53 protein-coding genes and 2 tRNA genes (1 of these 55 running past the window's edge) are annotated in these 57671 nt (G+C 58.8%); 15 read left to right on the forward strand and 40 right to left on the reverse strand.

Annotated features, from left to right (window positions below; translation table 11 throughout):
• Positions 1-597 precede the first annotated feature (597 nt).
• The 3 genes from J2D75_RS03565 (at position 598) to spt (ending at position 3990) form a co-directional block, all read left to right on the forward strand.
• On the forward strand, positions 598-2364 hold the full coding sequence (locus J2D75_RS03565; protein WP_207852925.1) for a fatty acyl-AMP ligase: 1767 nt from the start codon (positions 598-600) through the stop codon (positions 2362-2364).
• 147 nt (positions 2365-2511) lie between these two features.
• Positions 2512-2763: an acyl carrier protein gene (locus J2D75_RS03570; RefSeq protein ID WP_025860077.1), complete on the forward strand. Its 252-nt coding sequence runs from the start codon at positions 2512-2514 to the stop codon at positions 2761-2763.
• A 6-nt stretch (positions 2764-2769) separates the two neighbouring features.
• Positions 2770-3990 (forward strand): serine palmitoyltransferase, encoded by a 1221-nt coding sequence (gene spt, locus J2D75_RS03575; protein WP_207852928.1) that lies wholly within the window; start codon positions 2770-2772, stop codon positions 3988-3990.
• Here the strand turns inward: spt and J2D75_RS03580 are convergent, their stop codons facing one another.
• Positions 3991-4959, reverse strand: a complete 969-nt coding sequence (locus J2D75_RS03580) for a hypothetical protein (RefSeq protein WP_243428472.1) — start codon at positions 4957-4959, stop codon at positions 3991-3993. It abuts the gene before it with no gap.
• A complete protein-coding gene (locus J2D75_RS03585) occupies positions 4956-5936 on the reverse strand; it encodes a diacylglycerol kinase family protein (RefSeq protein ID WP_207852931.1) in 981 nt (326 codons plus the stop codon). Before J2D75_RS03585 ends, J2D75_RS03580 begins: the two co-directional genes overlap by 4 nt.
• A gap of 91 nt (positions 5937-6027) precedes the next feature.
• Between J2D75_RS03585 and J2D75_RS03590 the strand changes: the two genes are divergently transcribed.
• The 5 genes from J2D75_RS03590 to J2D75_RS03610 are packed head-to-tail and all read left to right on the forward strand — an operon-like array spanning position 6028 to position 10889.
• Positions 6028-6981 (forward strand): metallophosphoesterase family protein, encoded by a 954-nt coding sequence (locus tag J2D75_RS03590; protein ID WP_243428473.1) that lies wholly within the window; start codon positions 6028-6030, stop codon positions 6979-6981.
• Positions 6978-8189 carry an LptF/LptG family permease gene (locus tag J2D75_RS03595; RefSeq protein WP_207852934.1) on the forward strand — a complete coding sequence of 404 codons (1212 nt, stop codon included), beginning with the start codon at positions 6978-6980 and terminating at the stop codon, positions 8187-8189. The genes J2D75_RS03590 and J2D75_RS03595 overlap by 4 nt, the downstream gene beginning before the upstream one ends.
• Positions 8189-9307: an LptF/LptG family permease gene (locus tag J2D75_RS03600; RefSeq protein WP_207852937.1), complete on the forward strand. Its 1119-nt coding sequence runs from the start codon at positions 8189-8191 to the stop codon at positions 9305-9307. Before J2D75_RS03595 ends, J2D75_RS03600 begins: the two co-directional genes overlap by 1 nt.
• Positions 9304-10083 carry a sterol desaturase family protein gene (locus tag J2D75_RS03605; RefSeq protein ID WP_207852939.1) on the forward strand — a complete coding sequence of 260 codons (780 nt, stop codon included), beginning with the start codon at positions 9304-9306 and terminating at the stop codon, positions 10081-10083. The genes J2D75_RS03600 and J2D75_RS03605 overlap by 4 nt, the downstream gene beginning before the upstream one ends.
• 11 nt (positions 10084-10094) lie before the next feature.
• Positions 10095-10889, forward strand: coding sequence for a nucleotidyltransferase family protein (locus tag J2D75_RS03610; protein WP_207852942.1), 795 nt, complete (start codon positions 10095-10097; stop codon positions 10887-10889).
• Between the two features lie 37 nt (positions 10890-10926).
• Here J2D75_RS03610 and J2D75_RS03615 read toward each other — a convergent pair whose 3' ends face one another.
• Positions 10927-11607 carry an HAD hydrolase-like protein gene (locus J2D75_RS03615; protein ID WP_207852945.1) on the reverse strand — a complete coding sequence of 227 codons (681 nt, stop codon included), beginning with the start codon at positions 11605-11607 and terminating at the stop codon, positions 10927-10929.
• A gap of 115 nt (positions 11608-11722) precedes the next feature.
• Here J2D75_RS03615 and glmU point away from each other — a divergent pair, with 115 nt between their 5' ends.
• Positions 11723-13069, forward strand: a complete 1347-nt coding sequence (gene glmU / locus J2D75_RS03620) for a bifunctional UDP-N-acetylglucosamine diphosphorylase/glucosamine-1-phosphate N-acetyltransferase GlmU (RefSeq protein WP_207852948.1) — start codon at positions 11723-11725, stop codon at positions 13067-13069.
• Complete coding sequence (gene glmS, locus J2D75_RS03625; RefSeq protein WP_207852951.1) at positions 13069-14892, forward strand: glutamine--fructose-6-phosphate transaminase (isomerizing); 1824 nt, start codon at positions 13069-13071, stop codon at positions 14890-14892. The genes glmU and glmS overlap by 1 nt, the downstream gene beginning before the upstream one ends.
• Before the next feature lie 266 nt (positions 14893-15158).
• Here glmS and J2D75_RS03630 read toward each other — a convergent pair whose 3' ends face one another.
• Positions 15159-15941: an IclR family transcriptional regulator gene (locus J2D75_RS03630; RefSeq protein WP_207852954.1), complete on the reverse strand. Its 783-nt coding sequence runs from the start codon at positions 15939-15941 to the stop codon at positions 15159-15161.
• 262 nt (positions 15942-16203) lie between these two features.
• Between J2D75_RS03630 and J2D75_RS03635 the strand changes: the two genes are divergently transcribed.
• Positions 16204-16689 (forward strand): glutathione peroxidase, encoded by a 486-nt coding sequence (locus J2D75_RS03635; protein WP_207852958.1) that lies wholly within the window; start codon positions 16204-16206, stop codon positions 16687-16689.
• On the opposite strand, the gene J2D75_RS03640 is transcribed toward J2D75_RS03635, so the two are convergent.
• From J2D75_RS03640 to J2D75_RS03770, 27 genes are all read right to left on the reverse strand, one after another.
• A complete protein-coding gene (locus J2D75_RS03640) occupies positions 16686-17372 on the reverse strand; it encodes an ABC transporter ATP-binding protein (protein WP_207852961.1) in 687 nt (228 codons plus the stop codon). The genes J2D75_RS03635 and J2D75_RS03640 overlap by 4 nt on opposite strands.
• Positions 17365-18612, reverse strand: coding sequence for a lipoprotein-releasing ABC transporter permease subunit (locus J2D75_RS03645; protein WP_207852964.1), 1248 nt, complete (start codon positions 18610-18612; stop codon positions 17365-17367). Before J2D75_RS03645 ends, J2D75_RS03640 begins: the two co-directional genes overlap by 8 nt.
• Before the next feature lie 5 nt (positions 18613-18617).
• Complete coding sequence (gene proS / locus J2D75_RS03650) at positions 18618-19934, reverse strand: proline--tRNA ligase (RefSeq protein WP_207852967.1); 1317 nt, start codon at positions 19932-19934, stop codon at positions 18618-18620.
• Between the two features lie 144 nt (positions 19935-20078).
• Positions 20079-21722 (reverse strand): ribonuclease J, encoded by a 1644-nt coding sequence (locus J2D75_RS03655; RefSeq protein ID WP_207852971.1) that lies wholly within the window; start codon positions 21720-21722, stop codon positions 20079-20081.
• Positions 21723-21731: 9 nt separating this feature from the next.
• Complete coding sequence (locus J2D75_RS03660) at positions 21732-22541, reverse strand: type III pantothenate kinase (RefSeq protein ID WP_207852973.1); 810 nt, start codon at positions 22539-22541, stop codon at positions 21732-21734.
• 2 nt (positions 22542-22543) lie between these two features.
• Positions 22544-23290: a biotin--[acetyl-CoA-carboxylase] ligase gene (locus J2D75_RS03665; RefSeq protein WP_207852975.1), complete on the reverse strand. Its 747-nt coding sequence runs from the start codon at positions 23288-23290 to the stop codon at positions 22544-22546.
• Positions 23287-24729 carry an NADH-quinone oxidoreductase subunit NuoN gene (gene nuoN, locus J2D75_RS03670; RefSeq protein WP_207852978.1) on the reverse strand — a complete coding sequence of 481 codons (1443 nt, stop codon included), beginning with the start codon at positions 24727-24729 and terminating at the stop codon, positions 23287-23289. Before nuoN ends, J2D75_RS03665 begins: the two co-directional genes overlap by 4 nt.
• A gap of 61 nt (positions 24730-24790) precedes the next feature.
• On the reverse strand, positions 24791-26731 hold the full coding sequence (gene nuoL / locus J2D75_RS03675) for an NADH-quinone oxidoreductase subunit L (protein WP_207852981.1): 1941 nt from the start codon (positions 26729-26731) through the stop codon (positions 24791-24793).
• Positions 26732-26737: 6 nt separating this feature from the next.
• Positions 26738-27061, reverse strand: a complete 324-nt coding sequence (gene nuoK, locus J2D75_RS03680; protein WP_207852983.1) for an NADH-quinone oxidoreductase subunit NuoK — start codon at positions 27059-27061, stop codon at positions 26738-26740.
• Positions 27058-27777: an NADH-quinone oxidoreductase subunit J gene (locus J2D75_RS03685; protein ID WP_207852986.1), complete on the reverse strand. Its 720-nt coding sequence runs from the start codon at positions 27775-27777 to the stop codon at positions 27058-27060. The genes nuoK and J2D75_RS03685 overlap by 4 nt, the downstream gene beginning before the upstream one ends.
• A 39-nt stretch (positions 27778-27816) precedes the next feature.
• Entirely contained in the window at positions 27817-28305 is a 489-nt protein-coding gene (gene nuoI, locus J2D75_RS03690) for an NADH-quinone oxidoreductase subunit NuoI (protein ID WP_207852989.1), read from the reverse strand.
• Positions 28305-29333 carry an NADH-quinone oxidoreductase subunit NuoH gene (nuoH, locus tag J2D75_RS03695; RefSeq protein ID WP_207852992.1) on the reverse strand — a complete coding sequence of 343 codons (1029 nt, stop codon included), beginning with the start codon at positions 29331-29333 and terminating at the stop codon, positions 28305-28307. The genes nuoI and nuoH overlap by 1 nt, the downstream gene beginning before the upstream one ends.
• A gap of 5 nt (positions 29334-29338) precedes the next feature.
• The gene (gene nuoG, locus J2D75_RS03700) at positions 29339-31402 is read right to left on the reverse strand and encodes an NADH-quinone oxidoreductase subunit NuoG (protein ID WP_207852995.1); all 2064 of its coding nucleotides are present in this window, start codon (positions 31400-31402) and stop codon (positions 29339-29341) included.
• 6 nt (positions 31403-31408) lie between these two features.
• Positions 31409-32734, reverse strand: a complete 1326-nt coding sequence (gene nuoF / locus J2D75_RS03705) for an NADH-quinone oxidoreductase subunit NuoF (RefSeq protein WP_207852998.1) — start codon at positions 32732-32734, stop codon at positions 31409-31411.
• A gap of 12 nt (positions 32735-32746) precedes the next feature.
• Positions 32747-33385, reverse strand: a complete 639-nt coding sequence (locus tag J2D75_RS03710; protein WP_207852999.1) for a complex I 24 kDa subunit family protein — start codon at positions 33383-33385, stop codon at positions 32747-32749.
• On the reverse strand, positions 33382-34665 hold the full coding sequence (locus J2D75_RS03715) for an NADH-quinone oxidoreductase subunit D (RefSeq protein WP_207853001.1): 1284 nt from the start codon (positions 34663-34665) through the stop codon (positions 33382-33384). The genes J2D75_RS03710 and J2D75_RS03715 overlap by 4 nt, the downstream gene beginning before the upstream one ends.
• Positions 34665-35324: an NADH-quinone oxidoreductase subunit C gene (locus J2D75_RS03720; protein WP_207853003.1), complete on the reverse strand. Its 660-nt coding sequence runs from the start codon at positions 35322-35324 to the stop codon at positions 34665-34667. The genes J2D75_RS03715 and J2D75_RS03720 overlap by 1 nt, the downstream gene beginning before the upstream one ends.
• The gene (locus J2D75_RS03725) at positions 35317-35886 is read right to left on the reverse strand and encodes a NuoB/complex I 20 kDa subunit family protein (protein ID WP_207853005.1); all 570 of its coding nucleotides are present in this window, start codon (positions 35884-35886) and stop codon (positions 35317-35319) included. Before J2D75_RS03725 ends, J2D75_RS03720 begins: the two co-directional genes overlap by 8 nt.
• An 8-nt stretch (positions 35887-35894) precedes the next feature.
• A complete protein-coding gene (locus J2D75_RS03730; protein WP_025860058.1) occupies positions 35895-36260 on the reverse strand; it encodes an NADH-quinone oxidoreductase subunit A in 366 nt (121 codons plus the stop codon).
• A 223-nt stretch (positions 36261-36483) separates the two neighbouring features.
• A tRNA-Val gene (locus tag J2D75_RS03735) sits at positions 36484-36558 on the reverse strand.
• A gap of 87 nt (positions 36559-36645) precedes the next feature.
• On the reverse strand, positions 36646-36933 hold the full coding sequence (locus tag J2D75_RS03740) for an HU family DNA-binding protein (RefSeq protein WP_025860057.1): 288 nt from the start codon (positions 36931-36933) through the stop codon (positions 36646-36648).
• A 138-nt stretch (positions 36934-37071) separates the two neighbouring features.
• The gene (gene lon / locus J2D75_RS03745; protein WP_207853007.1) at positions 37072-39576 is read right to left on the reverse strand and encodes an endopeptidase La; all 2505 of its coding nucleotides are present in this window, start codon (positions 39574-39576) and stop codon (positions 37072-37074) included.
• A gap of 199 nt (positions 39577-39775) precedes the next feature.
• Positions 39776-41041, reverse strand: coding sequence for an ATP-dependent Clp protease ATP-binding subunit ClpX (gene clpX / locus J2D75_RS03750; protein WP_207853008.1), 1266 nt, complete (start codon positions 41039-41041; stop codon positions 39776-39778).
• Between the two features lie 120 nt (positions 41042-41161).
• The gene (locus J2D75_RS03755) at positions 41162-41824 is read right to left on the reverse strand and encodes an ATP-dependent Clp protease proteolytic subunit (protein WP_207853009.1); all 663 of its coding nucleotides are present in this window, start codon (positions 41822-41824) and stop codon (positions 41162-41164) included.
• A gap of 172 nt (positions 41825-41996) precedes the next feature.
• Positions 41997-43331 (reverse strand): trigger factor, encoded by a 1335-nt coding sequence (tig, locus tag J2D75_RS03760; RefSeq protein WP_207853011.1) that lies wholly within the window; start codon positions 43329-43331, stop codon positions 41997-41999.
• Between the two features lie 94 nt (positions 43332-43425).
• Positions 43426-43510 (reverse strand) — tRNA-Leu (locus J2D75_RS03765).
• A gap of 89 nt (positions 43511-43599) precedes the next feature.
• Positions 43600-45057 carry an NAD(P)H-hydrate dehydratase gene (locus tag J2D75_RS03770; RefSeq protein ID WP_265782832.1) on the reverse strand — a complete coding sequence of 486 codons (1458 nt, stop codon included), beginning with the start codon at positions 45055-45057 and terminating at the stop codon, positions 43600-43602.
• A gap of 187 nt (positions 45058-45244) precedes the next feature.
• Here J2D75_RS03770 and J2D75_RS03775 point away from each other — a divergent pair, with 187 nt between their 5' ends.
• The 3 genes from J2D75_RS03775 to J2D75_RS03785 all read left to right on the forward strand — a co-directional run bounded on the left by J2D75_RS03775 (position 45245) and on the right by J2D75_RS03785 (position 49376).
• Positions 45245-45700 (forward strand): hypothetical protein, encoded by a 456-nt coding sequence (locus tag J2D75_RS03775; protein WP_207853014.1) that lies wholly within the window; start codon positions 45245-45247, stop codon positions 45698-45700.
• A 277-nt stretch (positions 45701-45977) separates the two neighbouring features.
• A complete protein-coding gene (locus tag J2D75_RS03780; RefSeq protein ID WP_456304228.1) occupies positions 45978-47999 on the forward strand; it encodes a DEAD/DEAH box helicase in 2022 nt (673 codons plus the stop codon).
• Between the two features lie 39 nt (positions 48000-48038).
• The gene (locus tag J2D75_RS03785) at positions 48039-49376 is read left to right on the forward strand and encodes a class I SAM-dependent RNA methyltransferase (RefSeq protein ID WP_207853017.1); all 1338 of its coding nucleotides are present in this window, start codon (positions 48039-48041) and stop codon (positions 49374-49376) included.
• On the opposite strand, the gene J2D75_RS03790 is transcribed toward J2D75_RS03785, so the two are convergent.
• From J2D75_RS03790 to J2D75_RS03830, 9 genes are all read right to left on the reverse strand, one after another.
• On the reverse strand, positions 49321-49689 hold the full coding sequence (locus J2D75_RS03790) for a HesB/IscA family protein (protein WP_207853019.1): 369 nt from the start codon (positions 49687-49689) through the stop codon (positions 49321-49323). The two genes, J2D75_RS03785 and J2D75_RS03790, sit on opposite strands and share 56 nt — an antisense overlap.
• A gap of 26 nt (positions 49690-49715) precedes the next feature.
• Positions 49716-50192, reverse strand: a complete 477-nt coding sequence (locus J2D75_RS03795) for an SUF system Fe-S cluster assembly protein (RefSeq protein ID WP_207853021.1) — start codon at positions 50190-50192, stop codon at positions 49716-49718.
• Entirely contained in the window at positions 50179-50637 is a 459-nt protein-coding gene (locus tag J2D75_RS03800) for an iron-sulfur cluster assembly scaffold protein (RefSeq protein ID WP_207853023.1), read from the reverse strand. Before J2D75_RS03800 ends, J2D75_RS03795 begins: the two co-directional genes overlap by 14 nt.
• A complete protein-coding gene (locus J2D75_RS03805) occupies positions 50634-51890 on the reverse strand; it encodes an aminotransferase class V-fold PLP-dependent enzyme (RefSeq protein ID WP_207853026.1) in 1257 nt (418 codons plus the stop codon). Before J2D75_RS03805 ends, J2D75_RS03800 begins: the two co-directional genes overlap by 4 nt.
• Positions 51887-53167: a Fe-S cluster assembly protein SufD gene (gene sufD / locus J2D75_RS03810; protein WP_207853028.1), complete on the reverse strand. Its 1281-nt coding sequence runs from the start codon at positions 53165-53167 to the stop codon at positions 51887-51889. Before sufD ends, J2D75_RS03805 begins: the two co-directional genes overlap by 4 nt.
• Entirely contained in the window at positions 53164-53934 is a 771-nt protein-coding gene (sufC, locus tag J2D75_RS03815) for a Fe-S cluster assembly ATPase SufC (RefSeq protein WP_207853031.1), read from the reverse strand. The genes sufD and sufC overlap by 4 nt, the downstream gene beginning before the upstream one ends.
• A gap of 13 nt (positions 53935-53947) precedes the next feature.
• Positions 53948-55432, reverse strand: a complete 1485-nt coding sequence (sufB, locus tag J2D75_RS03820; protein WP_207853034.1) for a Fe-S cluster assembly protein SufB — start codon at positions 55430-55432, stop codon at positions 53948-53950.
• A 3-nt stretch (positions 55433-55435) separates the two neighbouring features.
• On the reverse strand, positions 55436-55927 hold the full coding sequence (locus J2D75_RS03825; protein WP_207853037.1) for an SUF system Fe-S cluster assembly regulator: 492 nt from the start codon (positions 55925-55927) through the stop codon (positions 55436-55438).
• Positions 55928-56126: 199 nt separating this feature from the next.
• Complete coding sequence (locus J2D75_RS03830; RefSeq protein ID WP_207853039.1) at positions 56127-57425, reverse strand: DUF445 domain-containing protein; 1299 nt, start codon at positions 57423-57425, stop codon at positions 56127-56129.
• A 179-nt stretch (positions 57426-57604) separates the two neighbouring features.
• On the opposite strand from J2D75_RS03830, the gene J2D75_RS03835 reads away from it, so the two are divergent.
• A protein-coding gene (locus tag J2D75_RS03835; protein WP_207853042.1) for a phosphoenolpyruvate carboxylase crosses the window boundary here: on the forward strand, positions 57605-57671 show its beginning. 2741 nt of this gene lie beyond the right edge of the window; only the first 67 of its 2808 coding nucleotides appear in the window; it begins with the start codon at positions 57605-57607; the stop codon falls past the right edge of the window.

Below are 57671 nucleotides of genomic sequence, written 5' to 3' on the forward strand. Positions count from 1 at the left end.
TCGATTTTTTTCATTTTTTTTACATTTTTGGCAGTCTTTAGCGCTTAACGGGCGGATTGATCCCGAAGCCATGACATTATAGTGCCGTTAGAGCATGATAGCCCTCATTGATGATCCGCAGAGAGGGTGCGCAGGCTCTACTATATTAGGGAGCGCCAAGGCCCGGAGAGTCGTCTTCTCATCGCGCCCTCACCTCCACATTAATACGGCTACTTATGGCAGCCCTGCGCGTAACAAGAATTATTTCTCTACGTTTCAGCGCGGCCGGTGCTGCGCATCCACTGTCTTGCCCGCCATCTGACGTTGGTTGATCTGGAGGTATTGCGTTGGAAGCACCGGTTTTTAAACGAAGTTCTGGAAGCTGGACGCATGGAACGCGTAGAGGTTCCCCATCTTTTCATAATTAAGACGCGTTTCGCTAAATCTGCCCATATCACGCAGCTTCAGACGCGTTTGCTTGCCTTGCGGGCCGTATGACACTTTCATAAATCCTCAAAAACATTATATACGCCTCACGCCCACACATGATGCAAAGGTGGGCGGCTGCCGTGTCGGCTCTGCTGACGCGTTTACTGATTTTCTTCGAATGGCCTGCTGATGAACACGATGAATCCTGTTTCCATGCACTCGTCGAAAGCGGCGCTCCAACCAGTGCCCACCGCGTCTGGACAGCCGCGCCGTTACGGAGATTTTCCGACTTTCCCGGCCGCGCTGGATTATGCTGCACAGGGCACCGCCGGGTTTAACATCTATTCTGGCAAAGGAGAGCTTCTCGAAGCTCTGCCCTATAGTGTGTTGCGCCAGCAGGCCATTGAAACAGGCCTCCGGCTTCTTGGTATGGGGCTGCAACCTGGAGACCGTGTGGCGATTGTCGCTGAAAGCGATGGGGACTTCGCCCGTATTTTCTTTGGTTGCCAGTATGCCGGACTTGTCACGGCTCCCCTGCCCCTGCCTGTGGCCTTTGGCGGTAAGGAAGCCTATCTGAGCACACTACGTGGTATGATCCGCAGTGCTCAGGCCAGTGCTGTCATTATCCCCAATATCATTGAAGGCTGGACGGACGAGATCGTTAGCGGGTTGGGGCTGGTTTTTGCTGGTTCTCCTGCTGAACTCATGGAACGTACCGTGCCTGATATGGCTCTTCCGGAAATCCGGCCGGAAGCCCTGTCCTACCTGCAATTTTCCTCCGGCAGCACGCGCTTCCCCATGGGGGTGTGCGTAACCCAGCAATCCGGCATGGCGAATGTCGCGGCCATTGCCCATGATGGTCTGTGCGTTCAGGAAACCGGAGATCGCTGCGTGTCGTGGCTGCCTCTGTATCATGACATGGGCCTTGTGGGCTTTTTCCTCACGCCCATGACATGCCAGTTGACGGTTGACCTGCTGCCCACGCGTGAGTTCGCCCGGCGGCCACATGTCTGGCTCGACCTGATCAGCCGCAACCGTGGCACGATCGCTTACAGCCCCTCGTTCGGATATGAACTGTGCGCGCGTCGTCCGGCGGCGGAAGACCTTGATCTGTCCTGCTGGCGGGTAGCAGGGATCGGCGGTGATATGATCCGCCCTCATATCCTGCAGGAATTTGCTGACCGCTTTGCTTCTGCCGGTTTCAAGGCAGAAGCCTTTGTCGCCAGCTACGGTATGGCGGAAGCCACTCTGGCCATCAGCTTCGTGCCGCTGGGTTCAGGCATCAAAACCGATACGGTTGATCTGCCCCGCCTCGAAAACGACGGTGTGGCCCGTCCGCCTGTTGAGAGCGATACGCCCTCCCGTACATTCGTTGTCTGCGGCAAGGTTCTGCCTGGCCACCAGATGGAAGTCCGTGACCCTAACGGTCATGTGCTGGCCGATCGCGAAGTGGGCACGATCTATGTCCGCGGCCCGAGCCTGATGAGCGGCTACTTCCGCATGGAAGAAGAAACGCACAAGACACTGGATGCCGATGGCTGGCTGAACACCGGCGATCTGGGATACATGCTCAACGGGCAGATTGTGGTGACAGGTCGTGCAAAGGATCTGATCATTATCAACGGTCGCAATATCTGGCCGCAGGATCTGGAATGGTCGGCGGAAACACATCTGGCGGCACTCCGCAGCCGCGATGTTGCGGTTTTCTCACTGGAAAAAGGTGATCATGAAGAAATCGTGGCCCTGATCCAGTGCCGCGCTTCTGACCCGGATACGCGCGAAGGCCTGCGTAGCGAGGCCTCTAGCCTGTTCCGCCGCCTGCACGGAGTTGATGTTTCCGTGGTGCTGGTGCCGCCGCGCACCCTGCCCCAGACATCTTCTGGCAAGCTGACCCGTGCGAAAGCCCGCACCATGTACCTGAACGGGGCGTTTGAACCACAGCCGGAAATGGCCTGACCCCCTCCGCCGCTCCCGCCCATGCAGGAGCGGCGGATGTGTGTTTGCGGGCTGGCACTGGCCAAGCCCGCTTTTTTCTCGCATAAGGCGGCGCAGCGGGCGCAACCCCGATTGTACTGATTGCCTGAAAAGGACAAAGGATCTGACATGAGCGAGACCGTTGAAGGCGTTTCCGCGCTGATCATCCAGAAGCTGCTTTCCAACCCGAAAGTGCCACGTGACATCAATGGCGACTGCAAGATCATGGAAGATCTTGCCTTTGATTCCCTTGCTGTCATGAACTTTGTCATGGAAGTGGAAGATAGCCTCGATGTATCGGTTCCGCTCGACAAGCTGGCGGATATCCGCACAATCAACGATCTGGCTGCCTGCGTCGTTGATCTGAAGAGCAAGGGGTAAGCCTGAATGGCATCGCTGTTTTCCAAATATGAAGGCCTTGCCGGCTCTCTCAGTGCCGTAGTGGCGGCTGGTGGCCGCAACCCCTTCGCTGTGGTGATTGAAAAACCCCTGTCTTCCACGGTAGGGGTGATTGAAGGCCGGGAAACCCTTCTTTTCGGAACAAACAACTATCTGGGCCTGAGCCAGTCCGAGCACGCCATCAAGGCGGCACAGGCAGCTGCGGCCGCCTGCGGTGTGGGCACGACCGGCTCACGCATCGCCAACGGCACGCAGTCGCTCCATCGTCAGCTCGAACGTAAAATTGCCGATTTTTTCCGCCGTCGTGATGCCATGGTCTTTTCTACCGGCTATCAGGCTAACCTTGGCATGATTTCCGCCCTAGCCGGTAAAGACGACTATCTGCTTCTGGATGCGGACAGCCATGCCAGTATTTACGATGGCAGCCGCCTGAGTGCGGCACAGGTTATCCGTTTCCGCCATAACGACCCGGATGATCTGTACAAGCGTATCAAACGGCTGGATGCCCCGGATGCCGCCAAGCTGGTAGTCGTGGAAGGCATCTATTCCATGACCGGCAATGTGGCGCCTGTTGCGGAGTTCGCGGCCGTCAAGAAAGAAACCGGCGCATACCTACTGGTGGATGAAGCCCACTCCTTCGGTGTGCTGGGCGAACATGGCCGTGGCAGCGCTGAAGCTGAAGGCGTTGAAGCGGATGTCGATTTCATTGTCGGCACATTTTCCAAGAGCCTCGGCACGGTTGGTGGCTACTGTGTCTCTGACCACCCAGAACTGGAACTGGTGCGCCTGAACTGCCGCCCCTACATGTTCACAGCCTCACTCCCGCCGGAAGTGATCGCCGCTACATCTGCTGCACTGGACGAAATGCAGGCTCACCCTGAGCTACGTACCCGGCTTATGGAGAATGCCGCACGCCTGCATGCGGGCTTTGTGCGCCTCGGGCTGAATGCCAGCCAGCGAGTCAGCCCGGTTATTGCCGTAACGCTGGAAACAGTGGAGCAGGCTATCCCCATGTGGAACCGGCTTCTGGAACTCGGCGTATATGTCAACCTGAGCCTGCCGCCTGCAACACCTGACTCACGCCCGCTGCTACGCTGCTCGGTTATGGCGACCCATACGGCTGCACAGATTGATCAGGCGCTTGAAATCTTCCGTCAGGCGGCTGAAGACTGCAACGTTCCGCTGTCCGCAAAAGAAACGGCCGTCTGATCAGCGACGACGGAAAACGCCGCGCCGCCAGAGCCTGAACAGCACCGGAGGCGCGGCCAGCAACGGGTGTTTTTCAGCAAAGGGGGAAACCTCAATGCTGACCCCACTGTGCCGACGAATTTTCCAGGCCACATACCGAGCCCCTCCGGCGAACGTAAAGGCGGCCTTTACAAGCCGCAGGATGTTGAGTGGTCGCCCTAGAGCAACCCGCAAGGCCCATGCCTGTATACCCACCTTTCTTTCCTGATCCGGTAGAGTAGGCCTTACTCTCCCCCCTGCCCTCTCCACCTTGATTCCCGCCAGAGCCCAGCAGGGCTGAAGCAGGACCTCGTAGCGATGAGGCCATGCCTCCACAATGCTGCCGGAGCGGTTGTTTTTTTCTACTCTGAGTTCTGCGCCATAGGTTCCCGCGTAAAGAGCATCCCAGAACTCCGAGGGAGTGCCTTCTTCCGGACCAAGCAGAGCTGCCCAGCAAGACGCTGTTACATGAGCCTGCATGATGCACGCACCAATCCGCCCAGCGGCTTCTTCATCCCTCACCCAGACCAGACGGGAGGGTTGCGAAAAACGTGCCCACAACGTGGTATCGTATGAAGCAAAACCCGTTCGCTGCCTGAACTGTGCCAGCGTCAGGATTGCGACCTTGGCCCGCATGCTCTGCCCGTTTACCACCTGTTCATGATATTCCACATTAGGGGGCAAGATGGCGTTGCATTGCCGTGCGAAAAAAGAGCGGGGCCAGTCTGCCTGTTTTTCTACGATCACGTAAAAATCCAGCAGAGTGTCTTCCCCCACTCCGCCACGCAGGCCTGACCCGTAAAACAGCACACCCAGCGGCCGGCTATCCCCCAGCATCTGAACAACAAACTGCCCAACACAATCCTGCACGGGGGTTATAAGCTCACGCGCCAGTTCTACGCCAAGAGCCTGCCGGGCCTGCTCAAGCGCACCGGACTCCCGATTTTTCATATGCATAAGAAGCTGATTTGCGGCCCTGCGGTAATGGTCAGGCAGCCGTCTGTTCCCGGCTCAAGTATCTCACCATCCAATACGAAAGCATGCCGCATTGTCAGGTGCAGGCTTTCCGCCATGCCGCTGCGATATTGTGGAGAGCGCCGCATCCACGCGGGAGCACGCCCACGCAGCAGATGCCATATGGCCGTAAGCAGCCTTTTCGGCCTTGCTGCAACATCAAGATAGGTAAAACCATCACCAAGCGAACCCGGTTCTGTCCAGAAGGGCCATGTCCCGTGTGGCAGGCGTTGCAGGCTGGTGCAGAGCAGAAGAAAATGACGCTGGAATGAATCCGCGCTGCCGTCACAAACGAGGCTGCACGGGACTCCCTCCAGCCAGCGTTTTCTCTGCAAGGGAGAAAACAGTTTGGTCAGAGACAGCATGAGGGTAAGCGCCACGGCGGCATCATGTGCGATATTCCTGAGAATGCCGGGATGATGTGCAATATCTATGCCACGCGCAAACGCGCCAATACCGCCAAAAAAGCCGAGAACATCCTGACCTTCATGCCCGGCCCGCTGCACTACCAATGGCCTGCGCCATGTCAGACCGGCTGAGCTGATACCGCCCTGCACCCTGTCTTGCAGCGCATGCAGAGCCTGCACCCCGCGCAGGCCAAACCCAACATCCGCCGCAATCAGATTGGTATTACCCGATGCCAGAACTGCAATGACCGGCCACGAGGCACGTGGCCATGACGAAGCATACAGCGCACTCAGCACACTACCAACCGTACCATCGCCCCCGTCGATCACAAGGCATGCCACGGGGTTCGTGGCCATGCGCTCAATAAGCAGACGCAGTTCATCATGAGACTTTGGCGCATAGACGCGTCCATGTGTCAGGGCGCGCGCCTGTTCCAGATACTGCGGATCCGCTTCGATATTTCGGCGGCTCTGCGGATTATAAATAAGCGCGAAACAATTCTGCACCCGGTCTCTCTTGCTGTAATGACCTTGCTGGTCAGGACTTTTTGCCCCAACCCTGCCTCGGTGATATACTGCGACATCATAGAATTGTCACATGTCGTACCCTCATACGACAACCATCATGAAAGCCGTGACTGTTTTGGCCAGTGTCTGGATCGCTCACCTGTCGGACCTGCACCTTCCCATAACTGGCAGGCTGCGGCTTCGGGAAATACGGCTCAAACGCATATTGAGCATGCTATCATGGCTGACCCGCAGGCAGCATATACATAAGCTGAACTGGCTTAATGATGTTATGCGCGATGCGCTTTCCACCAACCCGGATCTACTAGCCATAACAGGTGACCTGACCAATCTGGGAACACTGGAAGAGTTCCGCGATGCCCAACACTGGCTGGAAGCGCAGAAACTCCCCCCGACCCTGATCGTAGCAGGCAATCATGAAGCGTTGGTGCATGAAACACATCCCCCCAAACAGGCATTGTGGGCACCGTGGCTCCACCCTGCCAGCCAGTATCCGGGCCTGTCCTGCCTGAATGCTGACAACGTCCTGCTGATAGGCGTCAATACGGCCAGACCTTCACCACCCTTTATGGCAACAGGCGCGATCGGCCCAGCACAGCTTGAACAACTGAAGCAGTGCCTGCGGGATGCCAGAGCCAAAGGGCTGTGCCGGGTCGTGCTGCTACACCATCCGGCAGGGCATGGTCTTGTCGTCTGGCGCAAACGCCTTGAAGACCTGCACGCTCTTGAAAACCTGCTGCAACGAGAGGGGGCTGAACTGGTTCTGCATGGCCATTCGCACCATGCCACATCATGCCATATCGCAGGCACGGATATTCCGGTTATCAGTTCGTCTTCCGCCTCCCATGCGCCGGGACAGGATGACAGTGCTGCTGGCTGGAACCATATTGGAATCAAGAAAACCACAACAGGTTGGAACATTACGGTGCGCCGGCGGTTTCTTACTCCTGCAGGGGCAATGTGCGACAGCCCGCATCTGCAACATTACTCCCTGAACCGCCCCGTTCCGTTACCGAGCCCATGATACCCTCTGCCCACAGACCATCGTTTACCCAACGGATTTCTGCCCTGCTGAGACTTGGCACACTGGATCGCTACCTGCTGGCGCAGTTAATGCCGCCTTTTCTTGTAGCTCTGTCGGTTGTCATGTCCGCCCTGCTGCTTGAGCGCCTGCTGGTTCTGTTTAATCTGCTGACCACCGGCAACAGCCATCTGGTAACTTTTATTGACCTGCTGGTTACATTGCTGCCGCACTATCTGGGGCAAGCCCTGCCTGCGGCGCTATGTGTATCGGTTTTTTCCATCATCCGGCGCATGAGCCAGAACGAAGAAATAGACGTGGTCAACAGCAGCGGGCGCTCCCTGCTGCGCATGATCCGCCCCTATCTCCAGCTTGGTGCCTTTCTGGGGATTGTGTCTTTCCTTCTGTATGGCTTCATTCAGCCGCACGCACGGTATGACTTTCGCTCGGCTTTCTATTTCGCCAGTCATGCAGGCTGGACACCGCGCATGCAGTCACGCCTGTTTGCTTCCCCCTCCGCCGCCATGACCTTTACGGCCGACAAGGTGACCCAGAGCGGCTCGGAGCTACAGCATGTCTTTATCCGCGACATTAAAGACGGAGCGGAGCATGATATTACGGCGCAGCGTGGCCATATCCGTATTGCGGATGATGGCAACGCGGTGCAGATCGAGCTTGAAGATGGCATGATCCTGACCACCAGCGCCGACGAGCCGCCTACCGTCGCTGTTTTCGCGCACTCAACCCGTTATCTTGCCCATGCGGCGCGGGTTGTACCCTTCCGCCAACGCGGAGAAGATGAACGGGAACTGACATCGCCAGAACTCGTGTCCCGCCTTGTGCGCAACGATACGAGCATTTCGCGCCCGCATCTTTTATCCGAGCTGCATTTCCGGCTGGCCCGTTGCCTGACCGTACCCTTCATCCCGCTTCTGGCAACAGCATTCGCCATTACCCGCAAGCGACAACGCGATGTTATCGGGTTGCCTGCGGCTTTCGTGATCATGGTCGGGTTCGATCATCTCATGCAAATGGCCCATAGCATAGCGGCAACCGGAAGCGCATCCGTGCTGTCCATCTGGCTGGCTGCCTTTGTTTTCATGGCTTTGTGTGTTGTGCCGCTGCTCTATCACTCCGGCACGTTTTCTCTCCTGCGCGCGCATATTGAAGCCCGCCTGCACAACAGACATACGCCCGCAGGAGGGGCCTGATGACCAACGCGTTCATAAACAGGCTCCACGCACAGGCACACAGGCCAAGGCATGTTCTGATCAGCTATCTCTCTGTCTCGCTGTTCGGGCGCATCATGATCTGCTGCGCAGTTCTGGTGAGCCTGCTTGAGGTGCTGGCGCTACTGGAACAGACAACCCCCATTCTGCAACGGCATTTAGGCGCGCGGGGGCTGATGCTCTATGTGGGGCTACGCCTGCCTTTTCTGCTTTCCAATACCCTGCCTTTTGCCGTGCTGATCGGCGCGCTCGTCATGCTCACGCAGATGACTCTCTCTAGCGAAACCGCCACCCTGCGCGCAGCCGGACTTTCCACTCTGGGATTTTACTTACGTCTGGCCCCCATCACACTCATGCTCGGCTTCATGGGGGTTATTCTGGATGATCAGATTGCTCCACGCTCGGAACTGGCTCTGGCTACATGGTGGAATCGTACCGACCCCACGCCTGAAAACGGCCATGCTTTCTGGTTCCGTGATACCGGGCGCATCATCCATGTCGGTTACGTGGCCAATGGCGGTACACGTCTGGGAGCAGTGGACATCTACACCCGGGATGCGCAGGGCAGTCTGACAGGAACCCTGCATGCCGCCTATGCCGAGCACACATCCGCGGCAGGCTGGAGTCTGCATGATGTCAGCAGTCTTTCGGTACAGAGCCTTGTCGCGCAAGAACATGCTCCACAGGCCTCAATACCATGGGCCATGACCCTGTCCCCCACGGAGTTTATCCGGCTGGCGGCGGACAGGCCGCCTATTTCCGCCCGGCTCATGCTCGCCCGCCTTCTGGGCCGTGTACCCTCAAACGACACCCCCGCCTATCTCAAGGCCGGTTTGCTGGAACGGCTGATGCGCCCCGTTTCACTTCTTGTGCTATTGTTGATTGCCATGCCGGTACTCTATATCCCTCCACGAACAGGCAGCCGAAGCTGGTTGCCTGTATGGTGTCTGGGCAGCGGCCTTCTGTTCATTGTCATACAGGGACTGTTTCGCGCCATGGGTAATGCGGGGCTTATTCCGCCATTCATGGCCGTACTGCCGGGACTGATCATCTTCACGCTGGGCGCGCTAAGCGCGCTCCTGAGGAACGAAACACTATGAGCGAAACACTCAATAACGCATCACTCAAGACGGGGCGCAGCTTCGATCTTGGCAAGATGAACCTGCGGCAGCTCTGGGTAGCTTACCTGACCTATCCGACGATTCTGCTGTATTTCGCTCTCATTGTCGTCAGCTTCGGTATTGCCGCGCGATATTTTGCGGGTCTTGGCCCGACACTTATCGCCGTTCTGGCCGTGATTGCGGTCTATCCGCTGGCTTGGTACCTCCTGCACCGCTACGTGCTACACGGCCACCTGCTCTACAAGAACCGCTGGACCGCCAGCCTGTGGAAGCGCATCCATTTTGACCATCATCAGGACCCCCACCTGCTGGATGTACTCTTTGGCGCACCGGTCACGACTCTGCCCACCATCATCCTCATTACGGCGCCCATCGGCTATCTGATTGGTGGAATCGGGGCCTCTGCAACCGCTGTTGGCACGGGTATTACGATCACTTGTATTTACGAATTTTTTCACTGCATCCAGCATCTGAACTACAAGCCCCGTTCAGCCTGGATCCAGCGCATGAAAGCCCGCCACGTCCTGCATCACTTCCATGATGAAGACGGCAATTTCGGCATCACCAGTTTTGTGATCGACCGCATGTTCGGCTCCTACTATGTCGATGCCAAAGCACGCCCCCGTAGCCCGACCGTGTTCAATCTTGGTTACGATCTGAAACAGGCGGCTGTTTATCCGTGGGTCATGCACCTGACGGGCGCCCCCCCGCGTGACCGGCCCGATGGCGCCCGCCCCGAGGCCAAGCGCGCATAATGAACGCAGCCATGGCCAGCGTCCCGGCCCCTCCGCCTGTTACAGCGCTTGTGCTGGCAGGCACCCGGCCCGGACGGCCAGACCCACTGGCCCAGATGGCCGGTGTTTCACACAAAGCCCTTCTGCCCATCGGTGGCGTGCCGATGGTACTCAGGGTTATTGCCGCCCTGCGGGCTGTGCCAGCCATATCGCGCATAGTCGTCTGTGTGGACTCACCGCATGTGCTGGCAGACCGCCTGCCCTCAGATATTCTGCTGCTTCCCGCGCGACCGGGTGGCCCCAGCGCCAGCGTACTGGCGGGGCTCGCACGTTTTGGCACACCGCTGCTGGTCACAACGGCTGATAATGCGCTGCTGCAACCCAAGTGGGTGGAGGAATTTCTGGCCTCCATTCACCCTGAGAGCGACATGGCGGCCTGCGTTGCCACACAGGATGCCGTTCAGCGGGCCGTACCCAATACCCGCCGCACATATATCCGGCTTGCAGATATGACGTTTTCAGGGTGCAACATGTTCCTGTTCCGCACCTCTGTCTCGGCCAGAGTGGCTGATCTGTGGCAACGTGTAGAGCAAAACCGTAAAAACCCGCTCCGCATCGCCAGCGCCCTTGGCCCCCTTATTCTGCTGCGCGCTCTGACCGGCCACCTGACCCGCACAGCCCTTTACCGGCGCATTGCAAAATTAACCGGAGCACAGGCTGAACTGGTCGCCCTGTCAGATGGGCGCGCCGCCGTGGACGTAGACAAACCAGATGATGTGGTCGTGGCCGAACAGCTTGCCGCCTCACTCCCCGCGGTTCACGCCTGAATACCTGGTGGCACCATACGGCACCACCAGCATGGGCTTATACCGGCAGTATGGTTTCCAATCGGGCGGGAACATCCGCCATGCACGCCGCCTGCCACGCTTGCCCTTCTGGTGCCTGCTGGCCATATCCCCATGCCGCGAACAGGAACGGGCAGCCAGCGCCTTCCGCTGCCAGCCAGTCTGGCGGCATATCCCCTACCATGACACTACGGGCAGGCTGGCCATGCGCCCAAGCAATGGTGCCGAGCAGATGCGCCGGATCGGGTTTTTTCACCGCAAAGCTATCCCCGCCGCCAACTGCAGCAAACAGGGGCGCCACCTCCAGAGCCCGCAGGATTTCACGCGCTGCCGCTTCAGGCTTGTTCGTACAAACCGCCAGTGTCCACCCTGCATCCCGCAAGGTATGCAAGGCCGCCTCCGCTCCGGGGAACAGGCGCGACAGACGGGTTAGCCGCGGTGTGTACAACGTCATGAAACGGGCCGCTGCCTCGGTTTCATCAATGACCGGCGCTCCCTCTCCTACCAGACTTGTAGCTGCGGCAAGCGCTTTAGAGACCAGAACCGCCACACCACGCCCGATCATGGTTCTGACCACGGTATCCGAAAGGGCTGGCAAACCATAAAAAACCAGTAGCTCCCGGCAGCTCTCTGCCAGATCAGGCAGGGAATCCAGCAAGGTTCCATCCATGTCAAAAACCGCCAGTCTGCGCACTGTCATCGCCTTGTCGCCTCTTCCGCTTTCAAAAACCTGAAAAACAGCCTTATCCTTACATGGTCCAAACACCGGTGCGAGAGGTTTGACACAGGCAGAGGCTTGTCTTACCGCATGGTTCATGACCTCTTTTTCCTCCTCCCGCCCAGCCACAGCCGTGCTTCTGGCAGCCGGCCTTGGCACGCGTATGAAATCGTCCCGCGCCAAAGCCATGCAGCAGATCGCGGGCTTGCCAATGCTTGCCCATCTTCTGGCCAGTGCATCCGCCGTTTTTGACCGGCTGGTTGTCGTGATTGGCCCCGGCATGGAGGACGTAGCGGAGCTTGTGGCCCCCTACCCGGTCATTATCCAGCACGAGCGCCTCGGCACAGCACACGCGGCCCTTCAGGCTGAAGCCTGTTTTGGCGATGGGGATGTGGCGGTTCTCTATGCTGACAACCCCCTGATTTCAGCCCATACCCTCACCACCTTGCTGGAAGAACGCCGCAAGCCGGGCGTGGGACTGGCGCTTTTGTCCATGCGCCCGCAAGACCCCGCACGTTATGGCCGCGTTCTCGCCCATGAGGGCGACGTTAGCCGCATTGTCGAGTGGGCGGACGCCACCCCGGAAGAACGCGCTGTAGACCTGTGCAATGCCGGTGTCTTATGCGCGGATGCTGCCGACTTCCGCCGCTGGCTGCACGCCGTGCGTAATGACAACACCAAGGGCGAGTTCTATCTGACGGACGTTGTCGGGCTGGCCGTGAGCGAGCAGGTGCGCGTACGCGCTGTCGAAGCACCTGAGGCAGAACTGCGTGGCGTAAACTCGCGCGCGGAACTCGCTCAGGCGGAAGCCGCCATGCAAACCCGCCTGCGTGAAACCGCTATGGCCGAAGGGGTAACGCTGGTTGCCCCGGACACCGTTTTCCTGTGCGCCGATACCTGCCTGGCCCCCGATGTGCTGATAGAACCCCATGTGGTGTTCGGCCCCGGCGTTATCGTGCATGAGGGGGCGACCATCCGCTCTTTCAGCCATCTGGAAGGCTGCGAAATCCATGCAGAGACGGTCATTGGCCCTTATGCCCGTATCCGCCCCGGCAGCAGCATTGGTGCAGGATCACGCGTCGGTAATTTTGTGGAAATCAAGGCCACGACCATGGGTACCGGTGTAAAGGTCAACCACCTGTCCTATCTGGGCGATTCACGCGTGGGCAATCGCACCAATATTGGCGCGGGTACGATTACCTGCAATTACGATGGCACCTTCAAACACAGCACGCTGATCGGGCATGATGTCTTCGTCGGGTCGGACTCGGTTCTGGTCGCGCCGGTCAACATTGGTGACAATGCGCTGATCGGGGCTGGCAGTGTCATTACCACGGACGTGCCGCCCGATGCGCTCGCACTGGGCCGTGCGCGGCAGACCAATAAGGCCGAACAGGGCAAGCGGTTCAAGGACATGCTCCAAGCAAAGAAGGAAAACGGCTGATGTGTGGTATCTGCGGCGCCACAGGGCTGCGCCACGCGACACCGATCGTGTTCGAGGGGCTGCGTCGTCTTGAATATCGTGGTTATGATTCCGCTGGAATCGCCACCCTGTCCAATGGGCAGATCGAGCGCCGCCGGGCAGCGGGTAAGCTGGATAACCTGGCCACTCTGCTAGAGCATGAGCCGCTGGGTGGTACAACCGGTATCGGCCACACACGCTGGGCCACTCATGGTGCGCCTACCACAGGCAACGCCCACCCGCACGGCACGGCGCGCGTCGCGATCGTGCATAACGGTATCATCGAAAACTTCGAAACCCTACGGCGTGAGCTCGAAGCCGCCGGGCAGGTGTTCGAAACCGAAACCGACAGCGAAACCATTGCCCTGCTTGTAGACTACCATCTCCAGCACGGTCTCCCGCCCAAAGAGGCGGCCTTGGCCACGCTGCAACGGCTGGAAGGCGCTTACGCCATCGCCATGGTGTTTGCCGGTCATGAAGGGCTGATGATCGGGGCATGCCACAATGCCCCGCTGGCGATCGGCTATGGCGAGGAGGAAATGTTCCTCGGCTCGGACTCACTGGCCCTCGCCCCCCTGACCCGCCGGATCACCTACATGGAAAATGGTGATTGTGCGATCCTGACCCCCACGGGGGCCGAGTTCATCCGTTTTGATGGCACGCCCGTACACCGTATCCAGCAGGTTACAACCCTGACGGCTGGCGCTATCGGCAAGGACGGCTACCGCCATTATATGGAAAAGGAGCTGCACGAGCACCCGCTTGTTATCGGCCAGACCCTGCAACGCATGGTAGACCCCGCCACGCGCAAGGTTGTACTGCCCGAACTGCCTTTCAGTCTGGCGGACGTGCCACGTGCTGTCATTACGGCCTGCGGCTCGGCTTTTTATGCAGGCATGATCGGCCGCTACTGGCTGGAAGAAATCGCCCGCCTGCCGGTCGATATCGATGTCGCCAGCGAGCTGCGTTACCGTAACCCACCGCTGGACAGGCACTCGCTCGGCTTACTGATTTCCCAGTCGGGAGAAACAGCCGATACCCTCGCCGCCCTGCGAGCGCTGCGTCAGACTGCTGTGCATATCCTGTCAGTACTGAATGTCGAACACAGCAGCATGGCGCGTGAAAGCGATGCCGTGCTGGGCACCGTAGCCGGGCCTGAAATTTCCGTAGCCTCTACAAAGGCCTTTACCGCACAACTGACCGTTCTGGCCTGCCTGAGCATTGCCACGGCACGCGCACGTGGCCACCTTGACCCGTTGCGAGAGGAGGAGCTGGTTTCCGCCCTGCTCGACCTGCCAACCCGCGCCGCCGATGCACTCGCCCAGCATGACGCCGTGCGTGCCATGGCCCGCGTGGTGGCTGAGGCCCGGGATGTGCTCTATCTGGGCCGTGGCAGCCTTTTTCCCGTTGCCATGGAAGGTGCTCTCAAGCTCAAGGAAATTTCCTACATCCACGCTGAAGCCTATGCCGCAGGCGAGATGAAGCATGGCCCGATTTCATTGATCGACAGTTCCGTGCCAATCGTCGCAAGCGCACCCCACACGCCCCTGTTCGATAAAACACTCTCCAACCTGCAAGAAGCCAAGGCACGCGGTGGCCGCCTGCTGGTCTTTACCGACACCAAAGGGGCTGAGCGCGTTTCGGCCATTGCCGAGCAGATGGTTGTTCTGCCCCATGTGCATGATTTCGTAACCCCCATCCTGCAGGTCATACCCGTGCAGATGCTGGCTTACGAAGTGGCCGTGCTCAAAGGGACGGATGTTGATCAGCCCCGCAACCTCGCCAAATCTGTAACGGTGGAATAATAGCCACCCTCATGCGCGGGAACACGCATGTTCTCGCGCACCAATACCTATCAAGAGTGCTGAAAGGGACGCTGCGGCCTTAGGTCAGTCTGGCTAGCGATATGGCCAACGCAGGAGGCTGCGGCACAATACCCGGGCACCTTGTCTTCCAGTCTGTTTCTGGCTGGCAGTACCTCTCGACAGGCTGTTATGCCTCCGCGCCTTGCGCCGATGGGGCGCGTTACGGAAAGCACCAAGCCTGACAGCCCGCCCCAAGGTGTAAAACCTTACGCCCCCCGGTAGCCGAGCCTGAAAGAGACAGCGCGCGCCAGACCAACTGCGCGCTCGCCCAGTTTTTCCATGTCGTATCGCCCCAGTTCCGCCTGAGGAAGGCTGATGCCGACCCCTGCCACAGCCTGACCAGAGTGATCCTTGACGGCGGAGCCGAAGCACCACAGCCCATCATGGATCTGCTCATCATCCACTGCGTAGCCTCGATCGCGAATTTCGCTCATTTCACGCACCAGCGTTGCGACAGAGCGTATGGCATTGGGTGTCAGGGGTTTGGGCCAGCCTGAAACCGGATTCTGCGCCAGCCACTCATCAAACGCCGCATCATCCATACCAGCCAGCATGGCGTTGCCTGTAGCCGTAAAAATAGCAGGTAAACGCATGCCCACCCGGAACGAGGCGCCCAGAACCGTCGCACTGTTACGGCAGGCCAGATACACGACATCCGCCCCATCCAACATGGTGAGGGTGATGGTAAACGAATCCAGATCAGGACGTGATTCGAGCGCATGGTAGAATTCAGCCACCAGATCGCGCTTTTCCGTCACATCTCCCGCCCAATCAAGCAGACGTGTACCCAACCGGTAGCCCTGTGCCGCGTTCTTATCGAGCAGCCCCAGTTCCACCATCACGGCCAGCAAGCCGTGGGCTGTACTGCGCGGTAAATCAAGCTGACGCGCTATGTCCGCCGCCAGCGGCGGCCTACTGGTACCGCGCACGAGATCAAGAATGCGAACGGCTCGGCGTAAGGCGGGAACCGTATCCTGTGGAGTGGACATGCTTTTCTTATTTTCCTTGTTGACAGGAGAGGCTCGTCTCTTCATATTCAGAATACAGGATCAAGTTCAATATAATGAACAACAAAAATCGGAACACGATCTTGCCGCGCAGAGGCATGGTGGAAGCCTGAGACAAGAACCCGCAACAGGGCAGCAGGCTTCCACCCTCTGGTTACGCATCTTCATCATCCTCTCGCTCCCTGTCCGCTATTGGGCTACATGGAATTTCCCTCTGCCACAAATGTAGCAAAAGGACAGCCTCTTGACTTGTGTGTATGATTTCATTCTGCCCTCTTTAGAAGGCGGAACCATTGATCTGAGCGCCTATCGCACGCGCCCGGTTCTGCTAGCCAATACGGCATCACTCTGTGGCTTTACCCCCCAATATGAGGGCTTACAGGCGCTCTGGACGCAGTATCACCAAGCGGGACTGGTGATCATTGGTATTCCCAGCAATGATTTCGGGCGTCAGGAACCCGGCACTTCCGAAGAAATCGCAGGCTTTTGCCAGCGCAACTACGGTGTTGCTTTTCCTATGGCGGCACGCAGCGTTGTGCGTGGGCCAGACGCTATTCCCCTGTTCAAGTGGCTGGACAGCGAACTGGGTTTTCTGGCCAGACCTCGCTGGAATTTCTATAAATATCTGACAGACCGTCACGGACTGCCCACAGCCTGGTTCAGCAGTCTTACCCCACCGACAGCCTGGCGGGTACGCAAGGCTGTGGAGCAGTCTTTAAAAAGCGCTTAACGCGGCACCAGCATGCCGTCGCGCAGGGTTACCACACGGTCCATGCGCGGCAGCAGCTCTTCATTATGGGTTGCGACAAGGGCCGCCAGCCCTTTTTGCCGCACGGCATCCAACAGTTCCGTAAAAACGGCATCTGCCGTGCGCACGTCCAGATTGCCGGTTGGTTCATCTGCCAGCAGCAAAGCAGGCGCATTGGCCAGCGCACGGGCAATAGCTACCCGCTGCTGCTCTCCCCCCGAAAGCTTGCCCGGCAGATGCCCCACCCGGTGCGACAGGCCAAACATGCCCAGCAGACGCTCCGCTTCCGCGCGGGCTTGGGCTTTGGACTTACCGGCAATCATCTGGGGTAGCATCACGTTCTCACGGGCGCTGAACTCCCCCAACAGATGATGGAACTGGTAAACAAACCCGATCCTGTCCCGCCGCAGGGCCGTGCGTCCGGCCTCTGCCATACCTCGGGTAGACTGGCCACAGATCACGATATCACCATTATCTGGCGTATCCAGCAGGCCCGCCAGATGCAGCAGGGTGGACTTGCCTGTACCGGACGGTGCGACAAGGGCTACAATTTCCCCCGCATGCAGGGTCAGTTCGGCACCACGCAGCACCGGCAACACAGCGTTATCGCCACTACGATAGTTTTTTTCTACGCCTCGCAGCGCCAACACAGCAGACTCATTCATGACGAAGGGCCTCCACCGGATCGGTTTTTGCGGCTCTCCACGATGGGTACAGCGTCGCCAGCAGGGAAAGACCAAGCGCCATCACAATCACTTCCGCCACCTGCCCCCACACCAGCCTGGCTGGCAGGTGTTCAAGGTAATACACTTCTGGGTTGAACAGGTTCGTACCCGTCAGTTTCTGCAAAGCCTGCCTGATCCGCTCGATATTCACGCAGAAAACCACACCCAAAAGTGTGCCCGCCACCGTACCGCTAACCCCGACAAAAGCGCCGCACATCAGGAAAATCCGCATGATTGCGCCCCGGCTGGCCCCCAATGTGCGCAGCACCGCGATATCGGCTGTCTTATCCTTGACCATCATGATCAGGGAGGAAATGACATTGAACGCCGCCACAAGGATAATGAGGGTCAGGATCAGGAACATAACATTCTGTTCCACCTGCACCGCACCAAACAGGGCATTATTGGCATTTGTCCAGTCCATGACCCGCAGGCCCGGATCAGCCAATGCACGGCTGATGGCCAAGGTCACTGGCCGCACATGCTCGGGGTCATCTGTCATGACCATGATCTGCGTGACCTGAGCAGGCATCTGAAAATAAACCTGCGCGGCCTGCATGGGCAGAAAGACAACGCTGGAATTGTAGTCGTTCACACCGGCATCAAAAATCGCCACGACATGATAGGTTTTGACACGCGGCACAGTGCCAAAAGCTGTCGCCGCCCCATCGGGCGAAACAAGCGTGACCCCTGAGCCCACCATCAACCCGGCACGCTCGGCCAGCGTCACCCCGACCACAATGGCGTCATCACCACCAAAATCGGCTAACGACCCGGCAATCAGCGAGGAACTGACCGCCTTCAGCCCCTGTAGCCCCTGCGGCGTCATGCCATGGACAACCGCCCCGGTATTATAGCCGCCCACACTCAGGAGCACCTGCCCCTCAATCATGGGAGTGGCCCCGACAACGCCGGGGACCTTACGCACTTTTTCCGCTGCCGTTTCATAAGCACTGATGGTGTGGCCCGATCCATAAACGGTCAGGTCTCCATTCAGCCCCAGTATGCGGCCCATCAGATCGGCCTGAAAACCGTTCATGACCGCCATAACGATAATCAGCGTCGCCACACCAAGGGCAATACCGACCAGCGAAAAAATGGCGATGATCGAAACAAAGCGTTCGCCCCGCCGAGCACGGAGGTAACGGCCCGCCACCGCGCGCTCAAAGGGGCCGAACATGCCGCTTAACCAGCCAGAACCAGAGCCAGCGCGTCATCCACCGCCAGCTCCTGCCGCTCGCCCGTGGCACGGCGCTTAAGTTCCACCATGCCAGCCTTGGCCCCGCGCGGCCCGATAACAATCTGCCACGGATGGCCCATCAGGTCGGCATCTGCGAACTTCACACCAGCACGCTCCGGCCTGTCATCATACAGGAACGTATCGGGGGATGCGGCATAAATCCGCTCACACAGCGCGTCACACAGCTCATCGCCTGATTTCAGGTTCAGGATAGCCGCCTTGAACGGAGCAATGGAATCTGGCCAAATAATGCCGTTTTCGTCATGGCTGGCCTCGATAATGGCCCCTGCCAGACGCGAGACGCCAATCCCGTAAGACCCCATTTCGGGATACAGCTTGTTGCCATCCGGCCCGGCGATGCTGATATCCATTGCCTCGGTGTATTTTGTGCCGAAATAGAAAATATGGCCGACTTCCACACCACGGCCTTCACGCCGCCGCTCAACCGGCACGGTCTCCCACGCTGCGACGTCATGCATCTCATCGGTTGCAGCATAAGGCACCATAACCCGGTTGAAAAATAATTGCATATCCTTCGGGTCATTCACATCAACCGGTTTATCTAACCAGTCTTGGTCTGCCAGCTCTGCATCGTAATAAACACCGCTTTCGCCCGTGGATGCGAGAATCAGGAATTCGTGGCTGAGCTTCCCGCCAATCGGGCCAGTATCGGCGCGCATAGGCACCGCCCGTACACCCAGACGCTGGAACGTACGTAGATAAGACAACAGCATGCGATAATAAGTTGTGAGTGCCCCGTCGAAATCCACATCGAAACTATAGGCGTCTTTCATCAGGAACTCACGCCCGCGCATGACCCCAAAACGGGGGCGCACCTCGTCACGGAATTTCCACTGGATGTGGTACAGGACCTGCGGCAGTTCCTTGTAGGATTTGACGGACTGGCCAAACAGGTCGGTAATCATTTCCTCGTTGGTCGGGCCGTACAGCAGTTCGCGCTTATGGCGATCCTGAATACGCAGCATTTCCGGGCCATAGGCATCATACCGGCCTGAGCGCCGCCACAGATCAGCCGACTGCAGGGTTGGCATCAGCACTTCCTGCGCGTCGATACGGTTCTGTTCTTCGCGCACGATCTGGCTGATGTTGCGCAGCACGCGCAGGCCCGCAGGCAACCAGGCATAGATACCAGAGGCCGTCTGGCGGATGAGCCCCGCGCGCAGCATGAGCCGGTGCGAGACGATCTGCGCCTCAGCAGGATTTTCCTTAAGCGTGGGAATGAAGCTGCGCGAAAGACGCATGGTCGGTTATGCCCTGTACAATAAACGCCTCCCTGAGTGGAGACGTGCCGGAATGATTGATCCTGTTTTCTGCTCTAGAACAGCCTTCGCCCGAAGGAAACCCGCAATGCCGGCTCCCTCCGGGCAAGGACTGTCTCACCCCCCTCAGACGCGCAGCAGATGCACGTCCACCAGCGGGCGTTTTTGCAGCTTGCGGCCCAGTGCCCGCCGCAGGGCGGTCTTGGCTGCATCACGGAAAGCACCGTCATCATTGCGCAGTTCATCTGGAATAATATCCAGCGCGTTGGCGAATTCCTCGCGCACGCGCACGCTTTCCAGATCATCCGGGTCGAGCAGACCCGGTGCGCTCACCTTGGGCTCACCAATGACAAAGCCTTCGTCATCCACAGCAAAGCTGCCGATCACCATACCATTGAACAGCATCTTGCGCCGCGCTGCCAGCACACCACCATTCATGGACAGCAGACGCCCGGCATCCAGCGCCAGACGGCCAGTCGGTGCTGTGTCCACCACCTCGACCCGACCCGGAGCAAGCTGGAGAATATCACCATCCTCAAGCAGAACTGGCGTAATGCCCGCTTCCTGCGCCAGCGCGGCCTGCGCCGTGAGGTGACGCCATTCCCCATGCACCGGAACAACATGCTGCGGGCGCAGCAGATCATACATCTTGCGCACATCGCCGCCCGTCGCGTGGCCAGATACATGCACAAAGCGCTCACGATCGGTAATGACCGTAACACCCCGGCGTGCAAGGTTGTCCTGCACGGCCATAATGGCGCGCTCGTTGCCCGGAATCATACGGCTGGAATAAATGACCGTATCGCCTTCACCGAGCGAAATGTTCGGATGTTCGTCAATCGAGATCCGTGAAAGAGCCGAGCGGGGCTCGCCCTGACTGCCGGTAATGATCATCAGCAGCCGGTCATCCGGCACATCGTTCACGTCCTGCTCGCTCAGGAACGGCAGCACACCGGACAGATAGCCGCATTCACGCGCCGCAGTATCGAGGTTGCGCAGCGAACGCCCAACCAGCACCACCTGACGGCCCGCCGCCTGTGCCGCCATGGCGATGGTTTCGACACGCGCCACGTTGGAGGCGAAGCAGGTTACCGCAATGCGCCCCTTCAGCTCCGCCACCAGTTCCGTCATGCTGCGGCGCACTTCAGATTCGGACTGCGAGGGGCCGGGCTTCATGACATTGGTGCTGTCGCACACAAGGGCCAGAACGCCTTCACGCCCGATTTCAGCCAGACGTTCCAGATCAGTGGCAGGGCCAACCAGCGGGTCGGGATCGAACTTCCAGTCCCCCGTATGCACAACGATACCCGCAGGTGTGCGCATCACCATGGACTGCGCTTCAGGCACGGAATGCGTTACAGGCACGAACTCGATGTCAAACGGGCCGACATTGAAGCGGCTGCCGGGCATGACAACCTTGATCGGCACATCATTCAGGCGGGCTTCCGCCAGCTTGCGCCGCAGCACCGCCGCCGCGAACGGTGTGACATAAACCGGGCATTCCAGCATGGGCCACATATGGGCAACAGCCCCGATATGGTCTTCATGCGCGTGGGTGATGACCAGCCCTGCGAGGCTGTTCTTGCGTTCCACAATAAAAGCCGGATCGGGCACCAGAATTTCAGCTTCCGGGGTGTCGTTCCCGCTGAAACCAATACCGCAGTCGATGGCAAGCCATGTATCGCCCAGACGATACAGGTTCAGATTCATGCCGATCTCGCCCGTTCCACCTAGGGGTAGAAAGGCCAGATCGCCGTTTTGTCCTGTCATAATGTTGTTTTATCCTTCGGTCAGAAAATCTCGTTCTACAGTCAGTTTTGGCAGGGGATTGCGTCCCGCCAGCAAGCGCAGCCCGTTGAGGGTCAACATTGAATCCACATGATCAAAAACAGTCGTTCCCTCCGAGAAGAGCGGAGCCAGACCACCGGTTGCGAGTACCTTCATCGGCCCCACTTCCCGCCTGATCCTCTCGACGATCCCCTCGATCAAACCCACATACCCCCAGAACACACCCGACCGCATGGCCGAAACCGTATTGCGACCTATGGCGGAATCACCCACCGGGCGGCCAATCCCGATCCGGGGCAGCCGCGCTGCCGCCTGATGCAGCGCCTCAACCGAAAGATTGATACCCGGCGCGATCACCCCGCCGCAATAGCTGCCTTCGCGGTCCACCACATCAAAGGTCGTGGCTGTTCCAAAATCAATAACGGTCAATGGCCCACCATAGTCATGATGTGCTGCCAGACCGTTAAGCAAACGATCCACCCCGACCTCATCAGGGTTGTCAACCAGAATGGAAAAGCCCCAGTCCAACCGGGCCGAAGCCAGAAGCGGCTCAACGGCAAACCACTGACGGCATAAGGTTCTCAGGTGATAGAGGGCCGCTGGCACCACGGTGCCGATTACAGCACCCTCAACATCATCCGGGGTCAGGCCCTGTGTACGCAGGAGAGCCAGCAGCCACACGGCATACTCATCAGACGTACGCTGCGCCTGCATGGTAATGCGCCACACGCCCCGCCATTTTTCCGCGTCATGCACGGCAAACACGACATTGGTGTTCCCGGCATCAATGACGAGCAGCAACCCTAGCCTCTCCCTTCCGCGAGCAGAATATCACCCGTTGCAATCACTTTCATGCCCGCAACTGTGTCCAGCAACAGGCGTCCATCCGCCGTCAGCCCGGCGAAACGCCCTTCCTCATAAGTACTCACGCCCTTGACGACAAGAGGCGTTCCCGGCGGGTGCGCCCTTTCAAGCCATGCGAGACGCAAAGATTCAAAGCCTTCCCTGCGCCATATATCACACCACTGGCCCAAGCGCGCCAGCACCGCGCGCGCCACATCCTCCACATCGCCCACCGGGCCACACTGGGCCAGGCAAGCCGTGCCCTGCCCCGTCAAAGCCTGATCAGGCGCGGCCTGAAGGTTGGCCCCCATGCCGATAATCAGCCGCTCTCCCTCGCGTTCAATCAGGATACCGCCGAGTTTTCGACCATCAAGCAGAATATCGTTAGGCCATTTTATGCTCAGTCGCACACGCGCCGCAGGCACGCAGTCCACCAGACCATCATAAAACGCAAGAGAGGCGGCAAAAGGCCACCCCCCAAGTGCATCCTGTTGTGTAACCCCGGCATCCAGCAGAACGGACAGGGCCAGACTTTGCCCGGAGTCCAGCCATTGTCGGCCCCGGCTGCCACGGCCCTTGCTCTGCCGTCTGGCCAGAACGGCGAGGCCACTGGCCTCGCCCGCCTTCAGGCGCTCCATGCAATAATCAGAGGTCGAGGTCAGTTCTGCATGACATTCCAGCCGCCATGGCCATGCTTGACCGCTCATCCGACCAGCGCAATCGCAGCCTGATGAGCAAAGGACAGAATCGGCCCCAGCACGGCAATAAACAGCACCGTAGCCAGCCCCATCCCGCCAGAGACAAGCAGCAGACCCGGCGCGGGCCGATCCAGCGCCTGATCGGGGGCATCAAAATACATCACCTTAACGATCCGCAGGTAATAATAAGCACCGACGATACTCGCTGCCGCCCCCACAGCCACCAGCGGGTACAGCCCCGCCTGCCAGGCGGCGGCAAAAACCAGAAATTTTCCAAAAAAACCAGCCAGCGGCGGAGCGCCTACCATGCTGAACATGAAAATAGCCAGTGCGAGCGCCATGCCGGGATCTGTCTTGCCCAGCCCGGCAAGATCGGCAATGCCATTCACCTCGCGGCCATTGCGCCGCATGGCCGCAATACAACCGAATGTTCCGGCATTCATGATCAGATACGCGCTCAAGTAAACCAGCGTAGCCTGCAACCCGGCCATAGAGGCCGCCGCTAGCCCCATGAGTGCATAACCCATGTGCCCAATGGAAGAATACGCCATCAGCCGCTTGATATTGGTCTGCGGAATGGCGGCAAATGCCCCATACACCATGGACAGAACCGACACTGTTTCAATCAGGATCTGCCAGCGCGGAGCTACGGCTCCAAACGGCCCGGCCATTACACGCAGGAACAGCGCAAAAGCCGCAAATTTGGGCGCTCCGGCCATGTAAGCCGTAACCGGTGTGGGCGCACCCTGATAGACATCAGGGGTCCACATATGAAACGGCACTACCGACAGCTTGAAACTCAGCCCGACCAGCACAAAAACAATCCCGACAACAAGCCCCATGGGCGGGATGGCAGCAGACCGCACGGCCTCGATCAGCCCCGTATATTCCATAGTCCCTGCAAAGCCATAAACCAGCGAAATGCCATAAAGCAGCAGGCCGGAAGCCAGAGACCCGAGAATGAAATATTTCAGCCCGGCTTCGGACGACAGAACATTGTCCCGCTCCAGCGCACACAGGATATAAATGGACAGCGATGACAGCTCCAGCCCCACAAAAAGCGTCATGAGGTTGGCGGATGATGCCATGATCATCGCCCCCAGCGTGGAAAACAGGATCAGCACCGGTGCTTCAAACGGCAGGGTCCGCTGTTCGCGCGTGCGATAACTGGCCCCTAGCACGACTGCAACCAAAGCCCCGGCCAGCACCAGAATTTTCATGAAGCGGGCAAAGCCATCATTCACAAATGTGCCCGCATAACCATGCCCCTGCGGCGCCACCAGAACCAGAACCATACACCCCAGCAGGGCTGCACCACTCAGCACCGTAGCCGGCAGAAAGCCTTCTCCCTTGGGTTGCAGAACAACCCCGGCCAGAATGACAACACCCGCGAGCGCCAGCGCGATTTCCGGGAGGGCGATCGCCCAGTTGAAGGAAGACACACCCATCACGCAGCACTCCGCAGATGAAAGGAGAAAACACAAATCAGATCATGAGCAGACATGGCATTCATCCGCACAGGGCCACAGTCAGCAGCACAACCAGGCCACCGAGCATGGTAAAGGCGTAAAGAGCAAGCGAACCGGTTTGCAACCGCACCGCCTGCACCGCACTTTCCTGCGTGGCACGCACCGCATCACGGGGCATACCTTCCACCACGCCTCTATCCGCCCCTTTCCACAACGCACGGGCCAGCACCGCATAGGGGCGCACGAAAAGGAAGTCGTACAACTCATCAAAATACCATTTGTTGAGCAGGAAGCGGTAAACCGGCCAGAACGCCTGAGCCAACCGCGCAGGCAGTGTTGGGGCAAGTTTGTAGAACACAAACGCAAGTGCAATACCCGCTATGCCCGCCAGCGACGGCAGCAGGGCAATCAGGCTAGGTGCCTGCTCAAGTCGTTCCATGATGAAATTGCCCGGCGCATTAAAGATAGCCCCATTCCAGAAAGCTACCTGATGCGTGCCGATATAAAACGGCGCCAGCAATAGGCCCGCAAAAACGGCCCCAACCGACAGGCACAGCAGCGGCACAGTCATGACAGCCGGACTTTCATGCGCGGCTTCGAGAGCATGGCTATCCGCTGCCTGACCATGAAACACCAGAAGGATAAGGCGCCAGCTATAAAAAGCTGTGAGAAACGCTGTCAGCGTACCCAGCACCCATGCGTAGTGGCTCCACGCATCACCCGAAACCCATAGAGCATTCAGGATGGCGTCCTTGGACCAATACCCTGCGAAGGGGAATACGCCCGCCAGCGCAAGGCTACCGATCCACACCACGGCATAGGTCAGAGGCAGCTTTTTCCACAGCCCGCCCATACGGAACATGTTCTGCTCATCGTGCATGGCATGAATGACCGACCCCGCGGCAAGGAACAGAAGTGCTTTGAAAAACGCATGCGTGGTCAGGTGGAAAACCGCAGCCTGATACGCCCCGACCCCAATGGCTGCAAACATGTAGCCAAGCTGCGAGCAGGTAGAATACGCAATGGTGCGTTTGATATCAGGCTGCACCATGCCAACCGTGGCCGCAAAAAAACAGGTGCTGGCACCAATCAGCACCACAAGCCCCCGTGTAGCAGGTGCAAACTCCAGCAGCGGAGACATACGTGCCATCAGAAACACACCAGCTGTCACCATCGTCGCGGCATGAATAAGAGCGGAAACAGGCGTGGGGCCTTCCATCGCATCAGGCAGCCATGTGTGCAGGAACAACTGGGCCGATTTACCCATAGCCCCCACAAAAAGCAGGAAGCAGATGATTTCCAGCACCCGCACCGGCACGCCACACAGCGTGTAGGTGGCCATTAAGGCCTGCGGCACAGCCGCAAACACAACATCGTACTGCACCGAGTGGAACACGACATAAATCAGCCCGATCCCGACGATGAAGAACAGATCCGCCACCCTGTTGACCACAAAAGCCTTGATGGCCGCAGCGGTCGCCGCCGGGCGATCGTACCAGTAGCCAATCAGCAGGTAACTCGCCAGACCAACGCCTTCCCAGCCAAAGAAAAGCTGCACCAGATCATTCGAGGACACCAGCATAAGCATGGCGAAAGTAAAAAGCGACAGATAAGCAAAGAAACGATACGCAGGCATGGTTTCGTGGCTCATATACCCCACGCTATACACATGCACGAGCAGCGACACCGAAAGCACCATGGCTACCATGGTGACAGATAGCGTATCAAACCGCAGCGTCCATGTTGCCTCGAAACCGCCTGCATGCACCCACTCTGCCAGCGGCACGCTCAGATGCGGAAACCCCTGCCCCCATGCGCCACACAAAGCGCTTACGCCACACAGCGTTGCAACGCCCATACACAGAAGGGTTACGGCTTTGGCCAGGGCATCGCCCATCAGCCGCCCGCCAAGCCCCGCCACAACTGCCCCGGCCAACGGCGCCAGAACAGCCACGGAAAACAGGTTGAGATCAGTGTGCATGGCCGCTCAGCCCTTCATCATCGTAACATCTTCAACCTGGATAGACCCACGGTTACGGAAATAGACCGTTACAATGGCCAGGCCGATTGCCGCTTCAGCGGCAGCGATCGTCAATACGAACAGAACCATGACCTGCCCGGACAAATCCCCCAGCGCGGATGAAAACGCCACCAGATTGAGATTGGCCGAAAGCAGGATCAGCTCCATCGCCATCAGCATGACGATGATATTCTTGCGGTTGAGAAAAATACCGAACACCCCCAGCACCAGCAGCGCAGCGCTGACAAAGAGGTAAGGCCCCAGCCCAATGGCGTTGATCGCGGCGTTCATGCGCCCTTCTCCTTGTTGCTGGCCACCTCGTTCGTGGGGGTTTCAGGCACAAGGCCAAAGGAACCCGGCACGGCTATCTCGTTGTAAGAGCTTTTGGGGCGCAGGAAGCCACCACGGTCCGCCACGCTCTCTCCCAGATCGAGTTCCAGCATCTCCAGCGTATCGGCCCGGGTGCGGGCATGCTGGCGGGTAATGTTCTGCCGCCGTCCTGTCGCTTTTTCCCGCAGGGTCAGGGTAATGGCCCCGATCATGGCAACCAGCAGAACCAGCCCGCAGGCCTGAAACAACAGCACATAATGAGTATAGATCAGCCCGCCCAAAGCTGCCGTATTCGTCAGCTCTGGTGCGGCGATAGGCGCTGCGCGACTGGGCGCCATTTCCCAGTGGCTGAAAGCCAGCACCAGTTCCGCAAACAGGATACCGCCGACACAGCCACCCAGAGGCGCATATTTCTGAAACCCTTCGCGAAGCTGCCCGAAATCAACATCGAGCATCATCACCACAAACAGGAACAGCACCGCCACGGCACCCACATAGACAATTACAAGCAGCATGGCGAGAAACTCAGCCCCAGCCACAAGGAACAGCCCGGATGCATTAAAAAACGTCAGAATAAGAAACAGCACCGAATGCACCGGATTGCGGGCCGTAATAACCATACAAGCCGAAAACAGCAGCACCGCTGTAAAGATATAAAAAACAAGCTGCGCCATCATGGACTGACCTCCTGCCGCGTCACGCGTCGTTGTCTCTGTTCACCGGTATGGCGCATCAAGTTCGAGCCGACGGGCCAGCAGGCTTTCCCAACGGTCACCATTCGCAAGAAGGCGGTTCTTGTCGTACATGAGTTCTTCACGGGTTTCCGTGGCAAATTCATAGTTCGGGCCTTCAACGATCGCATCCACCGGGCAGGCTTCCTCGCACAGGCCGCAATAGATGCATTTGGTCATGTCAATATCGTAGCGCGTTGTCCGCCGAGACCCATCATCACGCTCCTGCGCTTCGATGGTAATGGCCTCTGCCGGGCAGGTTGCCTCGCACAGTTTGCAGGCAATGCAGCGCTCTTCCCCGTTCGGGTAGCGCCGCAGGGCATGCTCACCCCGGAAGCGATGCGACAGCGGCCCTTTTTCATACGGGTAGTTAAGCGTTACCTTAGGCTGGAACATCATCCGAAATGTCGATGCCATGCCCGATACAATTTCCTTGAGCAGGAAAGAACGCAGCGTGTTGGACAGGGTGCTCATCAGTTCACACCTCCACTATGCGGGAGCAGACCAGTCGCCATCAGAAAACCGGCGGTTCCAATCATCCACAGCAGCGAGAAAGGTAGAAAAACCTTCCAGCCCAGCCGCATAAGCTGATCGTAGCGGTAGCGAGGGAATGTCGCGCGCACCCAGATAAAGACAAACAGGCAGAAAAGAATTTTAAAAATCAGCCAAAGCGGACCGGGTATCCATGTCAGCGGTGCAATACCGAGCGGCGGCAACCATCCCCCCAGAAAGAGGATGCTGACCATGGACGACATCAGGATCATGTTTGCGTATTCGCCCAGAAAAAACAGCCCGAAAGCAAGGGACGAATATTCGACAAAAAATCCCGCCACCAGTTCGCTTTCCCCTTCTGGCAGATCGAAAGGCGCGCGGTTGGTTTCAGCCAGAGCCGAGATGAAAAAGACAATGAACATCGGAAACATGGGCAGGCAGAACCAGACATGTCGCTGCGCCAGCACAATGTCGTTCAGGTTCAGGCTCCCAACCGCGAGCAGAACCGAGACAATAACAAGCCCGATGGATACCTCGTAAGACACCATCTGCGCCGCCGAGCGTAACCCGCCGAGGAAAGCGTATTTGGAGTTGGACGCCCACCCTGCAATCAGGATGCCGTAAACCCCCAGCGAAGAAATCGCCAGCAGGTAGAGAATACCAACATTGATGTTGGCAACAGCCAGCCCGTTACCTGTAGGAATAACGGCCCAAGCCACCATAGCCAGAGAAAACGTCAGAAACGGTGCAAACAGAAACAGTCCCCTGTTGGCCCCTGCGGGAATGACCGTTTCCTTTACGATCATCTTGATCGCATCGGCAAAGGCCTGCAACAAACCAAAAGGCCCGTTCACATTCGGCCCACGGCGGCGCTGCATGGCCGCCATAACCTTGCGCTCCATCAGCGTCAGATAGGCAACGCCAATCAGCAGCGGCACCAGAACCGCCAGCGTTTCCAGCAGCATCAGGCAGATCTGGCCAACAAGCGTGTGGTAGAAAAACTGCGCCATGCCCGTTACTCCGCCGCCGCCACGCCATACACCGCGGAACATTCCGCCATGGTCTGGCTCGCCCGGCTGATGACGTTGGTCTGGTAATAATCACGGATCACCGGACGGAAGGGGGATTCATCAAAAGCCGCCACATCGGCTGCCTCATCCACCAATGCAAGACCCGGCCCCTGCTCTGCCCTCACATCCGTCAGGGCGAAAACAGGATTGACCTGCGCCATGCGCTCCCGAAGCTGCTCGAGCGTATCGTATGGCAAGGTGTGGGCCACCACTTCGGAAAACGCTCGGATAATCCGCCAGTCTTCCCGTGCCTCGCCGGGCGCGAACACCGCGCGGAAAGCCCGCTGCACGCGCCCGGCTGTATTGACATAGGTGCCGGGTTTTTCAGTATAGGCCGCACCGGGCAGGATAATATCCGCCCGCGCCGCAGCCGCATCACCATGATGGCCCTGATAGACAACGAACGTATCGGCTGGAATGCGCTCGATCGGCACATCATCCGCACCAAGCAGCCACAGCACATCCACACCGCCACGCACCATGGAACTGGCCGCACGGCCATGTGCCCCCGGCAGGAAGCCAAGATCAAGCGCCCCCACGCGTGAAGCGGCTGTGTGCAGAACGTTGAAACCGTTCCAGCCTTCTGTCACAACGCCGCTCGCCTCAGCCAGTGTCCGGCAGGCCGCGTAAACCGCAGGTGAATCACGCCGCGTGAGAGCCGCATGGCCGATAATAATCATGGGATGGCGGGCATTTTTCAGAACAGCCGCAAAAGGGTGCTCTCCCTTGAGCAAAGCCGCCAGTGCCTCTGGCCCCTCTCCCAGCACCGAGACATCATATGTCAGGTCACACGGCGGTTCGCCAATAATCCCCACGGGAAAACCACCGCGCCCGGCCTCAACAAAGCGTTTGCGTATCCGTGCGTTCAGCACCGGGGCTTCATGCCTTGGGGTTGAGCCGACAATCAGCAGGGCATCTGCCTGATCAATCCCGGTCAGATCGCTATTGAACAGATAGCCACTACGCTGGGTGGTATCATACCATGCACCATCCTGCCGACAGTCAAGATTGGCTGAACCCAGTGCTGCCATAAGATCCTTGAGCGCGCACAAGCTTTCCGCATCACACAGATCACCGGCGATGGCACCGATCCTGTCACCCGAAACGCCATCGAGCCTGCGCGCCAGCGCCACGAGCGCATCTTTCCATGGCACAGCAATCAGTTTGCCATTAACCCGCACCCACGGACGATCCAGCCTGCGCCGCTTCAGACCATCAATAGAGAAACGACCTTTATCTGAAAGCCATTCTTCATTCACTTCGTCATTCACGCGCGGGACAATACGCATGACTTCGCCACCACGCGCCTGAACCTGAATGTTGGTGCCCAGCGCATCCATGACATCAATACTATCGGTTTTTTTGTATTCCCACGAACGGGCATGAAAAGCCGATGGTTTGGCTGTCAATGCGCCAACCGGACAAACATCAATAAGATTGCCAGAAAGTTCCGAAGTCAGTGCTTTTTCAACGTAGGTGGTAATTTCCGCGTTTTCACCACGCGACACCAGCCCCAGCTCTGGTGTGCCTGCCACTTCGGTACTGAAGCGCACACACCGCGTACACTGGATGCAGCGTGTCATGACCGTCTTAACCAGCGGCCCCAGTTCCTTGTCTGTTACCGCGCGCTTGTCCTCATGGTAGCGCGAAACGCCGGAACCATACCCATAAGCCTGATCCTGCAGGTCGCACTCACCACCCTGATCGCATATAGGGCAATCCAGTGGGTGGTTGATCAGCAGAAACTCCATGACAGCCCGGCGGGCGCGGCGCACCACCTGCGTATCGGTAAAGATTTCCATCCCTTCACCAACAGGGAAACCACACGATGCCACCGGCTTGGGCGCTCGCGCCACTTCCACCAGACACATGCGGCAGTTACCTGCGACAGACAGCCGCTCATGGTAGCAAAAACGCGGGATTTCCTTACCCGCAGCCTCGCAGGCCTGTAACGCGCTGGAGCCGGGGGCGACATCCACCGGAATACCGTCAACAATTACCCTCACCATGGTTCGTTACTCCGCCGCTACCGGCACGCCAGCGGGTACGGCGATCAACCCTGTGCCGCCATGAGCCGCCTTGTACTGCCGGATGCGCGCTTCCATTTCCGGCCGGAAATGCCTGATTAACCCCTGTATGGGCCAGGCTGCGGCATCACCCAGAGCGCAGATGGTATGCCCTTCCACCTGCCGCGTAACCTGTTCAAGCAGATCAATTTCCTCAATATCCGCACGGCCTTCGACCATGCGCTCCATCATCCGCATCATCCAGCCCGTGCCTTCTCGGCAGGGCGTGCATTGACCGCAGCTCTCATGTTTGAAAAACTTTGAGAAACGAGCAATGGCTTTAATAATGTCAGTTGATCTGTCCATAACGATCATACACGCCGTACCCAAACCAGAACGTTCGGCTCTCAGGCTGTCATAATCCATCAGAACGGTTTCACAGATTTCTTTGGGCAGGAGCGGCACCGAGCAGCCACCCGGAATAACCGCCAGCAGGTTGTCCCACCCGCCCCGCACACCGCCACCGTGTTTTTCGATAATGTCTTTGAGCGGAACACCCAGTTCCTCTTCAAAGACACAGGGCGTATTCACATGACCTGAAATGGCCATAAGTTTTGTGCCTGTATTATTCTGCCGCCCCAGCCCCGCAAACCATGCCCCTCCACGGCGCATGATGGTGGAGGCCACAGCAATGCTTTCCACATTATTGACCGTGGTAGGGCAACCGTACAGCCCGACCCCGGCAGGGAAAGGCGGCTTCATACGGGGCTGGCCTTTTTTGCCTTCGAGGCTTTCAAGCAGGGCGGTTTCCTCGCCACAGATGTAAGCCCCGGCACCACGATGAATACGAAAATCGAAGTCCCAGCCTGATCCTGCTGCATTTGGCCCGAGCAGCCCTGCCGCGTAGGCTTCGTCAATCGCAACCTGAAGGCGTTCCGCCTCACGGCAGAACTCGCCACGAATATAGATATAGGACGCATGCGCCCCCATGGCGAAAGACGCGATCAGGGCACTTTCGATCAGCTTGTGCGGCTCATGACGCAGCACTTCACGATCCTTGCAGGTACCCGGCTCGGATTCATCTCCATTAATAACGAGATAATGCGGCCTACCGTCAGAACCTTTGGGCATGAATGACCATTTCAGCCCGGTGGGAAAACCCGCCCCGCCCCGCCCGCGCAGGCCGGAGGCTTTCATTTCCGCAATGATGGCGTCACGCCCACGGGCGATGATAGCGGCGGTATTATCCCAATCTCCACGGCGGCGCGCACCGGCAAGGCGCCAATCATCCTGGCCGTAAAGATTGGTGAAGATCCGGTTCTTGTCTTCAAGCATACCCCGTCTCCCCTATTGCGGCCCGGCAGCGGAATCCGCTGCCAGCAAGGTCTTGCGCCCGCCCTGCGGCGCTGAAACCTCGCGGTCTACTACTGGCCCCGGTGGAGGCTTTACCCCCGCACGCAGGGACGCAATCAGCTTTTCCGTGCTGGGGCCGTCCATATCTTCATAAAAATCATCATCTACCTGAAGAATGGGCGCATTGGCGCAGGCCCCCAGACATTCAACTTCCGTAAGGGTAAACAGCCCATCGTCACTGGTCTGACCAAACGTACTGATACCTGTGGCCTTCTGGCAGGCGCTCACCACGTCATCCGACCCACGCAGCCAGCACGGCGTTGTGGTGCAGACCTGCAGGTGATACCGCCCCACGGGCCGCGTATTGTACATGGTGTAAAAGGATGCGACCTCATAAACCCGGATGGGCGCCATCTCCAGCCTGCTGGCAATTTCGTCCATAGCTGGCAGAGGCACCCAGGCGCTGCCGGTCTGGCGGCCCATCTGCCGCTGCGCAATATACAGCAGCGGCATAACCGCGCTGGCCTTGCGCTCCGCCGGATATTTGCCCAGCACGATCTTGATTTCCGCCTCCGAGTCCGCATCGAACACAAAGCTCTCGGGCTGTTGGGGCGGGGTCCAGACAGAATTCATCGATCTACTTCCCCAAACACAAGATCAAGCGATCCGATAATGGCCACCATGTCCGCCAGCATGCCGCGGCGCGACAACTCATCAACCGCCTGCAGATGCGAAAAACCTGTCGGGCGGATTTTGCAGCGATACGGTCGGTTGCTGCCATCTGCCACCAGATAGACACCAAACTCCCCTTTCGGGCTTTCAACAGCCGTGTAGGTAGCCCCCGGCGGCACGTGATAGCCTTCACTGAATAGCTTGAAATGATGGATCAGCGCTTCCATCGAACGCTTCATTTCAGCTCTGGGTGGGGGGCTGAACTTGGGATCCTGCACCTTGACCGGCCCCGGACGGATCTGATCCAGACATTGGTCGATAATACGCAGGCTCTCGCGCATTTCGGCCACCCTTACGAGGTAGCGGTCATAACAGTCGCCCTGCCGCGCCACCGGCACGTTAAACTCTACCTTGTGGTAGTTATCGTAAGGCTGGTTACGCCGCAGATCCCATGGGACGCCGGAAGCACGCAGGCATGGCCCGCTAAACCCCCATGCAAGCGCCTGCTCGCTGGTAAACACCCCAATACCGACCGTGCGCTGTTTCCATATCCGGTTTTCGGTCAGCAGACCTTCCAGATCATCAATCCATTTAGGAAACTCACGCGCCCATTGGCCTATGCGGTCTTCCAACCCGGCAGGCACATCACGCGCGACACCGCCGGGGCGGAAGTAGTTGGCATGAAAGCGCGCACCCGATGCGGCCTCGTAAAACTCCAGAAGCTTTTCGCGCTCCTCATACCCCCACAGAGCCGGGGTGACTGCGCCGCAGTCCAGCCCCATGGCAGTCAGGTTGAGAATATGGTTGAGAATACGGGTAATTTCCGCAAACAGAACCCGAAGCCACTTGGCCCGTTCGGGAATGTCGATCCCCAGCAGTTTTTCCGTCGCCAGCGCGAACGCCTGCTCCTCGCACATGGGGGAGACGTAATCGAGCCGATCAAAATACGGCAGAGCTTTCTGGTAGGTCTTGTATTCGATCAGCTTTTCCGTGCCACGGTGTAGCAAGCCGATATGCGGCACCGCACGGGCAACAACCTCGCCTTCCATTTCCAGCACCAGACGCAGCACACCGTGGGCCGAAGGATGCTGGGGGCCAAAGTTCAGGGCGTGGGAGTCAATCTCCACCACCCGGTGTTCCTGCGCATCTGCCACATTTTCTGGCAGCAGACTTTGGGGGATATCGTCCCGCACCAGAGCCTGAGCATCTTCACGAAAGGCCTTGTCATGAGAGTCTACCATCAGATTCCCCTCTTCATGCCCTGACGGACTTCATGCGCCTTTTCGTCGCCCGGCAGCGTCAGCATACCTTCCCACGGAGAGACAAAGTCGAAATCACGGAAATCCTGCGTGAGCGACACAGGTTCTTTCACAACCTGTCTACGCTCAACATCGTAACGGACTTCCTCATACCCGGTGAGCGGGAAGTCCTTTCGCAGCGGATGCCCCTCAAAACCGTTATCAGTGAGGATACGCCGCAAATCCGGCTGACCCGAGAACATGACACCAAACAGGTCGTAACATTCACGTTCCCACCATGTCGCACAGGGCCACAGGTGATGTACCGAAGGTACCGGCTCGCGTTCACTGGTTGTGACAATCACCCGTATGCGCCGGTTATAGGTCACGGATAACAGGTTATAGACCACATCAAACCGCTCTGCCCGTTGGGGCCAGTCCACCCCACACAGATCCATAAGCTGCTCGAAACGGTAGCGTGGGTCATCGCGCAGAACGCTGAGAAACTCCAGCAGGTGTGCGCGCCCGATTCTGACAACCAGCTCACCTTTTTCCACAGCCGCAGCAGACACATGCGGCCATGATGTCATGAAGGTAAAAGCCAGCGCACCAAGCTGCCCTTCAAGGCGCCCCTGATGCGGATTGATGCTTAGATCAGCCACGGATGATGGTTCCTGTCCGGCGGATTTTTTTCTGAAGCAACATAATGCCGTAAATCAGCGCCTCGGCCGTAGGCGGACAGCCCGGCACATAGACATCAACCGGCACGATCCGGTCACAGCCGCGCACCACGGAATAGGAGTAATGGTAATACCCACCCCCATTGGCGCAGGATCCCATGGAAATAACCCAGCGCGGTTCCGCCATCTGCTCATACAGGCGACGCAGAACCGGAGCCATTTTATTGGTAAGGGTACCCGCCACAATCATTACATCCGACTGACGTGGTGAGCCGCGCGGAATAATGCCCATCCGATCAAGATCGTAACGGGGCATGTAGGCATGAATCATCTCCACCGCGCAGCAGGCCAGCCCGAAAGACATCGGCCATAAGCTGCCGGTGCGGCCCCAGTTCACCAGTTTGTCCAGACTGGCGACAACAAAGCCTTTTTCCGCCAGCACACCGGTAATGCCGCGCACCACCGCATCCTGCTCCGGCCCCGGAGGCAGAGCCTCCCGGTTCCACAAAATGGCGTCCTGATTCTGCCCTGCGTTCACGGCCATGCCCTCCCTCAATCCCAATCCAGGGCGCCTTTGCGCCATTCGTACAGGAACCCGATACCCAAAACGCTCAGGAAGCCCAGCATGGACAAAAACCCGAACAGCCCGATCCGCCCCAGACTGATTGCCCAAGGGAACAGGAAGGCCACCTCCAGATCAAAAATGATAAAGAGAATGGCGACGAGGTAAAAACGGACATCGAAACGACGCCGCGCATCGTCAAATGCGCCAAAGCCGCATTCGTAGGCTGTCAGTTTTTCAGGATTGGGTTTCTGGTGGCCGCACAGAAGGGCCATACCGAGCATGGCGGCCGCAATGACGACAGAAATGCCGCCAAAAACAAGAACCGGAGCATAGTCGCTTAGAACAGACTGCATCAGGGGCTCCCACTACGTTGGAAGCTAAACCGCTTCCCTCAAGTGAGTTCACCCTAGACCCGACAGGGGCATACGACCATGCCCGTTCTTACCAAACTACGGCCACTTTCGTGTGAATAACGCCGCGCGTATGAAAGCTATACTACTTCGCTAAACGGCTCATAAATTGCCCAAAAGGGCACTGGCTGAGCCATGTGCAAAAGAAATAAATTTTTAGGAAAAATGGTGGGCGATGACGGGATCGAACCGCCGACCCTCTCGGTGTAAACGAGATGCTCTACCGCTAAGCTAATCGCCCGCGCCCTATGTGTCACAAATAGAAACGGCCGACAACCCCTTTTTTTTACAAGGAGATGCCGGCCGTTAAAAAAAACGCTGTCAGACTTTAGTTGCTGACGGCGTCCTTCAGAGCCTTGCCAGGCTTGAAGCGCACAGAGGTGGAAGCCGGAATATCGATTTCCTCACCCGTGCGCGGGTTGCGGCCCTTGGCCGCCTTACGCGTGGCAGTTACGAACGTACCAAAGCCGACCAGACGCACTTCCTGCTTTTTGGCAAGGGCCTTCTCGATGGCACCGAATACGGCGTCGACCACTTCTCCGGCCTTTGCCTTGGGCAGATCAACCGCCTCAGCCACGGCTGAGACCAGTTCCTGCTTGTTGAGCGGCTTCTCCATGTTACGCCTTTCGCTTTCTTTATTTTCTGGTGCGACAGCCCATGTTACCGGGGCTGCCCGCTACCTGCCGCACTATGCAGCCGTTTTTTCCTACGTCAACCGAGCAATCGTAACTTTGCTCTTTGCCGTGCATTTTGCTTAGTGCGGCAGCACCCTTGAGGCCGCCGCATCACCCCCTGTCGGCACAAGATCAGCGACCTCATCCCACACAATCGGCTGAGGCTGACGTGTGAGCGCACGCGCCAGCACTTCATCCACATGCGAAACCGGCACAATCTCAAGGCCGTCTTTCACATTATCAGGAATTTCAACAAGATCTTTCTCGTTTTCCTGCGGGATGAAAACCGTGCGGATGCCTGAGCGCAGCGCGGCCAGAAGCTTTTCCTTCAGCCCGCCAATGGCCAGCACCCTACCCCGGAGCGTGATTTCGCCTGTCATGGCGACATCTCGCCGCACCGGAATACCCGTGAGCACACTCACAAGCGATGTCACCATCGCAACGCCAGCAGAAGGGCCATCCTTAGGAGTCGCCCCTTCCGGCACATGCACATGAAAACTGCGCTTTTCGAATACGGTAGGAACGATTCCAAAGCTTGTCGCCCGACTCCGCACGAAGGAGTAAGCCGCAGAAATACTCTCCTTCATCACATCGCCCAGCTTGCCTGTTTCCACCACGCCGCCCTTGCCGGGCACCATGACACTTTCGATGGTCAGGATTTCTCCCCCCACCTCTGTCCAAGCCAGCCCCGTTACCACGCCCACCATGTCTTCCGCTTCGGTCTCGCCATAACGGAAGCGACGCACCCCGGCATAGGTTTCAAGGTTTTCCGGCGTAACCGTCACGCTCTCTGCCTTACCGGTCACGATCTCCTTGACCGCCTTGCGCGCCAGCCGTGCAAGCTCACGCTCAAGGCTGCGTACACCGGCCTCACGCGTGTAGTAGCGGATCACATCGCGCAGGGCGTCATCCGTGATCGACCACTCACCAGCCTTCAGGTTATGCGCCTCAATCTGCTTTGAAATCAGGTGCTTACGCGCGATCTGAAGCTTTTCGTCCTCCGTGTAACCGGACAGGCGGATAATCTCCATGCGATCCAGCAGCGGCTGGGGCATATCGAGGCTGTTTGCCGTCGTAACAAACATGACATCGGACAGATCGTAATCCACTTCCAGATAATGATCCGCAAAGGTCGCGTTCTGCTCCGGGTCCAGCACTTCCAGCAGAGCGGAGGCCGGGTCTCCACGCCAATCGGCCCCCAGCTTGTCAATTTCATCAAGCAGGAACAGCGGGTTGGAAACCTTGGCTTTTTTCATGCCCTGAATGATTTTGCCCGGCATGGAACCAATATAGGTGCGCCTATGCCCACGGATTTCGGCCTCATCCCGCACGCCGCCCAAAGACATGCGGACGTAATGACGGCCGGTCGCTTTGGCGATGGAGCGCGCAAGAGACGTCTTACCCACACCCGGCGGCCCCACAAGGCACAGAATCGGCCCCTTGAGCTTCTGCGAACGGCTCTGTACCGCCAGATACTCAAGGATACGCTCCTTGACCTTCTCCAGACCGTAGTGATCGGCATCGAGAATCGTCTCGGCCTCATGCAGGTCATGACGCACTTTTGTGCGCTTCTTCCACGGAATGCTCACGATCCAGTCGAGGTAGTTCCGCACCACAGTGGATTCGGCAGACATGGCGCTCATGCCACGCAGCTTCTTCAATTCGCTGACAGCTTTTTCACGCGCCTCACGCGGCAGACGCGCCTTGGCGATCTTTTCTTCGATCTCGGCGGTTTCGTCGCGGCCGTCTTCGCCCTCGCCCAGTTCCTTCTGAATGGCTTTAAGCTGCTCGTTCAGATAGTACTCGCGCTGGGTTTTTTCCATCTGCCGTTTGACGCGGTTGCGGATCTTTTTCTCAACCTGCAACACGTCAATCTCAGCTTCGATATGGCCGAAAATTTTCTCAAGCTGGGCCGCCACTGTCGGCAGCTCAAGGATTTCCTGCTTTTCCGCAATCTTGAGATTGAGATGACTGGTAACCGTATCGGCCAGTTTTGACAGATCGCTGATCTGGTTCAGTGAAACCAGCACTTCAGGCGCGATTTTCTTGTTGAGCTTCATATACTGCTCAAACTGCGAAACGATAGACCGGCCCAGCGCCTCTGCCTCCGCACCTTCCGCCGGATGTTCGGGCATGTCTTCGACATCCGCCTCGAAATACCCCTGCTGATCGTGCATGGCTTTCACACGCACACGCTTAACGCCTTCCATCAGCACCTTGACGGTGCCATCGGGCAGCTTGAGCAGTTGCAGAATGGTGGAAAGGGTGCCGACCGTATAGATGTCGTCCACACCCGGATCGTCCTGCGCCGCATCTCTCTGCGCCACCAGCAGAATATGATGATCATCCTGCGTGACGGATTCGAGCGCCTTGACCGATTTTTCCCGCCCGACAAAGAGCGGCACGATCATATGTGGGAACACCACAATATCGCGCAGGGGCAGCACCGCCACATGCGTGGTTTCCGCTGCTTTACGGCCACCCGCCTTCTTGCCAGCCTGCGGCCGCACGGCCTCGGTACCGGACATATCAGGTGTCGCGGTCTTGCGACGACGGCGTGTGACGGGTTTTTCGTTTTCAGACATTATCAAGACCTCCTGACAAGGACGATCGAACTCCCAACGCCCGCGAGGCGGCACGCCAGAAGCCTGTCCGCCCTCTCCGCCTACGGGAAAGGGCTATGTTTTCTTGTATGTTGCAACGCCATAACCCCGGCGCAATAGGGGGCCAGAAGAAAACCGTGCCAACTCATAGGGCTGACACGGTTCCCGGGCCGTGACCTTTTCAGGCCGACTGCTCCGTTGGCAGTTCCTTTTTTTGTCCATACACATAGACAGGACTGGTCTTGCCATCCGCCACCTCGCGGTTGACCACCACCTCCTCCACATTGTCCAGACCCGGCAGGTCGAACATGGTGGACATGAGGATGCTTTCCATAATGGAACGCAGGCCGCGGGCACCGGTCTTACGCACGATTGCGCGGTCAGCAATGGCCTTGAGCGCATCATCCGTAAAGGTAAGCTGTACGTCTTCCATCTGGAACAGGCGCTGATACTGCTTGACCAGAGCGTTCTTTGGCTCGGTCAGGATCTTGATCAGTGCGGCTTCGTCCAGATCACCCAGCGTGGCAAGAACCGGCAGACGTCCGATGAACTCAGGAATAAGCCCGAACTTCATCAGGTCTTCAGGTTCCACATCATGCAGGATTTCACCTGTACGACGCTCGTCGGGGGAACGGACATCCGCCCCAAAACCAATGCTGGTACCCTTACCGCGCGCGGAAATGATCTTGTCCAGACCAGCGAAAGCCCCACCGCAGATAAACAGCATGTTGGTGGTATCCACCTGCAGGAACTCCTGCTGGGGATGCTTGCGCCCACCCTGCGGCGGCACGGAAGCAACCGTGCCTTCCATCAGCTTGAGCAACGCCTGCTGCACACCTTCACCGCTGACATCACGGGTAATGGAGGGGTTGTCAGACTTCTTCGAAATCTTGTCGATTTCGTCGATATAGACAATGCCGCGCTGCGCCCGTTCCACATTGTAGTCAGACGCCTGCAGCAGCTTGAGGATGATGTTTTCGACATCCTCACCCACATACCCGGCCTCGGTCAGCGTTGTCGCGTCCGCCATGGTGAAAGGCACATCCAGAATACGAGCCAGCGTCTGGGCCAGCAGCGTCTTGCCCGAACCCGTAGGCCCGACCAGCAGGATGTTGGACTTGGCAATTTCGACTTCGCCAGCCTTGGCCACCTGCGTCAGACGCTTGTAGTGGTTATGCACCGCAACGGACAGAACCTTCTTGGCCTGCATCTGCCCGATGACATAATCATCCAGCACCTTGCAGATTTCCCGCGGGGTAGGTACACCCTCGCGCGATTTTACCAGAGAGGTCTTGTTCTCTTCACGGATGATATCCATGCAGAGTTCCACGCATTCATCACAGATGAACACGGTCGGGCCGGCAATCAGCTTCCGCACCTCGTGCTGGGACTTGCCGCAGAACGAGCAATACAGCGTATTTTTGGAATCACCGGACTTCGCGTTCATCGGTCTCCTCCCTCGATCATCCAGGGTTCCACAACACCGGGAACCGCGTTCCGGTCTTTTTCCGCCCAAAAGTCAGCGGAACACTCCCTTAATGTAACAGGAAGTTCAAAGTATGCCAGATCAGGGATGATCTTTATCCTTCCTGTCTGCCTGCGTTGCACTATGGCGAGTGATCACTTCATCGACAATCCCGAAAGACTGCGCTTCTTCCGCCGACATATAGGTATCGCGCTCAAGCTTCTGCTCGATTTCCTCAAGCGTGCGGCCGGTATGCTCGCGATAGATCTCGTTCAGGCGCTGACGGATGATCAGAATTTCGCGGGCCTGAATTTCAATATCACTGGCCTGACCCTGCGCGCCACCAGAAGGCTGGTGCACCATGACACGGGCATTCGGCAGAGCAAAACGACGCCCTTTCTCACCACCGGCCAGCAGGAGCGAACCCATGGACGCCGCCTGACCGATACACACGGTGCTGACGGGGCTGCGGATGTACTGCATGGTGTCGTAAATAGCCAGACCAGCCGACACCACCCCACCGGGGCTATTGATATAGAAAGAGATTTCCTTGTTCGGGTTCACGCTTTCCAGATACAGAAGCTGCGCCGAAATCAGCGAGGACACCTGATCGTAAACGGGCCCGGTCAAAAAAATGATACGTTCCTGCAGCAGACGGGAATAGATATCAAAAGCCCGCTCGCCCCTGGAGGTCTGCTCGACCACCATCGGAACCAGTGCGTTGCTGAAAATTTCAACGGGATCACGATCCCTCATGCCACTCATTCCCGTATAAAAAACTGAAACGTCCCTTACCCACCGCGCCCTTCGGATGCGACCGGTTGCAGGCTCATTCCTTCAAGATAGAGATAAAGTGGCAAGATGCCACCCCGGAAAAGAAAAACAGGCTCAAAAAGAATGTCCCGCCAGTTCACACTGGCGGGACAGAGCCGTTTTCTCAGATATCCGCTGACGGAATATCGGAAAGCTCGTCCGGGGTGACTTCTTTATCCGTCACCGTGGCGAGTTCGATCAGGTAATCAACCACCTTGTTCTCGAAGATCGGCCCGCGCAGACCTTCAGCAGCCTGCGGGTTCTTCTGGAAGAACTCGAACACCTGCTGTTCCTGACCGGGGTAGCGCATGGCTTCCGCACGCACGGCGCGGCCCAGCTCTTCCGGGCTGACAGTGATACCGTTCTTACGGCCAATTTCCGCCAACAGCAGGCCCAGCTTCACGCGGCGTTCGGCAATCTTGCGATAGTCCGCACGCAGGGTGTCTTCGTCTTTTTCCTTATCTTCGTCATCGAGCTGACCGGCCTGACGGTCGGATTCAACCCGCGCCCAGATCTGCTGGAATTCGCTTTCCACCATACCTGCCGGCGCTTCGAAGTCAGCCTTGCCAGCCAGCGCGTCCAGCAGGTCGCGCTTGATGCGCAGACGGGAAAGCTGGTCATACTCGCCACTGATCTGCTTGCGGATGAGATCCTTGAGCTGATCGAGGTTTTCGAAGCCGATCGTCTTGGCCAGATCATCGTTGATCTCGGCGTCAACAGCCTTCTTGAGCTGCTTCGCCTTGATGTCGAAGGTCGCTTCCTTACCAGCCAGTTCCGCTGCGCCGTAATCGACCGGGAACGTCACGGTAATGACCTTTTCCTCACCGGGCTTCATGCCTTCGATCTGCTCGGCAAAACCGGGGATAAAGCCTTCGCCACCGATTTCAACGTTCACATCTTCAGCCGTACCGCCATCGAACGGCACGCCGTCGCGCTTGCCCACGAAGTCGATTGCCACAACGTCACCCTTGGCGGCGGGACGCACTTCTTCGATCACCTCGAAGTTACGGCCACGCTGGGCAATGTCGGTCAGAGCCTTGTCTACCGCTTCGTCGCTGACAGTCGCCTTCAGGCGCGTCAGAGCCAGACCGGACAGATCGGGGACTGCGATTTCAGGCAGGATTTCACTCTCGACCTTGAATTCGAGACCCTTGCCATCGTCTTCCTGACCGGAAACCAGATCAACCTGAGGCTGACCGGCAGGGCGCAGGCCACGCTCTTCAAAAACAGCGCGAATAGAATCGGACACGATCTGTTCGATCACTTCGCCCCAGATGGCCGCACCATAACGCTGGCGCGCCAGAGACACAGGCACCTTACCCGGACGGAAACCCGGCAGGTTCAGGTTGGCGGCCACTTCCTTGAGGCGCGCATCGCGCTTGCCTTCAAGTTCTGCAGCCGGAACTGTCACGGTGAAACCACGCTTCAGCCCTTCGGAAAGGGTCTCGGTTACCTGCATCGGCCAGGCCTTCCTCTTGGTACATATAGACTTCGGACATCCCGCAAGATCAGCCACCGGCTGCCACGGAACGGGACGGGAGCAAGAAACTATGTGGTACGGGCGGAGGGACTTGAACCCCCACGACTTGCGTCACCAGAACCTAAATCTGGCGTGTCTACCAATTCCACCACGCCCGCGCATTACTCGCCGTCGCAAGATGCGTGCGTTTAGCCCAAAGCGGGACAGACGGCAAGAGAGCCACGCCACACAACCGAGCCAACACACCTCATAAAAGTCCCTGCTCCCGTGCTGACAGCCCCTGTAGGCGTTCAGCCTCCACCCGCGCACTACCCAGATGGCGGTCCAGTTCCTCCGCCACGGGCCATGCCCCGGCACGTCTCCCTGCCTCTCCATGCAGCCAGACTCCGGCGCAGGCAGCCTCCCATACCGGCATACCCGCAGCCAGCATGGCGGCAATCACGCCTGAAAGCGTATCGCCAGACCCGGCTGTACCCAGTGCAGGCGTGGCATGAATATTGATCGCCAGCCGCCCGTCCGGTGCGGCAATGAGGGTGGAAGCACCCTTAAGCACGACCACGGCCCCGGTCTGCCGTGCCGCCTGACGCACGCGGGCTGGTGGGTCATCACCCACCGCGCCAAAAACACGCGCGAACTCTCCGGCATGAGGTGTCATGACGGCAACACCCCTCAGGGCATCCGGCCGCCCGGCAGCGGCACTCAGCGCACCGGCATCCGCCAGCACACACCGCCCCGCCTCAACCAGCACCGGCAACGTGCGCTCCACCTCCGCTTCCGTCAGGCCCGGCCCACACACCCACACATGTCGCCGCGCATCACCCAGCAAAACCTCCAGCGGCGCATCATCGACAATCAGGCCGGGGTCACCTAGACGGAACGCGGGGGCATTATCCCCCGCTGCCAGCCTGACAAGCCCCGCCCCAGCCGCCCGCGCCCCCGAAGCGCAGAGCCGCGCGGCACCGGGCATATTCTCCCCCGCACACAGACTAACCACACCACGCGTGTATTTATGGCTTTCAGGCGTCAGTTCCGGCACACGCCACAGCCCCGGCGCGTTCAGCCACGCCAACGGGGGATGAGCCTCCAACGCATCAGACGGCATACCGATATCCGCCAGCACGATCCGCCCCATCGACTCCCGTACCGGGTAGAGCAGATGCGCAGGCTTGTAGCGACAGAATGTTACCGTCAGCTCCGCTCCAGGAGCATAGCCACGCACCTGCCCGGAGCCACCATCCACCCCCGAAGGCACATCCACCGCCACCACGCGGCGCGCGGCCCGCAGCACATCCGCCACCGCAGGCTCCACATCACGGGCAAGCCCCGCACCAAAAACGGCATCAAGCACCACATCCACCCGTGCGGCTTCAGCAGCGACAAAAGGCACACGCGGCCCCACAAAGCGACCGGCCACCTCGGCCGCAGCACTACCCGGCTTTGGCTCTGCCAACGCCGCCACAGCCACGGGCCAGCCCGCTTCGAGCAGAAAACGGGCGGCGGCATAGCCATCGCCCCCGTTATTGCCCGGCCCACACAACACCAGCACACGCGCGGGCCGCATGCTGGCCTGCATGGCCCGGGCCACAGCACGCCCTGCATTCTCCATTAGTGTGGCAACTGGGATCTGCTGCGCCGCCAGCCTGTCCACCGCGCCCATTTCAACCGGCGTGTAAACACCCAGATCACTCAGGGAAAAAGACCGCACAGCACACCTCCGGCACGACATGGGCCTGTGGCCCGGATGGAACATACCCCTTGCACCCACGCGCATGGCTTGGCAAATCAGGCACCATAGAGTGGCCGGGCCCGCCTGATTGCAGCTTTACTCAAGCCCGGCACATGACCCACAGCCCCCGGCCTTAATCTGCCAGCCCTGTTCTCGCGGAGTCCTCATGCCTCATTCCCCCCTCTGGAGCCTGGTGCTCGCGCTGCATATCATCAGCATTGCCCTGTGGATCGGCGGCATCTTTTACGCCGTTGCGATTCTGCGCCCCAGCCTTGGTCTGCTGGACGCCACTCAACGCAACTCCATCATGCTGCAAACGCTGGCGCGCTTTTTCAAAGGGCTGACACACGCCATTCCGACAGCGCTGGTTTCGGGCTGGCTGCTGATCCTGCATGAAGGCGGCTTTGCCAACGTACCATGGACAGTCAACGCCATGCAGGGCTTCGGTATTCTCATGGCCCTGCTGTTCGTCCGCCTGTATTTTGGCCCCTACCAGAAGGTGCGCCGCTCCATCCGCCCGCAGGCCAGCGCCTTCGACTCGATCCGCATGCAAATGCTTGCAATCATGGCGCTGGGTTTTCTGGCGATCCTGTCAGCCTGCCTTGGCCATCCCTTTATGTGAAAAAATTCTGTCTTTCCGCCCAAAAACTTGATTTTGGGCGGAAAGAGCTTTATCCGGGCTAGCACCTGACAGGCTGCGAAATCCGGCTCGGCTGCCCTTTGACCTGATGACGGCAAACCATACGGCAGACCCGCTCAGCCAGGGGTAAGACTGACCGAACCTTTGTTCCGAGAGCATATTGACAGCTAAAACGCCCGCCCGCACCCGCAAGACCGCCCCCTCCCGGAGCCGCAAGGCCGCCCCAACGGAGGCGCCTGACGTGGCGGAAACCGCCGATGTGCAGCCCCCCGCTGCAAAACGCGCAAAGGCGACAAAGCCTGTCAGCGCTCCGGCCCGCACGCGCCGTACCAAGGCAGCCGCAGCGGCTCCTGCCGAAACGGATGTAACGGCACCCGAGTTGCCTCCTGCTCCTGAAACAGCGCCCAAGCCTGCGAAAAAAACGGCTGTTAAAGCCGCCACAAAAGCAGCGCCGCGTCGCCGCACAGCCAAAACCGCGGAAAAAGCTGAAACCGTAACCGAGCCTGCTCCCGGCGTGGCAGAGGATGTGGTGGAACAACCTGCAGCCAAGGCAACCAAAACCGCGCGTGGCACCACGGCAGCCAGCAAAACCACCCGCACGGCCACACGCAAAACAACACCCCGGGCCAAAAAGACCGAAGACAGCGCACCTGTCGCCGTTGAAATTGTGCCTGAGCCCGTTGCGGAATCCGCCCCCGTTATCACGGCCCCTGAACCGGTTGCCCCCGCGCCCGAAACCCCGGCACCTGCTGCCGAGGAAAAGGTTACGTTTGCGGATCTCGGCCTGTCCGAACCGCTGCTGCGCGCCGTGACGGAAATGGGTTATATACACCCCACCCCCATTCAGGCGCAGGCTATCCCCGCCGTGCTGATGGCACGCGATGTTCTGGGCGTGGCCCAGACCGGCACCGGCAAGACAGCGTCCTTCACGCTGCCTATGCTCGAAATCCTCAGCGATTCACGCGCCCGTGCCCGCATGCCACGCTCCCTCATTCTGGAGCCAACGCGCGAACTGGCCCTGCAGGTAGCGGAAAACTTCGTCAATTACGGCAAGCACCTCAAGCTCAACCACGCCCTGCTGATCGGTGGGGAAAGCATGGCTGAACAAAAAGAAGTGCTTAACCGGGGTGTGGATGTTCTCATCGCAACGCCCGGCCGCCTTCTGGACCTGTTCTCGCGCGGTGGCCTGCTGCTGACCCACACCAAAATTCTGGTGATCGACGAAGCAGACCGTATGCTCGACATGGGCTTCATTCCCGACATTGAAAAAATTGTCGGGCTGCTGCCCCCCATGCGCCAAACCCTGTTCTTTTCCGCGACCATGGCTCCGGCCATTCGCAAGCTGGCAGATGCGTTCCTGCATTCTCCCAAGGAAATCACGGTTGCGCGGCCTTCCTCGGTTGCAACCACCATCACCACCGGCCTGCTGGTGGTGGACGAGCACGACAAGCGCCGCACCCTGCGCCTGCTGCTGCGTGACCCCAAGCTGCAGAACGCCATTGTTTTCTGCAATCGCAAGCGCGATGTGGATGTGCTGACAAAATCGCTCATCAAGCACGGCTTCTCTGCTGGCGCCTTACATGGCGATCTGCCGCAGTCTGTCCGCTTTTCCACGCTGGAACGCTTTAAGGCTGGTGATCTGAAAGTGCTGGTCTGCTCCGATGTGGCTGCCCGTGGCATCGACATTGGCGGCCTGTCGCATGTGTTCAACTTCGACCTGCCTTTCCATGCCGAAGACTACGTGCATCGCATTGGCCGTACCGGCCGTGCTGGCCGCGAAGGTCACGCCTATAGCCTCGCCTGCCCGTATGACCGGACACTGGCCGAAGCAATCGAGGAACTGACCAAAAAGCCCATCCCCCGCATGACTGTGGACGGGGTGGAACAGCTTGAATGGGCGGAAGGCAAGCGCCCTGCGGGTGATCGTGGCCGCAAGGACAAAGACAAGGACAGGCACCGCGAAAAAGACAAGTCGCGGGACAAGGACAAGAGCCGCGACAAGGAGCGTGAACGCCCCCGCAATGCCCGGCCCGACTCGACGCCGGAGCCCCGTCCTGAACAGCATGAACGTCCCCGCCACGACAACAAACCGCATGGCAAGCAGACACGCCACCAGCGTGATGAAATCGCCCCCGTTCCCGGCGGCGAAACCATTGGGTTTGGCGATCTGCAACCCGCGTTCATGCAACTGCCCCGCCGCGCCTCTGTGCGGCCCAACACGCCGGGCATTGCCGCTCATGACACAGACGGGGAGCAGAACGCGCCCCGCTCTGATGCCTGATTACAGGCCTGGGCGCACATACCGGAAGTGATCGGAACAATGGCGGAGTCTCACCCGGGTAAAGCCACGCCTGCCCAGCAGGAAGTGGTTAACGTTCTGTATCTAGCCGGGTTGGGCGATGGCACGGTGCGTCTGGCTGATGGCCAGATTGCCCATGTGGCAGGAGCGCTACCCGGCGAGACAGTCCGTATTGAAGAAACCCGCAAGGGTACATGGCAGCTACAGGACGTTATTGAATCCTCTCCCGAGCGCGTCTCCCCCCCTTGTCCTCTGGCCGAAAGCTGCGGCGGCTGCTCCTTGCAGCATATCCGGCCCGAAGCCCTTCTGGCATGGAAAACCGAGCGCGTTATTCGCGCCCTGCATAATGCAGGTTTTGAGACCGTGCCGCAGGCCGCAACATTTCAGGTTGCTCCCCATAGCCGACGGCGGGCAGATCTGGCCGTTAAGCGCGGCGCTTCATCCATGCTTATCGGCCTGCATGGACGGAACACAAAAACCATTGTCGATATGAGCACCTGTCTGGTGCTTGATCCGCATATTCTGTCCCTGCTCCCCGCGTTCAGAACTGTGCTTCACAGTCTGCAGGCTATCCGGCGCGAAGCCAGCCTGCATATCAACCTGCTGGACACTGGAGCGGATATCCTACTGGTAACAGATGCCCCCCTGACAACGGCGGATCGCATCCGCCTAACTCAGATGGCGGAAGACCATGCTATCCCGCGCATAAGCTGGGCATCTGCCTCAAACCCGGAAGCCACGGAAACCGCAACACAGCGCGCCCCGGTTACCCAGAGCATCGCGGGGCATGAAGTCACGCCCCCTCCGGGTGGTTTCCTGCAAACCAGCGCCGCCAGTGAACAGGCTATTCAGGCCGCCGTGCTCGCAGCCCTGCCAGAAAAAATGACCCGCCGCGCCAGTGTAGTAGAACTCTATGCCGGGTGTGGCACACTGACATTCGCACTGGCCCAGCGCTGTCAGGTCAGTGCTTACGAAGGGCACGGCCCAGCCTGTAACGCGCTGAAAGCGGGCACAGGCACGGCGCGGATTACCACACACCACCGCGACCTGACCCGACAGCCACTTATGGCCAAGGAGTTCGCGCAGGCGGCAGCTGTTATTCTGGATCCACCCCATGCCGGGGCAAAAAACCAGATGGAACAGATTGCCCGAGGCCTGCCGACACAGGTTATTTATGTAAGCTGTAATCCGACCGCCCTGTCCAAGGACACGGCCCTGCTGGCTAAAGCAGGTTACCGTCTCCATGCTGTAACGGTCATTGACCAGTTCCTGTGGTCAGCCGAGACTGAAACCGTATGCGATTTCAGACGTGAAAGCTCTCGCCGCAGCCGCAGCGGCCCTTCTCGTTCGGGTTTGTAAACACAAACCCGGCCTCAAGGTCGCTCTCACGATAATCCATCTGTGACCCGATCAGGAACAGAGTAGCTTTTCTGTCTACCAGAACGGTTACATCGTGACTTTTCACGACCTCATCGCCATCGCCGGGCTGGCTGACAAAGCTCATATCGTAAGCCTGACCGGAACAACCGCGCGTGGAAACCGAAACCCGCAGTAACTGCCCCTCATGCGCCGTAGCGTACAGGTGCTGCAACCGGGCGGTGGCGGCATCTGTCAGGCTGATCAGGGGCGGCAGGCTCCGAATGGCAGGCGCTGTGCTGGAAACTTGGGCCATTTCTCCCTCCCTTACTTTTTTCGTATTCAGAACATGTTCAGGGCCAGCCGGGCCTCGTCGCTCATACGCGACATATCCCACGGCGGATCCCACACAACATCGACATCAGCCGATGTCACCCCCGGCACCCGCTCGACTTCTTCCTTGACCTGAGCAGGCAGTTCCTGCGCGCTCGGGCAGTTGGGGGCTGTCAGGGTCATATCCACATGCACGCGGCCATCATCATACAGATCAATCGCGTAAATCAGACCTAACTCGTAGATGTTCACCGGAATTTCCGGGTCATGCACCTTGGCGATCGCCTCGATGACCGCATCTTCCGAAACGGCACCAGAGTGTGGCGCATCACTGCTCTCGGCGACCTCGCCTTCGGGGCGCCAGCTTTCCACCTGTGCCTTGGGCTCACCCGCGGCATCGTTATCTTCAAGCACATCCTTATGGATATGCTCCGCATGCTGCGGTTCGGCCTGATCCGAAACCCGTATGTCTTCAGACACGGACATGAGTTAATGCCTCCTTAAGCGCGACCCATGGCAATTCTACACAACGTATCCGCGCCTTGTGAAAACGCACCGCAGTAAGGGGTTGCATAACCCCCAGTGACGGCGTGCCCTCCGGCGGGCTCTCTACCTGTTCAATCGCATCCTGCGTAACCAGTGCGGCTGAAAAACGTACCCCTACCGCCTGCGCTTCTTCCACGCTGCACCCGCTCAACCGTTCGGCCAGCATATCGGCTGCGGCGGTGCATAACGCACAGCCTCGGGTGCGATGCCTGATCTGGCTGATATGGTACCCCTGCAGGGCAATGTCGAGCCGCGTCCGATCACCACACAGGGGGTTACGCCCCTCGCCACTCAGATTTGCTTCAGGCAGATCGCCGGCATAGCGGGGGTTACGCGCCCGTTCCACAATCTGCAGGTCATACAGATCCTGCGCCGCGTCACTCACACAAAGAAATCCCTGATCCGCACCAGAGTTTCAGCCAGCGCATCAATATCCTGCGTGCTGGTATAGACCCCGAAGCTGGCCCGCGTTGTGGCATGCAGGCCCAGCCGGCGCATAAGCGGTTCCGCACAATGCTGCCCAGCCCGCACCGCAATCCCGTTCCGGTCAAGCAGGGTGGCAATGTCATGGGGGTGCACATCGGCCATAGTAAAGGAAATAACCCCGCCGCGCTGCTTTGGCGCTCCCACGACCTGAAGCCCCGGCACATCGGCCAGTTTTTCAAGCGCGTAGGCGGTTAGTGCCTGTTCATGCGCTTCGATCGCGTCGAAACCAATAACCTCAACCCAGCGAATGGCAGCGCCCAGCCCAAGTGTTTCCACAATCGCAGGCGTTCCCGCCTCAAACTTGTGAGGAACATTGGCCCATGTGGATTTTTCAAATGTGACAGAGGAGATCATATCCCCGCCACCAAGGAAGGGGGGCATTTCTTCCAGCAGGGCTCTACGGCCCCACAGAACGCCAATACCGGTCGGGCCATACAGCTTGTGGCCAGTGAACGTATAAAAATCCGCCCCCAGCACCTGCACATCGGTTCTATGGTGCACGGCAGCCTGACTGCCATCAAACAGCACCAGCGCACCGGCTGCATGCGCCATATCGGCAATCTGGCGCGCGGGCGTAATGGTGCCCAGCACGTTGGACATATGGGTCATGGCGACCAGCGCCACCTTGCCATCCTCAAGCTGGCGGCCATAGGCCTCCATGTCCAGATCGCCCGCATCGGTAATGGGAGCCACTCTGAGTTCCACACCCGAGCGATCCCGCAGCATCTGCCACGGAATCAGATTGGCATGGTGCTCCATTTCCGAAATCAGCACCGCCTGCCCCGGCTTCATCAGACTGCCGAGCGAATGCGCGACAAGATTGATGGCTTCGGTGCTGTTGCGGGTGAAAATGATTTCTTCATGCGAGGGCGCGTTCAAAAACGCCGCGACCTGACCGCGCACCGCCTCATACGCATCGCTGGTGCGTTCGCTCATCCAGTACAGGCCACGATGGATGTTGGCATACTGGTGGCGCATGGCATCGGCCATGCTATCGATCACGACAGCCGGTTTCTGCGCGGAGGCACCGCTATCCAGAAAGACGAACGGGCGGCCATGCACCGTTTCAGACAGGATAGGAAACTGCGCCCGCACGGCCTGCACATCCAGCGTGGCGGCTGGTGTGGTTTTCAGGGTTTTATCCGTATTCATGCGCTTTCTCCCGCACCACCCTTGCGGGCCAGCATAGCCCGGCAGAGCGCCTGCGCGCCTTCATGAGCGATCAGGCCCAGCGTTTCGTCCACAAAAGCTTCGATCAGTATCTGCCGGGCCTGTGCATCTGGCACCCCACGACTACGCAGATAGAACAGTTGCTCGTCATCCAGCGCGCCAACCGTGGCACCATGACTGCACCGCACATCATCCGCGTAGATTTCAAGCTCGGGCTTGGCATCGATTTCCGCATCAGGTGAAAGCAGCAAGGCCTGATTCATCTGATAGCCGTCTGTTTTCTGGGCGATCTGCTCAACCAGCACCTTGCCCTGAAAAACACCCCGTGCGTGGCCATCCAGAACATTGCGCACGGTCTGACGAGAAATACAGTCAGGAGCGGCATGGGTGATGACACTCGTCATATCACCCACCTGCGCACCGCCAAGACGCTGCACGCCGTTGACGTGAACCGCCGCACGTGAGGCACCAAGACGAGCATGCACTTCATGCCGCAGCAGCAGGCCATCAACCCCGAGGGCAAAGCTGTCATACACGCCCTCGCGGTCAACATCCGCATAAACCGTGCCCAGACCGACCGCCTCAGCCCCTTCAAGCTGAAGGGTGACGTGTTCCAGTGCCGCAGCAGCACCGACATGAATATCCGTGACCGGGTTATGGAAATACGCCCCCTGCCCGGCCTGCACGCACACCAGTGTCAGACGGGCTCCGGCTTCCAGAACCACCGCATGGCGCGGATGGAAGGAGAAGGTAAGCGCCTGCCCACCCAGACCGATCGAGACCAGCAGAAGGGTGCCGCCATCCACACCGGCTTCCACCTGAATGTTTGCGCCATCCTCGGCCAGCGCCGTGTTAAGCGCTACCAGCGGATCGCGGTCGGGGGATGCTGCATTTCCAAAACGCGGCGCGTCGGCAAAAAACGTAACCTTTACGCCCTTTGGGGCAACGCTCAGATCCGGTGCGTGACGACCATTGACGAACACCAGTCGAGGCTGGTCCGCCAGCCCATCCTGTGCAGCCAGCACATGATCGAGCGCTGCACGCGCCGCCGCTGCATCATACGTTGCGGCTGGCGCTGAAAGGCTGGTCTGCCCCAGCACACGCAGGGCCGTATATTTCCAGGCTTCTACCCGGCGGGTTGGCAGGCCAGCATGCTGTAGCGCTGCTACGGCCTGCTGGCGTTCCGCCCCCGCCAGTCCCTCAAGCCGCTGCGAGAACAGGGCCAGAGGGCCGCCCCTGTCCGGGCTGATGGTGTTCACGCGGCCTCCGACAGGAACTTGGTGTAGCCTTCCTGATCAATCTGGCGCGCCAGTTCCGGCCCACCGGACAGGATGATCCGCCCTTTGGCCATGACATGGATGCGATCCGGCACCAGATAGTCCAGCAGCTTCTGATGGTGCGTGATCACCAGTGCGGAAAAAGTTGGGGCGCGTAGACGGTTCACGCCTTCAGCCACAACCCGCAGTGCATCCACATCCAGCCCGCTATCGGTTTCATCCAGAATAGCGAAGGTCGGCTGGAGCAGCGTCATCTGCAACACTTCGTTGCGCTTCTTTTCCCCACCGGAAAAACCGACATTGACGTTACGCTTGAGCATGTCCGGCGCCATGGAGAGGGTCTTGGCCGCTTCCCGCGCAAGCTTGAGGAACGCCACTGCGTCCAGCTCTTCCTGACCGCGCGCACGCCGCACGGCATTAACCGCCGTGCGCAGGAAGTTGGCGTTGTTTACGCCCGGCAGTTCCACCGGAGATTGAAAGGCAAGGAACAGGCCCGCGGCCGCACGTTCTTCCGGCTCCATGGCCAGCAGGTCCTGCCCCTGAAACAGAACGCTGCCTGACGTAACCTCGTAATCCTCACGCCCGGCCAGCACATAGGACAGGGTGGATTTACCAGAGCCATTCGGCCCCATGATAACATGCACTTCGCCGGGGGGGATGCTCAGATCCACGCCACGCAGAATCTGCTTTTCCTGTCCGTCAGCATCAATTCTGGCGTTCAGGCCGGAAATTTCCAAAAACTGGCTCATATGCGGGGCTCCCTTAACCGACGCTACCTTCAAGACTGATCTGCAGGAGTTTCTGGGCCTCGACCGCAAACTCCATGGGAAGCTCCTTGAGCACGTCGCGGCAAAAACCGTTCACGATCAGCCCCACGGCATCTTCCTCAGACAGGCCGCGCTGGCGGCAATAAAAAAGCTGGTCTTCTGATATTTTGGACGTAGTAGCCTCGTGTTCAACACGGGCCGCCATGTTACGGCATTCGATATAGGGTACGGTATGCGCGCCGCACCGGTCCCCTATCAGCAGGCTGTCGCACTGGGTGAAATTACGCGCGCCAGATGCCTTGGGCTGCACACGCACCAGACCACGATAGGTGCTGTCCGAACGCCCTGCGCTGATAGTCTTGGCAATAATGGTCGAGCGGGTGTTGCGGCCCAGATGGATCATCTTGGTGCCGGTATCCGCCTGCTGGCAGTTGTTGGTGACCGCCACGGAATAGAACTCACCCACCGAACCTTCACCCTGGAGGATGCAGGAAGGGTATTTCCATGTAATGGCGGAGCCTGTTTCAACCTGCGTCCATGAAATCTTGGAACGCGCACCCCGGCATGCACCGCGCTTGGTGACAAAGTTGTAAATGCCACCGCGGCCTTCCTCATCGCCCGGATACCAATTCTGGACGGTGGAATACTTGATGGAGGCATCGTCCATCGCCACCAGTTCCACCACAGCGGCGTGGAGCTGGTTTTCATCGCGCATGGGAGCGGTGCAGCCTTCCAGATAAGAAACCGAAGCCCCTTCTTCCACCACAATCAGCGTCCGCTCGAACTGCCCGGTATTGCGCGCATTGATACGGAAATAGGTGGACAGCTCCATCGGACACCGCACCCCTTTGGGTACGTAAACAAAGGAACCATCGGTAAACACGGCCGAGTTTAGGGCCGCGAAAAAATTATCGCCCGCTGGCACCACGGTGCCAAGGTAGCGCCGCACCAGCTCAGGGTGTTCGCGCACGGCTTCGGAAATGGGGCAGAAAATGACCCCTGCTTCCGCCAGCGTCTTGCGGAAAGTGGTGGCAACGGAAACACTGTCAAACACCGCATCGACCGCAACAGGCAGGCGCTCGCCCTCAGCCGGTTCCACACCGGCCAGCAGGGCCTGCTCATGCAGAGGGATACCGAGCTTTTCGTAGGTTTTCAGCAGCGCCGGATCAACCTCGTCGAGCGACTTCGGCCCCGGCTTGGTGCGGGGTGCTGCGTAGTAATGGACATCCTGATAATCGATCGGCGGATAAGAGACCTTGGCCCATTTGGGGTCTTCCATCGACTGCCATGTACGGAAAGCGGCCAGACGCCATTCCAGCATCCATTCCGGCTCTTCCTTACGGCTGGAAATCAGGCGGATAATCTCTTCGTTCAGCCCTTTGGGGGCCAGATCCATCTCGATATCCGTTTCGAAGCCCCACTTGTAAGTGGACTGGCCGAGTTTCTCGACGGCTTCTCTCGTCTCTGTCGCTGCCGGCATGGATCAGGCCCCTTCACGTATCTCTCGGCTGACGGGCTTGCCGCCAGCGTGCATTTCCTCCGGCTTTTTCGCCAGAAACTGGGCAGAAGACCGGGCGGTGCGGTTCAGGCGCATATCTTCAAGCGATATGCTCTCCAGTGTTGCGCGGATAGCCTGGTTGATCGTGTCCCAGCTTCCGCACAGCCCGCAGGTGACGCCGTTATCACACCCACCGCCATCAACACAGGCTGTCAGCGCAATGCGCCCATCCACGGTTGTAATCACGCTGGCAACAGATATCTCGGCCAGAGGGCGCGCGAGGCGGTAGCCCCCCTTCGCCCCCCGCTGGGACAGCACAAAACCATGCGTGGACAGCAGTTTAAGCACCTTGGCCACGGTTGGTTCCGGCACACCGGTATCAGCCGCGAGAGAAGGCGAGGTCACAACCCCTTCCTGCTCACCCAGTCGTACCAGAATCACGATTGCATAGTCTGCCAGCCGGGAAAGTTTCAGCATTGTCTGGCCTTCACCCAATTAAAGACCTGTGCGGTCCTGTTTCGGATACATGGAGGCTCGCCGCCCCTCCGTCAACCCGAATCTACACGTCTGGCCAGTCCCACGCATTCGTGACGCAGGCCAAAAACCCGCGCCCGCCATACCAGCAGTGCGTATGCGCCCGAGCTGCCATGCGCTCCCTGCACGAAACACAACCTGACTACTGGGCGTTAATTCCGAACGCCAGACGCAGAACCGCAAAGAGCAGCGCTCCAACGCCAAACCCCACAAGGGTTCCGTTAAAGCGAATGAACTGAAGATCTTTGCCTACGCGCAGCTCCAGCTTGTCGGCCATTTCCACCGCATTCCACCCCGAGACCACCCGGGTAATAAACTCCACCATGCGCTCACGAATGAACGGCAGCATACGCAGGGTAGTGCGGTTCACGTTATCCATAATGCGCCGCCGCAGCGTTTCATCATCCCGCGCCTGACAGGCCAGACGCACCAAGCCTTCGCGCACCAGTGTCGCAACACGGCCCTCGGGGTCTTCCACATCCGCCTCCACCATGCGGCGAAAGCGCTGCCAGATATCTCCCCACCACCCCACGACACTTTCGTGTGACAGCACCCCGGTAACAGCCTGCGTGAACTCCCGCCCATGCTCGGGGTCTGTTTCTATCCGGTCGATCTGGGTGCGCACCCACGCCGTGAAGCCTTCCCGCAGGCTGGAATTTTCAGGATCGATTCGATCCAGCTCCTTACCGGCCGCCAGCAGCACCTTGGTGGCGATAGAGCCACCAATGGCCCAGCCCAGTAAGCGCCCCCCCTGCTCACGCACCCGATCCTCGATCATGGCGCGCAGAGCGCTTTCCTTCGCCTGCAATCCGTCCTTGATCTGCCCCAGCAGGTAAGACAGCACCTCCTGATGGCGGTCATCATCCACCAGACTACGCAAAGCCTTGGCAATGACGGGGGCCAGATCGCTCCCGCCTAAAAGGCGCGGCATCACGCGGGAGAACGCGTTACTGGCCCGCCCATCCTCAAGCCGGTCGAGAATCTGTGGCGCGGAGCGCACGACCCCACGCACCACAGCTTCCTGCGTTGCGGGATCTTCCAGCGCATCCGCCAGAAAGGCTGGCACGTCCACCTGCGCCAGCACGCGCTCTACTTCTTTTTCGGTAAAAACCTGCCCGGCGACAAAACGCCCCAAAGCCCGGCCAAGCCGGTCTTTCTGGGCGGGCAGAATAGCCGTGTGGGGAATGGGCAGGCCCATCGGGCGCCTGAAAAGCGCCACAACAGCAAACCAATCGGCAATACCGCCTACAACCCCGGCCCGCGCCCCCGCGCGAAACATTTCCAGCCAGAAGCCATCACGCACCCAGCCAAAAGCCGGAGCCGCGTAGCCCGCTATCGTCAGCCCGCCCATACCGGCAAGCAGCCCTGTCGCGGCCAACTTGTAACGTCGCAAGGTCCGGCGTGCGGCCAGATCTGCATCGTTGTTCCCATGCACTGTCATGCCATGCTGGATAGCACCATGACCGTCTTATCCCAAGCCGCACGAGAAAAATGAGCGCTGCGGCCTCACGTCTCTGTCAGGCTGTTGCGCCCGCGGAGCAGACGTGAAAAATTAACGTAACTTTTGCGCAAGAACATTCAGTCTCTTTGCGCAGCCCTATCAAGGACAAGACGTTCGCCATGCTCCCTGACCTTTCCTCCCTTCCTCCTCGTCTGGGCGCCATACTGGACAGCATGGCCGAAGCTT

Origin of the sequence: Acetobacter suratthaniensis (assembly GCF_017377745.1) — a bacterium.
Taxonomy (GTDB): Bacteria; Pseudomonadota; Alphaproteobacteria; order Acetobacterales; family Acetobacteraceae; genus Acetobacter; species Acetobacter suratthaniensis.

Excerpts from the sequence above, each read along its gene's own strand:
- J2D75_RS03590 (WP_243428473.1), top strand. The coding sequence starts at position 6,028 with ATGTCGTACCCTCATACGACAACCATCATGAAAGCCGTGACTGTTTTG.
- nuoH (WP_207852992.1), bottom strand. The coding sequence starts at position 29,333 with ATGGCGCAGTTTTTCTACCACACGCTTGTTGGCCAGATCTGCCTGATG.
- lon (WP_207853007.1), bottom strand. The coding sequence starts at position 39,576 with ATGTCTGAAAACGAAAAACCCGTCACACGCCGTCGTCGCAAGACCGCG.
- J2D75_RS03565 (WP_207852925.1), top strand. The coding sequence starts at position 598 with ATGAACACGATGAATCCTGTTTCCATGCACTCGTCGAAAGCGGCGCTC.
- J2D75_RS03595 (WP_207852934.1), top strand. The coding sequence starts at position 6,978 with ATGATACCCTCTGCCCACAGACCATCGTTTACCCAACGGATTTCTGCC.
- J2D75_RS03665 (WP_207852975.1), bottom strand. The coding sequence starts at position 23,290 with ATGAGCGGTCAAGCATGGCCATGGCGGCTGGAATGTCATGCAGAACTG.
- J2D75_RS03725 (WP_207853005.1), bottom strand. The coding sequence starts at position 35,886 with ATGGCCGTGAACGCAGGGCAGAATCAGGACGCCATTTTGTGGAACCGG.
- J2D75_RS03580 (WP_243428472.1), bottom strand. The coding sequence starts at position 4,959 with ATGAAAAATCGGGAGTCCGGTGCGCTTGAGCAGGCCCGGCAGGCTCTT.
- J2D75_RS03740 (WP_025860057.1), bottom strand. The coding sequence starts at position 36,933 with ATGGAGAAGCCGCTCAACAAGCAGGAACTGGTCTCAGCCGTGGCTGAG.
- J2D75_RS03600 (WP_207852937.1), top strand. The coding sequence starts at position 8,189 with ATGACCAACGCGTTCATAAACAGGCTCCACGCACAGGCACACAGGCCA.
- J2D75_RS03710 (WP_207852999.1), bottom strand. The coding sequence starts at position 33,385 with ATGAATTCTGTCTGGACCCCGCCCCAACAGCCCGAGAGCTTTGTGTTC.
- nuoK (WP_207852983.1), bottom strand. The coding sequence starts at position 27,061 with ATGAACGCCGCGATCAACGCCATTGGGCTGGGGCCTTACCTCTTTGTC.
- glmU (WP_207852948.1), top strand. The coding sequence starts at position 11,723 with ATGACCTCTTTTTCCTCCTCCCGCCCAGCCACAGCCGTGCTTCTGGCA.
- J2D75_RS03805 (WP_207853026.1), bottom strand. The coding sequence starts at position 51,890 with ATGAATACGGATAAAACCCTGAAAACCACACCAGCCGCCACGCTGGAT.
- clpX (WP_207853008.1), bottom strand. The coding sequence starts at position 41,041 with ATGAACGCGAAGTCCGGTGATTCCAAAAATACGCTGTATTGCTCGTTC.
- nuoG (WP_207852995.1), bottom strand. The coding sequence starts at position 31,402 with ATGGTGAGGGTAATTGTTGACGGTATTCCGGTGGATGTCGCCCCCGGC.
- J2D75_RS03645 (WP_207852964.1), bottom strand. The coding sequence starts at position 18,612 with ATGTTCGGCCCCTTTGAGCGCGCGGTGGCGGGCCGTTACCTCCGTGCT.
- J2D75_RS03615 (WP_207852945.1), bottom strand. The coding sequence starts at position 11,607 with ATGACAGTGCGCAGACTGGCGGTTTTTGACATGGATGGAACCTTGCTG.
- J2D75_RS03785 (WP_207853017.1), top strand. The coding sequence starts at position 48,039 with ATGGCGGAGTCTCACCCGGGTAAAGCCACGCCTGCCCAGCAGGAAGTG.
- J2D75_RS03640 (WP_207852961.1), bottom strand. The coding sequence starts at position 17,372 with ATGAATGAGTCTGCTGTGTTGGCGCTGCGAGGCGTAGAAAAAAACTAT.
- J2D75_RS03795 (WP_207853021.1), bottom strand. The coding sequence starts at position 50,192 with ATGTCCGTGTCTGAAGACATACGGGTTTCGGATCAGGCCGAACCGCAG.
- spt (WP_207852928.1), top strand. The coding sequence starts at position 2,770 with ATGGCATCGCTGTTTTCCAAATATGAAGGCCTTGCCGGCTCTCTCAGT.
- J2D75_RS03605 (WP_207852939.1), top strand. The coding sequence starts at position 9,304 with ATGAGCGAAACACTCAATAACGCATCACTCAAGACGGGGCGCAGCTTC.
- glmS (WP_207852951.1), top strand. The coding sequence starts at position 13,069 with ATGTGTGGTATCTGCGGCGCCACAGGGCTGCGCCACGCGACACCGATC.
- J2D75_RS03825 (WP_207853037.1), bottom strand. The coding sequence starts at position 55,927 with ATGCTGAAACTTTCCCGGCTGGCAGACTATGCAATCGTGATTCTGGTA.
- tig (WP_207853011.1), bottom strand. The coding sequence starts at position 43,331 with ATGCAGGTAACCGAGACCCTTTCCGAAGGGCTGAAGCGTGGTTTCACC.
- J2D75_RS03630 (WP_207852954.1), bottom strand. The coding sequence starts at position 15,941 with ATGTCCACTCCACAGGATACGGTTCCCGCCTTACGCCGAGCCGTTCGC.
- J2D75_RS03830 (WP_207853039.1), bottom strand. The coding sequence starts at position 57,425 with ATGACAGTGCATGGGAACAACGATGCAGATCTGGCCGCACGCCGGACC.
- J2D75_RS03730 (WP_025860058.1), bottom strand. The coding sequence starts at position 36,260 with ATGCAGTCTGTTCTAAGCGACTATGCTCCGGTTCTTGTTTTTGGCGGC.
- J2D75_RS03610 (WP_207852942.1), top strand. The coding sequence starts at position 10,095 with ATGGCCAGCGTCCCGGCCCCTCCGCCTGTTACAGCGCTTGTGCTGGCA.
- J2D75_RS03775 (WP_207853014.1), top strand. The coding sequence starts at position 45,245 with ATGCCTCATTCCCCCCTCTGGAGCCTGGTGCTCGCGCTGCATATCATC.
- nuoN (WP_207852978.1), bottom strand. The coding sequence starts at position 24,729 with ATGGGTGTGTCTTCCTTCAACTGGGCGATCGCCCTCCCGGAAATCGCG.
- J2D75_RS03715 (WP_207853001.1), bottom strand. The coding sequence starts at position 34,665 with ATGGTAGACTCTCATGACAAGGCCTTTCGTGAAGATGCTCAGGCTCTG.
- J2D75_RS03790 (WP_207853019.1), bottom strand. The coding sequence starts at position 49,689 with ATGGCCCAAGTTTCCAGCACAGCGCCTGCCATTCGGAGCCTGCCGCCC.
- J2D75_RS03685 (WP_207852986.1), bottom strand. The coding sequence starts at position 27,777 with ATGATGGCGCAGCTTGTTTTTTATATCTTTACAGCGGTGCTGCTGTTT.
- J2D75_RS03655 (WP_207852971.1), bottom strand. The coding sequence starts at position 21,722 with ATGACAGGACAAAACGGCGATCTGGCCTTTCTACCCCTAGGTGGAACG.
- nuoI (WP_207852989.1), bottom strand. The coding sequence starts at position 28,305 with ATGAGCACCCTGTCCAACACGCTGCGTTCTTTCCTGCTCAAGGAAATT.
- nuoF (WP_207852998.1), bottom strand. The coding sequence starts at position 32,734 with ATGCTTGAAGACAAGAACCGGATCTTCACCAATCTTTACGGCCAGGAT.
- J2D75_RS03570 (WP_025860077.1), top strand. The coding sequence starts at position 2,512 with ATGAGCGAGACCGTTGAAGGCGTTTCCGCGCTGATCATCCAGAAGCTG.
- sufC (WP_207853031.1), bottom strand. The coding sequence starts at position 53,934 with ATGAGCCAGTTTTTGGAAATTTCCGGCCTGAACGCCAGAATTGATGCT.
- sufB (WP_207853034.1), bottom strand. The coding sequence starts at position 55,432 with ATGCCGGCAGCGACAGAGACGAGAGAAGCCGTCGAGAAACTCGGCCAG.
- nuoL (WP_207852981.1), bottom strand. The coding sequence starts at position 26,731 with ATGCACACTGATCTCAACCTGTTTTCCGTGGCTGTTCTGGCGCCGTTG.
- J2D75_RS03755 (WP_207853009.1), bottom strand. The coding sequence starts at position 41,824 with ATGAGTGGCATGAGGGATCGTGATCCCGTTGAAATTTTCAGCAACGCA.
- proS (WP_207852967.1), bottom strand. The coding sequence starts at position 19,934 with ATGCGTCTTTCGCGCAGCTTCATTCCCACGCTTAAGGAAAATCCTGCT.